We start from the raw sequence: 57,671 nt of genomic DNA on the forward strand, positions 1-57,671 counted from the left end.
TCACGGCGCTCGATGACGACTTGCGTGCCCGCAGCGCGGACCTGGTCGCGGCCGTCGCCGCCGGTGACGTGGAGGTCGTGGTCCGGGATCCCCTGGCGCAACTCTACGGCCCGGAGGGCGCGGTGATCGCCGGGTCCGCAGCACTGGGGGACAGCCGGCTCCTGTCACCGGACGGGGTGCACCGCGTCCGGGCTGAGGAGCTGCGGACCCGGCTCCTGGCGCGCGGGGAGGAGGCGCCCACTGCGGTGCGGGTGCTCTCGCAGCGGGTCGGCGGCGACGGGGTGCTCAGCGTGGCGGTGTCGGTGGAACCGCTGCACGAGGCCCGCAGACGGTTGCTCGAGGTCCTTGTCCTCGCCGCCCCGCTGCTGGTCGCCGTCCTCGCGGTTGCCGGCTGGCTGGTGGTCCGGGCGGCGCTGCGGCCGGTGGACGTCCTGACCCGCGAGGCGGCCGCGATCTCCACCTTCGAGGCCGCCCGCGGCCTGCCGCCGGTGCCCGGCGACGATGAGATCGCCCGCCTGGCCCGCACCCTCGACGCCATGCTCCGCCGGCTGCGGGTCGCCTTTGAACGCGAGCGGGCCTTCGTCGACGACGCCAGTCACGAGCTGCGTACCCCGATCGCCGTGGTGCTCGGCGAGCTGGAGCTGGCGCTGTCCGCGGTCGACGACCCCGAAGAGGTCGAACGGTCCCTGCGGGCGGCACTGGGCGAGGCCCAGCGGCTCTCCCGGCTGGCCGAGGACCTCCTGCTGTTGGCCCGCGCGCAGGCCGGGTCCCTGGTCATCCGCCGCGAGCCGGCCGACCTGCTCGATCTTGCCGTCACCGAGGCCGGGCGCCTGGCACCGGTGCTGGGGGCGCGCATCCAGGTGTCCGGCGAGCCGGCCACCGTGGTCGGGGACCCCGACCGGCTCCGGCAGGTGCTCACCAACCTGGCGCGCAACAGCGCCGCCGCAGGGGCGACCACGGTGCGCGTGCGCGTGGCCCGCGACCAGGCCCGGGCCATCCTCGAGGTTGCCGATGACGGACCCGGCTTCCCGCCGGGCGCCCGTGACCAGGCCTTCGAACGGTTCGTCCGCGGCACCGGCCCACGCACCCCGGGCGGCTCGGGAGCGGGACTGGGCCTGTCGATCGTGCGGGCCATCGTCACCGCCCACGGTGGCACCGTCGAAGCGAGGAACGGGGACCCGCTCGGCGGGGCGGTGGTCACCGCACGGTTGCCCCTCGCCTGACCAGAGACCGGCCCCTGGCGCATCACGTGGCGCCTGGGCCGGTCTCGACCGCGGTCGTGCGCTCGGGCACTTACGGACCGGCGCTGGTGACGGGAGCGCCGGCGAGGGTTCCGGAGGTCGACGGGGGCCCGCCCGGGGCAGCGCCGGGTCGGATCCAGCCGGTGGGCGGGCGGTTCGCCGCCTTTGGTGATTCCGCGGAGCGGCGGGCGGCTCGGTGCAGCCACCAGGTGAGTGCCATCAGGGCGGTGAAGCTGAGCAGGCCGATCGCGAGGTCGCCGTGTCCGATGGCTGCGGCGCTGTCCCATCCGGCGTGCAGGCAGATGGCGGCGACTAGGACGGCGAGGAAGCGCAGTGAGGCGAGGCCGCGGCGGCGGGCGTCGGGCACGGCGAACAGCGCGGCGCAGGCCAAGCCGGTCCAGGCGGCATGGCCGCCGAGGCTGCCCAGGCCTCGCAGCGCCAGCAGGTGGTCGACCGGCTGCAGGTTGCCGCCGGTGCGCAGCAGCACGGTGAAGGCGTATCCCATCGTCTCGACGGCGGCGAACGCGCTGCCCACGGCGACGCCGAGGACCAGCCCGTCCACGGCGCGCGGCCGGGTGTGCCGCCAGGCCAGCCAGGCCAGGAATACCGCCGGCACGGCGAGCTTCGCGCACTCCTCGATGAGGGCCACGATCGCGAACGGCAGCCAGCCCAGGGTGCGGGCGGCGTCGAACTCCAGGGTCCCGGCGAGGATGCCGCCGAGAACACCGCCCAGCACGGCAGCGGTGAGGATGTTCGGCAACGACAGGTGGGTGTGCGCGACCGCGGTGACGAAGGTGGTCAGCGTCACCGGGACGATGGCGGCGCCCAGGAGCAGCAGGCACGGAAGGAAGATCGGGTCACCCGTGTCCAGCGTGACGGCGCCGACGGCGCCGAAGAGCACGAGCCCGGTGACCAGGACGGCGAGCCAGCCCAGGCGGGGCCAGGATGCCGGTGTGGTGGAAGTGCGATGCGCGAGGGCGTTCACTGGATTCTCCTAGAGGTGGTGTCTCGGAATGGATGCGTGTCGGAGGACGGGTCGGCGAGCCATGCAGCGAAGCCGGAGGGCACAGGCCCCTCGGGCGACCCCGTGGCGACCCTGTGGAGGATGTCGTAGACGATGGCCCCGTCGACCGTCTCCGTCTCGAGCAGCAGGTGGGTGACCTTGTCCAGCGCGCTGCGGTGTCCGGCCAGCAGGGCGGCGGCACGTTCGTCGGCCTCGTTGAGGAGCCGGGTAACCTCGGCGTCGACCCGCCGTTGCGTGTCGTCCGCGTACGGGCGATCGGGTCCGCCGTCCAGGCGGCTTGTCGGCGAGGGCGGATATGCCACCGGGCCCAGCCGGGACAGGCCGTACTCGAGGACCATGCGCTGGGCCAGCTGGGTGGCTCCGGCGAGGTCGTCGGCCGCCCCGGTCGAGGCCTGCCCGAGGACCACCAGCTCGGCGGCCCGTCCGGCCAGCCGGACGGTCAGCAGGTCCGTGAGGTACTGCTCGGAGTAGAGGCGCCGCTCGTCCACCGGCAGCTGGTGGGTGGCGCCCAGTGCCGTCCCCGCGGGCAGGATGGTGATCTTCGCGACCGGGTCGGCGGTCGGGGACAGTGCCGCCACGACGGCATGGCCCGACTCGTGCACGGCGACCCGGCGCCGCTCGTCCGGCAGCAGGGCGCTGGTCTCGGGACGGCCCAGGATCAGCCGGTCGCGGGCGGCATCAAAGTCGGCGGCGCGAATCGTCCTCCTGTTCGCCCGCGCCGCGCGCAGCGCCGCTTCGTTGACCAGGTTGGCTAGGTCGGCGCCACTAAACCCCGGGGTTCCGCGGGCAAGGGCGTGCAGGTCCACGTCCGCGCTGAGGTGCTTGTCGCGGGTGTGGACGGCCAGGATGCGTTCCCGATCGGCCAGGGCGGGCAGCGGAACCGTGACCTGGCGGTCGAAGCGCCCGGGCCGCAGCAGCGCGGGGTCCAGGATCTCGGGGCGGTTGGTGTTCGCCAGCACGACGACCGAGGTGTTCTGAGTGAACCCGTCCATCTCCGCGAGGAGTTGGTTGAGGGTCTGCTCGCGCTCGTCGTTCCCGGCGATGCCGGCCACGCCGCGGCGACCGCCGATCGCGTCGATCTCGTCGATGAAGACGATCGCGGGCGCGCTGGCGCGGGCCTGGGCGAAGAGGTCCCGCACGCGGGATGCGCCCAGCCCGGCGAAGATCTCGACGAAGCTGCTGCCGGTGGCCGCGTAGAAGGGCACGTTGGCCTCGCCGGCGACCGCGCGCGCCAGCAGGGTCTTGCCGGTGCCCGGCGGTCCCACGAGCAGCACGCCGCGCGGGCCCCTGGCGCCGGTCTCGAGGTAGCGGTCCGGGTGCTGGAGGAAGTCCACGACCTCCCGCACCTCCTCCTTGGCCCCGTCGTAGCCCGCGACGTCATCGAACGTGGTGTGCGGCCGCTCGGCGTCGGAGACCTTGGCCTTCGTGCGGAAGGTGCTGGCCAGCCCACGGCGCCCCATCCAGACCATGGCGCCGATCAGCAGCAGCATGGGCAGGAACGACGCCACCACCTGGGCGAGTGAGCCGCCCTGCTGGAAGAGTGAGCCGCCCTGCTGGAAGGCCGACACGTGCACCCCCGCCTGCTCAAGCTGGTGGGACAGGTCGGTCGTGGTCAGCGCCCACACCGGTGCCTGAGTGACGAAGTCCTTGCCGCTGGTCAGCACGCCGGTGACCTGCCCCTGGCTGCCCACCGCGACCGAGGACACGTCATGGTGCCGTACGTCCGACAGGAACGTGCTGTAGGACAGGTGCTCCGTGCCCTGTGAGCCGAGGAGCCCGGGACCGAAGGACAGCAAGAGAAGCAGCACCACGCCGAACGGCAGCGCCCACCGTGGCCACATCGGCTGCCACCTGGGAGAGCCGCCGGGTCCGGGCCGACGATCATGGCCCGTCCCGGACCGAGCGGTCGGACGGTCCGTCCGCTGTTGGCTCGATGGTGCTTGGAACGTTGGCATGGTGGGCTCCTTCGGGTGCGTCGTCGCGATCCACCCTGCTAAGCCACCGATGAGAAGCCGATGAGAAGCGGGGGCGGCCGCCAACAGCGCGACGGCGCTGCCGGGAAGTGCCCGCCCAGACGCCAGTTCTCCTCAGGCCGACAGCAGTCGGCGGGCCGCAGCGGCGATGTGCGCCGCGTCGATCCCTGCCCACGCCGGCAATTCCTGTCCCGAGCCGGAGCCTGGCATGTCGCGCATGGCCGGGTCTCGAGGTGGCCTAAACCAAGCCGGCGGACAGCAACTGCCACGGCGGCCGCGAGGGGAGCATCATCGTGGGGCCCGACCCACCATGCGCCCGACGAGCGGGAGCTCCGTGAGCCCTTCGGCGTCGGCCATCGCCAAGCCCTGCCCGGCAAGAAGGTCGAGGGTCCCTACGGCGGCGAAGCGCGGCACCCAGCGTGGGCCGTACTTGGCGTTGAAGCGCCACAGCGACTCGATCTGCATGTTGTTCGACGCCCGCCGGAGCAACTGGCGCGCGAGCCGCGCCGTGGCGGTTACGCCGTTGTCGCCGGCGACGATGCGGCGTCCGACCGCGAAGTTGAGGCCGAGCGCGGTGCCACCGGCCTGTCGAACCCACCAGATCGTCTCGACGATAAGGAAGTCCATGATCCCGTTGGGAAGGTCCGGCGCCATGCTGCGGCGCATGACGTCGAGCGACCACCCGGGCAGCTTCGTGGCGGGCACCCACTGGCTGAATGCCTGGGCCCGCCCGGCGGCGTCGCGCGCGACGGCCACCACAACGCCAGTGTCGGCGGGGTCGAACAGGCGCGAGAGGGTCATCGAGAACCCACGTTCGCCTTCTCCCCTCCGGCTCTGCCCCGCCAGGCCCAGCAGCTCGGCGCGTGTGGCGGGATCGAGGTCGGCGGTGCCGTGGAACGCAATGGTGTAGCCCGCCGCACGGACCCGCCGGTGCGCCCGGCGCACGCTCTGCATCGCGTGCCCCTCGAGCTTGAAGGTGATGCAGTCGACCACCGCCTCGTCGCCCAGATACACGGGGCGCAGACCGCTGGCCTCGTAGATACCGAGCCAATCTTCTGCGGCCCCCAGAACCGCGACGGACCAGCCCGACCGCTCGGCGTGCGCGGTGAAGTCCGCCCAAGTCTCCCTCGCCTCCTCCGCGGGCCCGATGGGGTCAGGGGAGACGAGGCAGATGCTTCCGCGCACCGAGTGGGCGACGACGCTGCTCCCGGTGAAGAACCACTGCTTGTCGTCCCGCAGCGCGAAGTAGTCCAGCGTCCCACCGCCGTAGCGCAGCACCACCGACCGTGCCCGCTCCCGTTCGCGACGGTGATCTTCCCCCACGAGCGGCTCCGGGACGCGCGGGCTGAACAGCAGCCATGCGACGCTGCCGAGCAGGGCCAAACCCATCGCGGCGAGAACCACGGCCGCGAACCTACCGGTGAAGGGCGGGGGTACGCGTCCAGCCCCGCCCAGATCCCTGAGGACGAGACCGACGAAGTCATCCACCTCGCCCACACCACGGGCCATCTGGGCGAGAACGAGCGAGACCACCACCACCGCGACCGTGCCGCAAACGCCGACCACGACCGCCCGTGCCGCGGCGGCCTGGGAGGGGAGCACGGGGAACGCGCGGCGGCGAAGGCCCAGCCAGATCACGGCCGCGGCCGCCATGGCAGCCTCCTCCACGTCGAGCCCTTTCGTGACATGGAGCATGACCGAGGCAAACAGCAGCAGCTCCGCCACGACCCACGCCAACCGGTGGCCCCGGCGCAGCCCCAGCGCGGTTAGCAGCAGTGCGAAGGACACGAAGACCAGAGTCAGGACCGCTGTCGTGGGCACCACCACGGGCACGACGTCGAGCACCGCGGCGAGCCGCCCGCGCAACGGCCGGGACAGCGCTGACAGCAGCCCCACGGCACCGATCGCCGCCGCGACGTAGGCCGCCCGCCGGCGCGATCGGTCCCGGCGCAACCACGGGTCCGCACCAGCGGGTATTCGACGGGGGGATGGGGCGACAGCGCCCATCACGCCCTCGGGTGGGCGTCGCGACGGATGAGTATGCGGAAGTTCTCCCACGTCATCTCGTAGGCGCCATCAACGAGCAATGCGCGGTGCAGGGGGATGGCGCCCGCTAGGACGACGTAGCAGGGTCCGCTTGTGTTTGTCCTGATGGCCATACCTTCCCGCCAGGCTCGATCCACAACAAAATGCACGCAGCTCGTCAGCTCGTCGAGTCGACCAAGCTCAGAGGTTGCTCAGGGATTGCGGTGCTCAACCAGGTCGTAGATGTCGAACTGAGGCTGTGGCAGCGCGCTGCGCTCGATAGCCTCCTGCACTCGCTGCTCGCCGACCGCAGCGGTCACCGCGTCCGCCGACTCCCAGACGTCGACGACCATCACGCCGTCCGGCGTCTTGGCGAGGGCGTGCCACACCGCTCCTCGTTGCCGCGCAACCTCATTCATCACCGGGGTGAGGTGCTCGAGGACCTTCTCAGCGAGCTCGTCGGGGTTCCCTGTCATCCTCGCGACCACAAGCACGGCCATGGTCATCACCTTCGTCATCGACGCGCCTAGTCCACGCTACGCCTCAGTCCGAAGACGGGGCCGGGTGAGGCCGTGCAGCAGCCTGCTACTTGGCCTCGACCCACTCATGGGTCATTGCCGGAGCGGTACGAGCAATAGGGCCGGCCGCGGTCGTTGGTCAGCGGGGCGGAATGACGTCGTGATCTTGGAGCTCCGGTCTGGCGCGGACGAAGCGGAGTGGGTGGCGGTAGGAGGTGCCGGACCAGGCGACGTCGGCGGTGACCTCGACGACGAGGGGTTCGATGGGGTGACGTCGATGGGTTGTTATGTCCCGGGCCAAGCGGTCGACAGCGCCGCGGGGGATGCGGGTGGGCCAGGGCTGCTCACCGACGGGCGGGTTCGTCCCTTTCATCGCAGCGGTTCGTCGAGCCTGGACAGGCGCAGCAGGTAGCACTGGGGGTAGGTCGGGTCGCACACGACGACCGCGGTGAACGCGACGTCGAACTGGTCGGTGACCTCACGGCCTTCCCATATCCCGGCCCGGTGAAGTCGGACTTCCACCAGCTTGTTCATGCGCGCACGGGGGTCGGCCTGCACGCATCAGTTTCCCACGCCCACGCCGCGCGGGTCCAGGTACGAGGCGCGCCAGGACGCTGCTGATGCTTTGCCCCGATGCGCCGATTCATCGTTCGCCCCCGACGCTGCCCGATCTGCGGCGTGTCCGCGGGCAGTCCGTGCCCGGTCCGAGTCCGGCGACGTGCACCGACGCGCGCGGTGCCCCCGTGCCAGTGGTGTGGCAGCACGGGCCCCGAGCGTGGCAGCGGTGTGGCAGCGACGGACGAGAGTGTTGATCTGTCAGTCAGTACACACACCAAAGGAGAAGCACATGGCTGCGATTGAGAACGTGGTGGTCGTTCGGTTCACTGAGCCGAGCAAGGCCTACCAGGCGCTAAGCGCGCTCAAGGACTGCGACGCCGAGGGTCGGATCGCGCTGCGATCCGCGGCGGTCGTGGAGCGCACCCCTGAGGGATTCCTGCGCACTCCCGAAGCCGCCGACAACATCGGTCTCGTCGGCACTGCGAGCGGCTCGCTGCTCGGGATGCTCATCGGCGTTCTGGGCGGACCGGTCGGAGTCCTCGTGGGCTGGGGCGCCGGTGCCGTGATGGGCGGAGCGTTCGACATCGGTCGTGCCGTGAAGTCGGACGAGGCGCTCACCGAACTGGGCAGGGCGATTCCGCCGGGATCCACGGCGGTGATCGCGACCGCGGCCGAACCGGCGGTCGAGGTGATCGACGGGGAGATGAGGAAGCTGGAGGGCGAGGTCACGCGCCGTCCCGTCGGCGACGTCATGGACGAACTCGAGGCAGCGGAGGATGCCGCCGAGGCGGCTGCCCGCGAAGCGCGGCGCGAGCTGCGCGAGAAGCGGAAGACGGAGCTGAGCGCGAGCGTCGACGCGCGCGTCGGAACGCTCAAGGAGAAGCTCCACATCTCCTGACGGCGATCCGCCGCGCAACGGCGATGTGTTGCGGATGAAGTGATCATCCGGTCAGGACCCGTCGGCCCGAAGGCCGGCGGGTCTCGACGTGCTCGATGATCAGCCGTACCGACGGCGGACGAGTTCGTGCCACGGTTGTGCCACGGATTCGGCCCCTGCCACGGTTCCGCCACGGGCCGATCCAGCGTTTTTGCGCGGGATTGCGCGTCATCGCGAAGGTCTGCGAAACTCATCACCAGAGCCTCGAGATCCGTGGAATCCAGCGGAGTTCTCGGGGCTCGGTGAGATCTATCAGCCGTCTTGGCTGGGTGGGGCGGAAGATTCGCCGACCGGGAGAAGGTCGGGGGTTCGAATCCCCCTAGCTCCACTCCTTGAAGGCCGTTGGTTCGGGTGAAAGCCCAGATCAGCGGCCTTCGGCATTCCCGGGAGTCCTCGATAGGCAGGGCCTGATCATCGACGAGCGGCGCTACTACGACGTCGCGGACCAGCTCGAGCAGCTCGGGCTCAGCGAGTAGCCCGTGCCGGCGCTTCGAGTGCAGTTGGCCGAACTCCGACGATGCTCACATCCACCAGATCGGCGACCTCCAGTCACCCTGGATGGATCAGGACCCCAGTCGTCGATGACCGGAGCCACTTCGTCATCATCGAGTTTGCACACTTCCCTGGCAGGCTCAGCCCACTTCGCCCGTCTGGTTACCGTCCTGCCCCTCGAGGGCTGCCGTGGGTGTGGGGGCGTGGCGGTAAAGCCACGGGCGGCAGACGCTGCTTGGGCCCGCCCCTGTCACGTCATCGCCATGGGCGATGTCATCCGCGTCAGTGGCGCGCACGAGGGGTTGTCCATGGACCCGATGAATGCTCCGATGGGCAGGCTGATGCCGCCGGCGGCTCAGAGTCGGCGTCAAGCGGCTGGAGGAGCACATGGACGTGGATCGCAGCGCGCCGGTCCAGAGGCGTGACGCCCTAGAAATCGACGCGTCGCCGGACGTCGTATGGTCAGTATTGACCGATCTTGAGTCATGGCCGGACTGGATGCCCGGGGTGAGATCGGTCGAAGTAGAAGGTCCATTCGCGGTGGGGATGCAGTTCCGGTGGAAGTCGGGTGGGACTCGCCTCGTCTCTACGGTGATGGACGCCAGCCCCGGGCACTCCGCGGGCTGGCGCGGCAAGACGTTGGGGATTGAGGCGTCGCACGTCTGGCGTCTGCAGAGCCAAGACGGGCGCCGGACGCATGTAGTTACCGAGGAATCGTGGTCCGGAGTGCTGCCGCGCCTGTTCCGGCGCTACGCGGAGAGGATCGTGAGCAAGGCCTTGGCCGAGGGTCTCGCCGCGCTAGGAGCCGAGGCCGCGAGGCGTAAAAGGCCTCCGCATTGAGTTCCTTCTGCAGCTCACGGGGCAGGTATGACAGCAGCTCACGGGGCAGGTATGACAGCCCGACGCAGGGACCCGCTGTCCCCCTGGCTTCCAGGTGTGTCGTCGACGGTCGAAAAGTAGGCCAGGAACGACGGTCGAAGACTAGGCCACCTGACGGCAGGCGGGAGGTGACCACGAAGGGACGGTCAGCCGGCGACGATGGCGCCCAGCCGGGCGACCGCCGCGGCCTCGGCATCGTGGATCGCCGCGACGTGCGCGCTCATGGTCGCGAGGACTGCGGTGAGGCGCTCGTCGTCCAGTGGCGGGGCGTCGTCGTGCGCCGCGCGGAGCTGCCACAGTTCTTCGGCGGCCGCTGCCCGGTCGTCGGCTGTCGCGTCGCCCTCGGCGACCGCTCCCGTGACCGTCGCCGTCAGCTCCCGCAGCCGGGCGATCGCGGGGACGTCGTCCGGCAGGGCGCTCTCGGCGAGGGTATGCCAGCGGTCCGCGATCTCCCGCCACAACGGCGCCTCGGCGGCGAGCGCCGGCTCGTCGAGCACGACGGCGGCCTGCTCGAGCCCGTCGGCGAACAAGTCGCGCAGGTGACCGCCGTCCATCCCGGCGGGCTCGACGGCTTCCCACACATCGGCCAGCGCCCGCAGCAGGCCGCGCCCGTCGGCGAACACCGTCGGCCACCCCTTCTCCGCGCGGGAATCGACGAGCAGTCGAGACCATTTGCGCCAGGCGGGCAGCGCGAAGGACGTCGACGTACCGCCGAGGTGGTCGACGGTGGCCTGCAGCCCAGCGCGCACGGCGGTGCGCAGCTGGTCGGCCGACACCACCGTGTCGGCGGAGCGGACGACGAGCATCGTGTTTTTGTAGCTGCCTACCCGGGCCCGTGCCCGGTCGACGTCGGCCGCCGGCACGGTCAGCGGTGCGAGCGTCCGGTCGTCGACGTGCACGCGGCCACCGGATCGGTCCTCTGAGAGGGCGTAGGCGACGACCGGGTGGCCGCCTGCGCCGTCGAGCAACGCGGGCACGTGCCAGTAGCCCATGTGGTAGCGGTCCGGCCACACGATCGCCGGGTCCCCGCCTGCCAGAGCCGACCTCAGTGCTCTCGCTGCGCCCGCCGCGCCACCGGTGCGCGACCAGGTCACGTCGAGGCCCAATCGGTCGACCGTGGTGGTCAGGCGCCGGTCGAAGTACTGCCACGAGTGCGCGAACCCGAGGGTGACGATGCGGCTGTCGTCGTGGGCGAACTCCCACAGGATGTAGCCGGCCCCGAGACCACCACCGACCACGAAAAGCAGCGGCTCGGTCAACGGCCCGTGCGGTCCGGTGACGCCGCGGTGCGCGAGCACGTTCGTCAGCGCGGCGGTATCCGGGTCGGCGCCGCCACGCAGCGCCCACCCGGCGTCCACGATCGGGTCACCCGCCCCGCCGGCGGGGCGGAGTACGTGAGCCCGGGCGACGGCGTACCGCTCGCCGGTGCGAGCCATCCGCGCGCGCACGCGCGTCTTGAGTTGCTTGGCACTGGTCATGGTCGGATTTCCCGACTGCGCACGCGCCGGCCGGGCCCACGCACCGTCCGCCGCCGCAGCCGTAGTGTCCGGTCGTCCGGGACGTCAGGCCGTGCAACGCCTCGAGGCTCTCGAAGTCCCCTTTGCCCCGCGTCGCCGGCCCGCGTGGAGGACCGGTCTGGGGTTGGGCGTGAGGCACGCCGGGCTCAGTTTACGAGGTCCGAGTCTCGTCCGACAACAGCGACATGGGCATGCTCGGCGGGCCATTGCGTGTGGTGACGAGCGTGCGGACCGATCCCATGCGCGGGTCGAGCCGTTCGCGGGCCTTCGTTAACTTCCTGTGGCGCCCCGGCCAGGCGTCAGGGGGCGAGCCCACCCTGGAGTGCCGGCACAGGACATGCGCGGCTTGTACGAACTGCCGCCGCCACACATCCACGTCTCCCGGCCGTGCAGGTGCGGAGACCTTGGCGACGCGTTGTGCGGTCACGGCTTCAGCAGCCCGGACGGCGAGACCCCCGGATGACGCGAGGAGATCCTGACGCGCAGTACCGCAGGACGGATCAGGAGCTTCAGCGGCGGTTGCAGCGTCACCGCCTCGCCGTCGATCCCCAGGTGGACCGGCTCCGGAGCGTCGATGACCACGGAGCTGGCAGTCCACGCCCGACCGGCCTGATGCCGGGGCCCATCGGGCAGGTCCAGGATCACGATGCCAAGCTGCCCGCCGGCCAGCGTGGGGCGGGTCCCAGTCACGAGCGGGCGGTTCAATGCGTAGGGGTTGTTGGACACGAGCACGACGGCCGGACGCGCGTGCTCGCGACCCCGGTCATCGACGACCTGTACTGCGGGGGCCGCTCCGCTCGGTCCGAGCACCGCCCGAACCGTCTCCGCGAGGGTCCGCACCTTCGCATCGCGGTACTCGGAGCGCTGTATCGCGTCGCCGTAGATCCCCAGCGAGACATTGTTGAGGAACAAGCGCTCGTCGACCTGGCCCACGTCGATCCGGCGCTCGACCCCTTCGGTGAACGCCTCCAGCGCTCCCACGAGGTCGCGCCGATCTACACCGAGATCGAGGGCGAAGTGGTTGCGGGTCCCGGCCGGGATACACACGAAGGCCAGCCCGTGGGAGACCGCCGCTGTCGCCACGACGGCGAGCGAGCCGTCGCCGCCGGCCACGCCTAAGCCGTCGGCGCCCGCGCGCACCGCGTCGGCGACGAGCTCATCGAGGCTAGTTTCCGGGCCGAAGGTGAAGATCTCGATCCCAAGCGCTCGTGCGCGCCCGGCGAGGTCGGCCCGCGCCGCCTTTCCCCCGCCCGAGGTCGGGTTGATGAACAGCACGGGCCGTCGCAACGGGGCGGCCGGAGTCCATCCGTGTCGCAGGGGGCTGGGCCGGGGCAGCTCCGGCGCGCTCATCGGGTCGCTCACAACCAACCGACGCGCCGGAAGTTCCAGTGGAGCGCCCAGACAGCGGCGACCATGACCACCAGCGCGAAGGCGTAGCCAAATGGCCACGTAAGTTCGGGGATGTGATGGAAGTTCATGCCGTAGATCCCGGTGATGATCGTGGGCGCGGCCGCGATCGCGGCCCATGCCGACACCTTTTGCATGATCTCGTTCTGACGGACGGTGACGCGCGACAGGTTCGCACTGAGCAGGCCGTCGAGGCGGCCCGACAGCAGCTCCACCTCCTCGGATAGTCGGCGAGCGTGGTCGCTGGCATCACTCAGGAGGGCGCGCACGCCGTCTGGGGACATCACCGGCTCGCCGCGATGGAGGGTGTCGAACACGGCGAGCACGGGATGCACCGCCCGACCGAGCTGGTCGACGCGGCGGTGGTGGAGGTAGATGGATTCGCTCTGATCGCGATCTCCCTGGAAGACCGCCTGCTCGATCCGCTGAGCCCGATCGAGGAGAAGGTCGGTCACGCGCTCGGCATCGTCGACCACCGTGTCGAGCACGGCCCACACGGCGGCCATCGGGCCGAGCGCCGTGACCGCCGGATACCCGTCGATGCGCCGGCGGATGCTGCCGGAGACGTCGCCGGCCGAGCGGCTGACCACGATGGCGTACCGCGCTCCCACGAAGACGTCGAGCTCGCCGATGTCGAGCTGTCCCGTCGCCTCCTCGTAGCGAACAGTCTTGACGACGATGAAGACGCAGTCACCGTACTGCTCCAGCTTGGGGCGCTGGTGGCCCTCGAGTGCGTCCTTGACGGCGAGCGCTGGCAGGTCGAAGCATCCGCTGAGCTCGTCGAGTTCCCCGCCGGCGGGCTGGCTCACCGCTACCCACACGAACCCCGGCCCTTGGCGGGACAGGCGAGCGGCGTCGGCGATGCTTGTCGCCTCCGCGTCGCGAGCGCCGGCGTGGTACCGCGCGGAGTCAACTAGCAAGGCCGGTCCAGGCTGACCGGCGGCACTCGCGCGCTCAGGCTGCCGGTCGGTGGCAAGGGCTCGACGGGTTTGGTCACCTGCTCGCCTCCCAGGATGCCGCCGAAGGAGCCTGCTCCCGAGCCTTGCTGACGGAGTCAATTGAACACAGGGTAGTGCGCGCGACGACGCAAACAACAGCACGCGCTGCGTGCGGCTGTAGGCACCATCCGGTCTGCCTCTTGTCCGTGCGCACACCGAGCGGGATCGTCTAGATGGTGGATCACGCTCATGCCAGGAGGAGACGACGATGACCCTGACCAGCACGACGGCCCTGACCAGCACGAGCTGCTTCGGGGAGCCGGTGGACGTCGGCAGCGCAGGCTTGGACGCGGTCCGATGACGAGTCCTGCCGGCGCTGACGCATCGGTGCCACGCACGTCAGCCGCGCGTCCCGCCGGGCCGCCGTCGGAGCGCCTCGCCGCGCGCCTGGAGGTGCGCGACGCGACGCCGCCGGCCGTGCTCGACGACCTCACACGGCTCGACCTGGCGGCGTACCGAGCGATCGCCGAGACCCCGACGCCCACGCTCGACGAACCGCTCCGCCGGCTGTCCATCGTCGCGAGCCACTCCAAGCTCTGGATGGGGATCGCCGCGCTCATCGCGGCGTTCGGCGGGCCTTCGGGTCGTCGCACGGCCGTCACGGCGCTGACGGCGGTGGGGGTGAACTCACTCGTCGTCAACCTCCCGCTGAAGCTGCTCGGCCGACGCGCCCGGCCGGACCGTGCGGCAGCACGCGTGTCGCCGACCCGCCATGTCCCGATGCCGACGTCGCCCTCGTTTCCTTCCGGTCACGCGGCGTCCGCGTTCGCCTTCGTCGCTGCGGTGGCGCGGACGATGCCCGGGGTGGCCCGCTACATGAGGGCATTGGCGTACCTCGTCGGCTACTCCCGTGTCCACACCGGCGTCCACTATCCCGGCGATGTCATCGTCGGGGCCTTCATCGGCACGGCGATCGGCGAGTCCGTCGCCTACGCCGCGAGCCCTCGCCCGCGTAGTTGGTTGTAGCGCCGACGGCGGTCCGGGCGACCACGAGCCCGGCAGTCAGTGGATCAGCCTCTCGAGCAGCAGCAGCACGACCCCGAGAGCTCCCTCGACAGCCGCGAACAGGCCTGCGCGCAGCCATGTCGCGCCGGCGCGGCGGCCGGCGACGAATCCCCAGCAGACGATCTGGGCGATCGCTGCGGCCATCGCGAGCGCCGCGCCGGTCTCGCGCGACCACACACCGACCCACGCGAGCGCGAGCGCGAGCGTGGGGACGACCGCCGCTTCGACCAGTGGCCATTCGCGGCGCGCGATGACGAGCGCGTCGCGTCGCCGGAACGTCTCACCTGCCGTAATGCGCGCACCGACGACCTCCGACCACCAGTGCGCGAGCCAGAAGACGAGCATCGATCCGAAGGCGGAGAGCGTCATCTCCCGCGCGTCGCGTCCGGCCTCGAAGGCGAGCCCAACCACGGACGCGACGAGGAAGGATCCGTAAACGGCGGCGCCGAACCGCATGCTCGCACGCGAGCCGAACGGGACGTTCTCGCGGCCGCTGTGCGTCGCTCCCTCGTCGGGGAGGACGCCTCGATCAGAGGCATCCTGCCCGACCCGCTGATCGCCGCGGCGACGAGCACCGCCGTGAGCGCGCTGCTCCCGCGGTCGGTCCAGCGTCTGCATCGAGGCTTCCTGCTCCTCACCCATGGGTGGCCGCCTCCGCCCCGCTCGGGGACCGGAAAAGCTGGTCCAGCTCACCGGCCACGTGCCGAAGCAGGATCGCCAGCGCCACGTCGAACGTGCCGCGGACCAGTGCGAACGCGGCCACGAGCGCCACGAGCGCCATCGCACCGCCGCTGGGCTCGACGAACATCACGACGCCGAACGCGGCGAAAGCGATCCCGCCCACCGCTACCAGCACGGTCCGCGGGCCGCTGAGCGGCAGCACGAACGCCCCGACGAGCTCGATGACGCCAACTGCGATGGCCCAGAGGGCGATCGCGTAGAGGAGCGCCGTTGCCGACAGGTCGGGCCACAGCAGCACCGCTGCTCCGGCCAGGAGCCCGACCACTGCGTGCACGGCCAGCCAGAAGCGGTACCGCTTCGCCGCACCAGGCAGCCCGAACGCGGCCGCGGCAGACACGGACCCGCTCGCGATCGCGAGCACGCCCACCGCCGACACGATGGCCGTGAGGCCGACATCGGGCCAGACGAGCAGGACGATCCCGAACGCGATCGCGACCACGCCCCGCAGGGCGATCAGCTTCCAGACGCGGGCGAAGATCAGCTCGCCGGCCCGGAGCGCCGGGCCAGGGTCGTAGGTTGATTCCATCTTCATGTCCTCCTCCTCAGTCACGCCACGCCGTGGCGGCCTTGGCATTGAGCTCGTCGAGCTCCGCCAGGGCGTGCGTCTTCGCGTCGCGCCAGCCGTCGTCCGTTGCCGTGCCGGCGGCGGCGACGCGCGCGCCGATCGCCAGGCGGCGCTGCCGGAGGTCGGCGATCGCCGCCTCGGCCCGATCCCGCGCAACGCCGGTCTTCGTCGCCGCCTTGGTCTGCATACGGTCTAGGTACGCGTCCCATCGGTGCAGCTCCGCCTCGACTGCGCCTGTGAACTGCTCCTCGGTCGCCGCGAGCTCTGCCGCCATCCGGTGCTCGGCAATCTCGAGCGAGATGTCGAGCTGCTCGAGCCTCCCGGCGACGGCGGCCGCCTCCGTGCGACCCGAGGCCCGCGCGGCCTCCTCGTCGCCGTGCAGGGCGTCGACGTATCGCTGCATCCTGGACCGAGCGTTCGCCGTGCCTTCCTGCGCTCTCACCTCGAGACGGGCGATGCGGCGGCGGACGTCACTCAAGCGTTCCTCTGTTGCTGTGGCCATGGGGGTTCCTTCCTCGTGTTTGCGAACACAAGGGAGCGTGGTCCTCGCCGCTGCCAGACGGCTGCCGCAGACGCAGTCGCGGCTGCCACGCGGGCCCCCGCAGGATCGCCGGCTCAGGCAGGCGCGGTCGCGGCCGTTATCTCGTCGCGGCCGTCGCCCAGACCGGCCAGGCCGACCGCGGCCGCGGCGGCCGGGTCCTGGGACAGCACCACGAAAAGGCTCTCGCGGGGCCCGTGCGCCCGCCGGGCCTTGGACCAGGCGAGCACGGTGCGGTACAGCTTCGCGGCCGTCTTGGCGTCGCCGGCCGCCGCGAGGATGCGACCGAGCTCCACACGCGCATGGGCGGCGGCCCACGACGCACGCGCCGCCTCGGCCGTCGCCAGCGCGCGTCGCTCGAGCTCCTCGGCCTGGGTCACGTCGCCGCCCGCGAGGGCGCTCGACGCGAGCCCGGACAGCGCGAACGCGGCGTGGTCGGCGAAACCTATTCGACCGGCGAGGTCGAGTGTGCGTCGATACGCGACCGTCGCGGCGCTGCTGTCATGCCGCCTCTCGGCGACCCACGCCTCGAGCAGCATCGCGGGAACGAGGAACGCGTCGAAACCCGTGGCCTGGGCGTGACGGCGCGCCTCCGCCGCCATGGCGGCGACCGTGGCCACGTCGCCCGCGGCTGCGGCGACCTGCGCACAGAAGAGGCTGGCCGCTGCGCTCTCCCAGTGGTTCTCGCCGGCGTCGAGCCTCGCATACCCCCGCCCCGCGAGCGCGGCCCCCCGCTCGACGTCGCCTGCCTCGGCGACGGCGAGGCCGAGCGCTGCTTCCACCAGGCCGAGCTCCGGCACCGCCGCCTCGGTGGCTTCGCCCGCGAGGGCCCGTTCGCCGATCTCGATCGCCGTGTCGAGGTCGAGCTCCTCGGTCGCGAGGTAGCAGCGGAAGGCGTGGAGCTCGAGCCGCTCGGCCACCGTCAGATCCCCTGACGTCGCAGCCAGCGCGCGCTCGAGGAAGCGTCGGCCCTCGGCCACGCGTTCGGCAAGGACGAAGTACCAGGCGAGCGCGGCCAAGCGCGCGGCGATGCCGCTCTCGCGGGCATCGCGCGCGTAGGTGAGCGCAGCCCACACGTTGTCGTTCTCGAGCTCGAGCCGGCGGACCCAGGCCCGCCAGTCGGCTCCTCGCAGCTCCGCGCGCGCCGCCTCGGCGAGTGCCGCGATGGACTCGGCGTGCGCCCGCCGGGCAGCGGCGAGACGACCGCTCTCGGCTAGACGTTCGAGCGCGTACTCCCGCACCGTCTCCAGCATGTCGTAGCGCGCACCTTCGGCGGGGAACGACACGGCCAGGATCGACTTGTCGACGAGCACGCCCAGCAGGTAGGTCACGGTGGGCTCATCGAGTCCGTCGCTCGCCGCGGCGGCGACCAGCGACGGCACCGACGCGCCGCCCCGATGTACCGCCACCTTGTGTAACAGCGACTTTTCGTCCTCGTGCAGCACGTCGTAGCACCACTCCACGAGCGCCTGAAGGCTCGCGCGGTTCGCGTCCGATGCCGGCACGTCGCCGAGGAGCTCGAGGCGGTGCTCGACGACGGAGAGGATCTCCACCAGCCCGAGTGCATGGGCGCGCGCGGCGGCAAGCTCGATTGCGAGCGGTAGCCCGTCAACGTGGCGGCTGATCTTCGCCACGAGCGGCGCGGCCTCCGCCGTCAGCTCGAACCCAGGACGAGCCGCCCGTGCGCGCTCGACGAAGAGCTGCACCGCCGGTGAGTCGACGCCGTCGCTCCGGCCCGGATCGGGCACTCTGAACGGCTCGACCATCACCCGCACCTCGCCGGGCACATGCAGCACCTCGCGGCTCGTCGTCAGCACCCGCACGTCCGGACAGCCGGCCACGACCGCTGAGGCGACCCGCGCCGCCTCCCCGACGACACGGCCACAGCCGTCGAGCCACAGGATCGCGTCGGCGTCACGCAAGCGGCCAACGACCCGGGCGAGCGGGTCGGCGCCCCGGACGTCCACGGCGTGCGCGACCAGGCGAACGACGTCGTCCTCCCCGCCGGCACGGGCGAGATCGACGAACCATGCCCCGTCGGCGAACTCATGCTCCACCGAGCGAGCCGCCTCCAACGCGAGCCTGCTCTTGCCGACACCCGGCAGTCCGGTCAGCGTCACCAGGCGGTGCTCGCGCACCAGCGCGAGCACCTGGGCGAGCGCCTCCTCGCGATCGACGAACGAGGTCGACGGAGCGGGGAGGGTGCCTCGGCGCCTCCGTGGAGCCGGAAGGGGCGCGATCGCGGGATCGTGCGAAAGGATGGCGTCCTGGAGGCGCCGCAGCTCGGGTCCCGGCTCTAGCGCCAACTCCTCTGAGAACACGCGCCGCGCCTCACGGAAGGCCTCGAGCGCGTCGGGCTGGCGGCCGCTGCGGTACAGCGCGAGCATCAGCTGGCCCCACAGGCGCTCCCGGAACGGGTTCTCCTCGAGCGCCGTTCCGAGGGCGGGCACGACGTCGCGGTGCTCTCCTAGGACGAGCGCCGCCTCGAACTGCTCCTCGAGTGCGTCGACGCGAAGGGACTCGAGCCGCCGCGCCTCGGCGCCGAACCACGCCGTGTCGGTGAGGCCGTGCAGTGCCGGGCCCCGCCAGAGCTCCAGCCCGCGCGCGACCGACTCCGCCCCCGCGACGGCATCCCCTGCGCGCAGCGCATCACGCGCCTCGTGCAGCAGGTCCTCAAACCGCAGAGCGTCGACCGCCGCGTGGGCCAGCGCGTAGCCGTCCGGCGTCGCGGCGATGGCCTCCGAACCGAGCGCAGCCCGGAGACGGGCGACGTGGTGCTGGACGGCGTTGCGCGGCGCGGCAGGCAGGTCGTCTGCCCACAAGGCGTCGATCAGCGAGTCGACGCCGACGACGCGACCGCACCGGAGCGCGAGCAGCGCGAGAAGCCCGCGGCGCTTGCCGCCGCCTACGTTCGCCGGCTGCCCGCCGGCGAGGACCTCGAACGGGCCGAGCAGTCGGACTTCCACCAGCTTGTTCATGCGCGCACGGGGGTCGGCCTGCACGCATCAGTTTCCCACGCCCACGCCGCGCGGGTCCAGGTACGAGGCGCGCCTGGACGCTAGTGCTGCTTTGCCCCGATGCGCCGATTCATCGTTCGCCCCCGACGCTGCCCGATCTGCGGCGTGTCCGCGGGCAGTCCGTGCCCGGGCCGAGCCTGGCGACGTGCACCGACGCGCGCGGTGCCCCCGTGCCAGTGGTGTGGCAGCACGGGCCCCGAGCGTGGCAGCGGTGTGGCAGCGACGGACGAGAGTGTTGATCTGTCAGTCAGTACACACACCAAAGGAGAAGCACATGGCTGCGATTGAGAACGTGGTGGTCGTTCGGTTCACTGAGCCGAGCAAGGCCTACCAGGCGCTAAGCGCGCTCAAGGACTGCGACGCCGAGGGTCGGATCGCGCTGCGATCCGCGGCGGTCGTGGAGCGCACATCTGAGGGATATCTGCGCACTCCCGAAGCCGCCGACAACATCGGTCTCGTCGGCACTGCGAGCGGCTCGCTGCTCGGGATGCTCATCGGCGTTCTGGGCGGGCCGGTCGGAGTCCTCGTGGGCTGGGGCGCCGGTGCCGTGATGGGCGGAGCTTTCGACATCGGTCGTGCCGTGAAGTCGGACGAGGCGCTCACCGAACTGGGCAGGGCGATTCCGCCGGGATCCACTGCGGTGATCGCGACCGCGGCCGAACCGGCGGTCGAGGTGATCGACGGGGAGATGCGGAAGCTGGAGGGCGAGGTCACGCGCCGTTCCGTCGGCGACGTCATGGACGAGCTCGAGGCAGCGGAGGATGCCGCCGAGGCGGCTGCCCGCGAAGCGCGGCGAGAGCTGCGCGAGAAGCGGAAGACGGAGCTGAGCGCGAGCGTCGACGCGCGCGTCGGAACGCTCAAGGAGAAACTCCACATCTCCTGACGGCGATCCGCCGCGCAACGGCGATGTGTTGCGGATGAAGTGATCATCCGGTCAGGACCCGTCGGCCCGAAGGCCGGCGGGTCTCGACGTGCTCGATGATCACGCGTACCGACGGCGGACGAGTTCGTGCCACGGTTGTGCCACGGATTCGGCCCCTGCCACGGTTCCGCCACGGGTCAAACCAGTAGAATCACGCGCGATTGCGACGGTCTGCGAAACTGAATGCCAAGGCTTTAGATCCGCGGAATCGCGCGGGTTTCGGGCTCGGCCAGACAGTCAGATCAGCCGTCTTGGCGGGTAGGGGAGAGGTCCCGCCGACCGTGAGAAGGTCGGGGTTCGATCCCCCTAGCTCCACCATTGTGATGTCGCAGGACATCCCGGACAGCCCGGACCCACGTTTGTGGATCCGGGCTTTGTGGTTAGCGGGGTTGGTAGTGGCGTGTGAGATCGAGGTGCGCTCGCGCAGGATCTCGCCGGTCGTGGCGTCGTCGATGGTGCTGTGCAGGTCCTGGAGACCATCACGACGGGGGGTGTGTCCGGGATGTCGTGAACCAGCACAGCTCTCGATCCACCGCATGGCCACTGGCCCGCGAGAACGCAGACAGCGGCCATTCGTTTGTCCCGAATTCGTTCGCAATGTGCCGAGCTCCACGGTGGTCAAGTCTCCTCCGTAGAGGAGGAGGATCGCCTAGCCGTCCGGGGCGCCCTGCTCGGCGCAGTGCTAGGCGCGGACCGGTACCAGGGGCGTCATCAGAACCGGTGTGCCCAGCCGGACCTGCCGCAGGTGTCTCGGGCCCGCCGAGCAAGAGGGTGCGGCGCTCCGCGAGGCCCTCCATGCCGAACGGTAGCCGGGGCCCGAACTGACACGCCAGGGTCGGCCAACGGTGGCGCCACTGACTCTGCGCCAGAGCCGGCGCATCTCAGATTGAGGTGGAGCAGCGCAGCGGCGAAAGACAGGTAGCCGAGGGTCACGCCCACATAGCTCGCTACGGGCGTCGGTCGGCCGAACGGCAGAGGCCTTGATCGCCGTCGAGCTGGTGGTCGCCATGAAATGGCGACCGGTGCGGCCCGCTACCAGGCCGTCTCGTCTCTGGCCGCTGTGGTGCCAAGTCAGACGAGGAAGATCGGTAGCGCGCCGGGGTTGTGGGCGTGCACGATCGCGAGGAAGACGAAGACGTCGAAAAGCAGGTGGACGATCAGCACGTACGTGAGGGAGCCGGTCCTCGAGAAGATCCACCCCTGCAGGAGCGCGAACGGGGCGGTGAGGAACGGGCCCCACTCGCGGTAGCCGAGTTCCCACAGGAAAGAGACGAAGATGACGGCTTGAAGCACGTTCGCCTGCCACATCCCGAAGTGTCGGCGCAGCAGCGCGAAGCACGTGCAGATGAAGAACAGCTCGTCCCACGTGCCCACGAAGTTGACCCCCACGAAGAACCGGGCGAGCTCGCTCCGGTCGGTGATGTTCGGCCAGTTCAGGTACGCGCCTGAGGTGATGAAGTAGTACGGCAGGATCAGCCACCCGAGTACCGGGACGGCGACGAGGTAGCCCTTCTCGAGCCGGGTCCACCGCTGGCCGGTGCGCCACGGGAACCGGATGGCCTCGCGGCGGTACACGAACCGGTCCACGAGGTACGGCAGCCCCACGGCGGACAGGAGCACCGTGCCGATCGTGAAGAACCTGTCCCAGCTGACGTCCGCCTCGACCGAGGTCGTCGAGACGATCGTGATGCCGATCCCGACGAGCGCGAGGTCCTTGACTAGCTCGCGCGAGACCGCCCACGCTCCCAGCAGACTGACAACGAGCAGCGCGTGGCCCCAGCCGGCGAGCTGGAGGGCGAACAGGAGGAACGCGGACAGCGAGACCCCCGCCGTCGGCAGCAGCCCGATCAGCGGCGTGTCGTGAACGCGTGGGGCAGCGCTCGTGACCATGCGCGACAGCATGCCAGGCACCGTCGGCAGCGCCCCGGGCGGCGACCGAAGCGCCGGCGGGACCGGCCGGTGCTAATGGTTGCGTGACGAAGCTCGGCTCTCGCGCCGACCCGCGCCGACACCGCGCTGACACCGCGCGCGTCATCAACGCCGCTCAGGGCACCCTGGTCATCGGCAGCAGCAACTATCCCAACGCCACGGAGCATCGACAGCGACGCGCAGGACTGGGAGCTCGAGCTGGCGGCGGTGATCGGAAGCGGACGTTCCGCGTCAGCCCTGACGACGCGCTCGGACACGTCTTCGGCTGCACGATGGTGGACGACATCACCACGCGCGACTCGTCTTCCTCAAGGACATGGCCGCGATCGGCTCGAACCGGTAACGGGCGAAGAAGGGCTCCGGGCTTCCTGCCCGCCGGCATTGGATGCTCGGCGCGCTGGCCGAGCGTCCAACTGTGATATTCACCGGTGACTGTGATATTCACCGGTGAACCGGAGACGCCATAAGCACGGGCGAACGTGAGGGCGACGGCGCGGCCGTTGCCGATGCCTTGCCCTTCTGTCTGACCGCTGCCGACGTCCAGTGCGTGCGGCCTTGGGGCCGGCCGCTCCTGGACGGACGAACTGGTGCATGGTGGGCGCTTGGCGTGAGGCACACCCTGCGCGCAGCCCTACGTGCGCTACACCGGTCAGAGGAGCGCCGCGTCGTTCGTCACGTCGGTGACGCCGACGTGCACGGGAACGTCTCGCAGCTGTTCGGGCGAAAGGCCAAGCACCTGTACCAGCAGTTCGGCGGCGCGGTGCCGAATCATTTCGGCCAGCGGGACCAGCCGGGCGCGGTAGAGGGCGATGATCTCGACAGTGACGGCCTCAAGGTTGTGGTCGGCGTCCGTGGTGCAGGTGATGCGGCTGACGCCGGCCCGGGGGATGGCGTCGAGCGCGTCCCGCAGGTGGGCGACCAGGACGTCGGCCGCGAGGAAGAACTCACCCGCGCCATGGACGCCCCGCACGGGCGCGGAGGGGCGGAACATGGCAAGGGCGTGCGAGAAGACGTCGGCCCGAATGGCCATCCAGCCCCGGTCGGTGTGCTGGCGCAGCGTCGACGCCGCCTTTTCCAGGGGGTTCGTGGTGTTCATCGCCATCCTTCCAGCTTTGTCTCCAGGCTGTGGCGCGCCCGGTGGAGCTGGCCGCGCACGGCGTCGATGGTGGTGTGCCGGATGTCGGCGACGTCGGCGTAGCTCAAACCTTCGATCTCGACCAGGAGCCAGGTCGAGCGCTGGGAGAGTGGGAGTTCTCGCAAAGCCCGGTCGAGGGCGGACAGCAGGTCGGCTGCCAGGGCCTGCTGCTCCGGGTCGAAGCGTCCGGGTGCGGCGATCTGTAGCGAATCCACGGGCAGGGTAGATGGAGGACGGCGGCGCAGGAAGGTCCGCACCTGGTTGATGGTCAGGGCGAAGAGCCAGGTCCGCAGCGCGGCGTCGCCGCGGAAGGCGGGCAGGCCGCGCCAGGCTGCCACCATGACGTCCTGCAGGCAGTCCTGGGTATCGCTGTGGTGCTGGAGCATGCGGTAGCTGTACCGGTACAGCGCCGGACCGTGCCGATCGACGATGACGCCGAAGGCCGCGTGGTCGCGCAGCGCTGCCCGGCGCGCCAGCACGGCGTCGGGCAGGTCGGACAAAGAGGGCACGAACGGTTTGATCACTGGCTTCCCCCGCCGGGTCACACTTCGCGGCCACCAGCCGCCCCGTCGTCACGACTGCGATGAACTACTTCCCCGCCAATGTGATGCACATCACATGCCAGGGATCGTGAGGATCGCCGGACGGCAGCGTCTCACTAGGTGTCACGACGCTGACACCCACGCTGTGTGGCGGCAAGTCGTAGCGACAAGCGAGAGGAGCTCCCGTGAGCGAGCAGTCCGTGGTCCCGTCCGGTGGTGCAATGACCAGCCGTCCTACTGGCGCCACAAACGTCGGCACCGCCACCGTCGTTTCCGCCCTGAGCAGCAGCAAGGGAACCACGACGATCAACGATGTGGTGGTCAGCAAGATCGCCGGCATCGCCACCAATGAGGTCGACGGCGTGCACGCGATGGGCTCGGGTGCGGCCCGCGCGATGGGCTCGTTGCGCGAGCGCATCCCCGGCAGCACCACGAACCAGTCCCGGGGTGTCACGGTGGAGGTCGGAGAGACCCAGGCGGCGATCGACCTCAGCATCGTCGCCCAGTACGGGGTGGCGATCGCTGACCTGGCGGAGGGTATCCGCCGCAACGTGATTGCCTCCGTCGAGCGGATGACCGGCCTGGAGGTGGTCGAGGTCAACATCAACGTCACCGACGTGCACCTGCCTGAGGACGACGTGGCTCCCGAGCAGGAGCAACGGGTCCAATGACCACCGACCGCGAGCCCGCGGCGACTGCCGTATCGACGGGGCAAGAGCTCGCGGACGCGGTGGCCGCGGCGGTCCTCGCCGTCCCGGGGGTGGCCCGCCTGCACTCGGGCGCGCTCGGCGAGGCGGCGACTTACCTGCCCGGTCGCCGCGTGCCCGGGGTGCGCATCCGCCCCGGCGGCGTCGAGGTCCACGTGGTGGTGGACCGGGCGGTGATGGACTGGCGGGTACCCCTTCCCGAGGTGGCCGAGCACGTCCACCGCGCGGTAGCCGCGCTGGTGCCGGCCAGGGTGCACGTCTACATCGACGACTTGGCTACCGAGCCGTCTCCCATGATCCCTTCACCCGATCGTCCCGGCCCGGCCGGAACGATCCGCACCCACCTGGAGTGAGGATGTCCGCTTCCCAGACCGGTCTGCTCGCGGGCCTGCTGCTTGCCCTCGCCGCCATCCTGGGCGGGTTCAACGGCTTCCTGCTCGCGCTCGTCCTCGGTGCGCTGGGCTGGCTGGTCGGCGCCGTGGTCTCCGGCCAGCTCGACCTGTCCGGGCTGCTCGCCGGCCGCGGCCGTGGCTAGCCTCGACACCCGCGACACCCGTGCACGCGGGACGGTGGAGGTCGCGGACCGCGCGATCGAGCGGATCGCCCGCGCGGCGGTCCTGGCCGTCGACGGCGTCGCGCCCGCCGCCAGCACCGCCGGCGGGCTCGGCACCGCCCTGGGCCGCACCTACCCCCGGCTAGACTGTGAGATCGCCGGTGACCACGTGCGCGCCTCGGTCGAGATTGCCATCCGCTGGCCGGCCTCGGCCCGGCAGGTGGGGGAGAAGGTCCAGGCCGCCGTCACCACCCAGTTGCACCACCTGGCCGGTCTGCACGTCGACTCCGTGCGCGTAGTCGTGGCACAGGTCGTGCGCCACGTCGCGGACGAGCCCAGGAGGGTGCGATGACCGCCCACCCGCCCCAGGACGTGTCAACGCCCGGCGCCCGCAAGGCCGCCGCCGGAAGTCTTGTCGACGACCCCGAGCAGGGAAGCTGGTCCAGTCCGGCCGAGCCTGACCGGGAGGCGTGGCGGCCGATGCTCGCGGCCAGCCTGCCCACGCGAAGCGGCGCGATCGGCGTCCTCGGTCCGGTCCTGGCCACCTTGCTCCTGGCCGCCGGCATCGTGCTGGTGATCGAGGCCCTGGTCGCGAGCGGTGTACTCGCCGGCACAGGGCTGGTCGCGACGGGCCTCGCCACGCTCAACGGGCTACCACCCGGTCCATGGTTCCTCGTCGGCGGCATCGTCGCGGCCCTGCTGGGCGTGTGGCTGATCGTCGTCGCCGTCAGCCGCCGGGTCCGCTCCCGGGTCACCGTCACCTCCCGCACCGGGATCTACCTCGGCGTCGGTGACGTCGCCCGCCTGGCCAGCGCGGCCGCCGAGGAGGTCGGCGGCGTCATCTCCGCCTCGACCGTCGCCACCCGCCGCAGGGTCACCACCACCATCCGCTCCACCGGCGACGCGGGCATCGCCGACGCCGTCCGCCAGGCCGTGGCCGACCGGCTCACCATGCTCGACCCTGCCCCACGCATCGTGGTGGCCGTGCGCGGCAAGGGACGTACCACCGACGGGGGGACGCCATGAGCCGCGCAGTGCTCGCCCTCGACCGCACCCTCGCCTTCCTGCTCGGTCTGCTGCTGCTGGCCGTGGGCGCGGCCGCCGTGGCCTGGTGGGCCGGCGAGCTCGACCGCGTGTGGCCCACCGTCCCAGACACCCTCCGCCTGGGCGACGCGTCCTCCGCGGTCGGTGCCCCGTGGTGGCCCTGGGCCGCGGGGGTGGCCGGGGTGCTCGCCATGCTCCTGGGACTGCGGTGGCTGATCGCCCACGTCCCCCGGCGCAACGTCGGCACCCTCGCCCTGCCCGGTACGCCCGGTCGCGGAAGCCTCCGGATCGATCCGGGCGCGGCCGCGACCACCGCTGCCCAGGTCCTGGCGGAAACCCCCGGCGTACGGTCCGTCCGCGGCACCATGCACGACGACCGCGGGGAGCTCGTCGCCGCCCTCAGCGCGACCATCGAGCCCACCGCCGACCTCGCCACCGTCGTCGACCGCGCAGAACGCGTCAGCGCCGAACTGGGCCACGTCCTCGGCATCGACGCCGCCCGCTGCCGGGTGCAGCTCTCCGTCGCCCGCCGCGGCCGGCGCCTACCCCGGGCCGAGTAGCGCTCGACCAGGCTTTCAAGGGGCGACGTGCGCAAGCGACGAATCCGATGAACGCTGGCGAGCCTCTCTTCTGCGTTGTCTGCGTAGGGCTCGGCTCGCCGCGGGAGGCCCTTGACTACGAAATTGTGGGCGCTCACGCTGAGCGGGGCTGCGCGAGTTGGGCCCGACAAGGTGCGGCTAGGGCAACGCGGCGGTGGACTGACGTTCCGACAGGCGGCGCTAGCGTTGCTTGGGTGAGCCTGCCGTGAGGTCGGGGCTGTGGTCGGGTTGGTGGACGCATAGCCATAGTGCTGCGGGTCGGACGATGACCGCGAGGGTGCGGCGTGGGTCGATGACGTCGCCGTCGAGCTGGCAGGGTTGGTTGCGGTCGCTGGTGACGGTGACGCGTGCGCCGCGCAGCACCTCTATCCGGGGCACGTGCTCGTGTCGGCGGAGGATGCCCCAGGCGAGGGCAGCCCAGTGGGCGAGGTGGCGGGGGGCGAGGATGGCGACGTCGAGCTGGCCGTTGTCCGGTTTGGCGTCGGCGAGGAGTTGGACGTCGCCTTGGAGGCGGCCGACGTTGCCGATGACGACGGTGCGTGCGCGCCGGCGGAGCGGTGGGTCGTCGTCGATCTGGATCTGGACGCGCATCGGGCGGTCGCGGAGGTGCTTGAGGGCGGAGAGCACGTAGGCCAGTGAGCCGATGCGCGCCTTCGTCCCCACGCCGACCTTGAGGTGATGGCTGTCGATCGTCGCGCCGTCGTCCCGGAGCTGGACCGGACCTCGAGGTCGTACAGGTAGCCGTCGCCTGGAGCCCAGCGGTGGACGTCGGGCGCAACTGTGCGGCGAGGTCGGGCGACCTCGCCCGCATCGTCGGCCGCGAGCTTGTCAAGTTTTCTGTGTAAGACGGGTTCCGTCCGGTTTTAGTTGATGTGGCCGGCGAGCCGGTCGGGATAGAGATAGAGCAGGGCGAGGTGGTTCAGGGCGGCGTTCCACCCTTCGGTGGTGGCGCCATCGACGAAGTGGCCTTGGCCCTGCGCTTGGAGGCCGGCAGGCCTGCCTCCTTGGCCCGTTCGCGGGCGCGTTTGTCCTCGATGGCGCGGATGGACAGCCAGAGCAGCTTCACCACCGCGTCGTCGTTGGGGAAGTGGCCGCGGTTCTTGATGATCTTGCGCGCCTGGTAGTTCAGCGACTCGATGGTGTTGGTGGTGTAAATGACCTTGCGGACCGCGGGCGGGAAGGCCAGGAACGGGGTGAAACGTTCCCGGGCCCGCTGCCACACCGCGATCGCGGCGGGGTACTTCTTCCCCAGCGGGTGCTCGGCGAGCTCGAGCAGGGCCGTCTCGGCGGCATCGGCGTCCGCGGCGGTGTAGACCCTGCGCAGCCCGGCGGAGAAGGCCTTGCGGTCGCTGTAGGAGACGTACCGGTTCGCGGCCCGGATCAGGTGGACCCACGCAGGTCTGGACCACGGTGCGCGGGAAGGTGGCCTCGATCGCCTCGGGCAGGCCCTCCAGCCCGTCACAGCACGCGATCAGGATGTCCCTCACGCCGCGGTTGGCGAGCTGGGCACACACGGCCGCCCAGAACTTCGCGCCCTCGGCCGCCTGGACCCAGATGCCCAGCACATGCTTGACCCCGTCGGTATCGACCCCGATGACCAGGTGGGCGGCGCGGTTGACCACGTGCCCACCGTCGCGGACCTTGACCACGAGCGCGTCGAGGAAGACCACCGGGTAGACCGGGTCCAGCGGCCGGGACTGCCAGGTGGCGACCTCTTCGAGGACGGCGTCGGTGATGTTCGCGATCGTCTCGTGGGACAGCTCGGTGCCCAGGGTGCGGGCCAGGTGGGCCTGGATGTCACGGATCGTCATCCCGCCGGCGAACAGCGAGATGATCATCTCGTCCAGCCCGCCCAGGCGCCGTTGCCCCTTGGGCACCAGGCGCGGGACGAAGCTGCCGTCCCGGTCCCGCGGGCTCGCGATCGGCACCGGCCCGACCTCGGTCTGGACCGTCTTCGGCATCGAGCCGTTGCGCGAGTTCGGCGTCCCGCGCCCCGCCGGATCGCCCTTGTCGTAGCCGAGGTGATCGCTCAGCTCCACGGCCAGGCCACGCTCCAGGACCGAACGGACCAGCTCGGGCAAAAACCCGCCCTCCCCGGTCAACGGCACCCCGCCGGTGCTGGCCCGGGCCACGAGCCGGTCGATCAGCTCATCGCCGAGCAGCTCCTTACGCAGCTTCCTCGCGGTCGTCTCCGACCCGTCCGAGCCAGGCTGCCCGTCGGCCATACGTTCAGTCTCGGCACCCGCCTCGGCGACGTCCACCGCGTCGAGCTCAGTCCACTGCGTCGTGGTCATGATGGTCTCCTCACGCTGACGTGGCCGTCAGCATCCAGGAACCCCTACTTACACAGACCATCTGACACGCCCGCGCGGCGTCGACGTCATTCTTCACGGGGTAGCTCGCCCCCCAACCAACTAACCGAGCCTCCACCAAACCCGCGGCGGTTCAACCATCTACTCGCTCAACTGGGTCAGAGTGAGGTCATCCCTCCGTCGACGACGAACAGCGACCCCGTCGCATAAGATGACTCGTCGCTCGCCAGGTACTCCATGATCCCTACGACGTCCTCGGGCCTCCCGGCTCGACCGAGCGGCACGCGGGAGACAGCGGCGGCTCGTTTGCTGGTGTCGTTGGCGATGTCCGCCACGAGCGGCGTCATCGTGAATCCTGGGACCACGGTGTTGAACCGGATGCCCGTGCCGGCGTAGTCCGCCGCGGCGACGCGGACCATGCCATGGATGCCTGCCTTCGAGGTGGCGTAGGCGGTGAAGCCGGCGCCCTCTCCGTTGATCGCGGTGGGGCTGCCCGTGACGATGACCGAGGAACCCGGCCGGCGGACGGTGCGGACGGCGTGCTTGAGCGTCAGGAACGTACCGGTGAGGTTGATGTCGATCGTCCGCCGCCAGGACCCGAGCGTCAGCTCACCGATCGGACCGTCGGCCCGGAAGTCCTGGATACCGGCGTTCGCCACCACGACGTCGGGCGGCCCTGCCACGGCCAGCACCTCGGCGAATGCGGCCTCGACCGACTGCTCATCGGCGATGTCCAAAACTACGGGCGACGCGCCCGTCGAGCGTGTTGCGCGTGCCGCCGTGCTCGCGCCTTCGCCGTCGCGGTCCGCAAAGAAGACCACTGCGCCGCTCCGAACAAAGCGAGTCGCCACCGCACGCCCGATCCCGGACGCGGCTCCGGTGACGAGGCACACCTTGCCTTCGAGGACTCTTCCTGGGTGTTCCGTCACGATGCCTCCGATGCTGTCCGTCGTCTCGTCCGATCCGCCTTGCTCGTCGATGCACCCTGGGCGTCCAGCCTGCTCCTCGTCCTTTTACCCCGGTGGTCCGGTCCTCCGCCGTGACCGTCGGCGTAGTAGTGCCGGGAATCCTCCAGGTGCTCGAGCATGGCTGCACGCGCCACCCGGGCGTCACCGCTGCGTATCCCGTCAAGCACCACCTCGTGCTCCTCCGCGGCGACCTCGAGCCGCCCTTCGACCGAGAGGCTGCGGACCCTGATCTGCCGGATGGTGGCATTGATCGAGTCGAGGAGAGTGACGAACAGGGCGTTGTGTGTGGCCGCCGCGACGAGACGGTGAAACTCCTCGTCATGGGTCGCGGCGTCCTCAGGCGTGCGGGACGCCCGCATCGCCTCTAGCTCGACGGCGACCGCGTCGAGATCCTGCGGCTCGGCACGCTCGGCGGCCAGCTCGACGATGGTGAGCTCGAGGACTGCGCGGACCTCGGCGATGTCGGTCGGGGTGAGGAGGTGCTGGGACTGTGCGGACCGGACGTAGAGCTTGAGCGTCTCTGCGACCCGCGAGGACGAGACGGCGGTGACGACGGCGCCCCGGCCGGTTGCTGCCTCGAGCACACCCTTGGCCTGCAGGCTCCGGACTGCCTCACGGATGACCGTTCTGGAGACCCCGAACTGTTCGCTGAGTGCCCGCTCTGTCGGGAGGGCGGTGCCCGGGCGCAGGGCGCCCGACGAGATCGCCTCCAGCAGCTCCTCGCTGACCGTGTGGGCGAGCGACGGTGGGCGCCGGATCGTGTCGAACGAAGTCACAGGGGTCACTTTCTCGCTGCTTCGTTGGGGGAGGAAACACCGGCCATCATACTCGGGGCTTTGGCATACCACCAGACCGTCCGCTATCTCGACTTGCGGGTGACGCCAATGATCATCCCGATCAGTGTCCACATCAAGCGATAATCCGCCCTTGTCAGATGCCAGGACTAGTTCTATGGTCTGGCATACCAAGTGCCGCAACGCGTCCAACTTCCACTGCCAGCCGAGGGGATCAGCGGGTCACAAAGGGACGCGGCACGCAGCGCGGCGGCGGCAAACCGTCGTTCCGGCACGCTGCGTCGCGGCACGACGTCGCAGCAACGAGTCAAGGAGGCCTCGTGTCACTTCTACGCGCGCACCCTGCCCGCAAGCCCGTCCTCGTGGGCGCCATGATGCTCGCCGCAGCGACGGCGCTGGCCGCCTGCGGCACCACCGCCGGCCGTTCCGCCGCAGAGCCCACGGCGCAGGACGTCGCGGTCGACGTCGGCGCCGACCTGACCGGCACGAAGATCTGCTTTGGGTTCTCCGGCAGCGAGACGGAGTTCTGGGCCGCCGGTATCAAGTCGATCAACGACTCTCTGAGCGCGAGCGGAGCCACCGTCATCGAGCACAACTCCAACGAGGATCCCAACAAGCAGCTCGAGCAGGTCCGCGACTGCATCACCCAAGGCGTGGACGGCATCGTCGTCATCCCCGAGGACGGCTCGAGCGCGCTCACCATCATCGGTGAGGCCAACGATGCGGACGTGCCCATCGGCATCTTCAACCGCCCGCCGGCCGACGACACCGGCGCCGCCCTGGTCTCCGTCGCGGACAACCGCGACATCGCGCGCCAGACGGTCGAGTACCTCGCCGCCGAGGCCGAGGGGATCGGTCGCAAGGTTCAGCCGCTCATCATGGTCGGTAACCTCAGCGACCAGAACGCCGTCGAACGGCGGAACGGCTTCTTCGACGCGATCGACGCGAACCCAGACCTCTTCGCGGAGCCGATCGAGGTGCAGACCAATTGGGATGCCGCAACGGGCCAGGCAAATCTCGAGGCCGCCATGCAGGCGAACCCCGACATCGACGTCCTCTTCACGTCCAGCGACTTCCTGTTCCCACAGATCCAGGCCGTGCTGGAGCCGCTCGGCAAGTGGAAGCCGGCGGGCGAGGAGGGCCACGTCATCATGGGTGGCCTCGATGGTGACAACCGCGCCTGCAACCTCATCCGGGACGGCTACGTCGACGCGACCGGCGTGCAAGACCTGTTCCTGGAGGCGGAGTCGCTCCTCGCCGCGCTCGGCAAGGCGATCACCGACGGTCAGACGCAGCCCGACGAGCAGCTCGTCGACGCGGGCTTCGCGCTGACCCAGGCGAACTTTGCCGACCGGGAGCAGGACATGTGGGGCTGCGTCATCACCCCGCCCGGCAGCTGACCTGACCGACCGGCCGCTCTGCGAGCAGCCCTCGCAGAGCGGCCCTGACCCCGGAAGGAGCCACTTTGTCCATCGCCCAGGCCCGCCGGCGCGTGATCGAACGACCGCCCGACAGTCAACGCGTCGACGCGTTCCGCCGGTTCTTCGCCGGGGAGGGGTTCGTCGCCGCGCTCATCGTGGTCTACGTCGTCGTGGTCTCCCAGTTCGCGGACGGGATGCTTACCTCTCGCAACCTGCTCAACGTTCTGAGCAATCTTTGGCCGCTCGCCATCATCGTCATCGGACAGGCGTTCGTCCTGATCCTGGGCGGCATCGACCTGGCCCAGACCGCGGTTGCCAACATCACCAACACGTTCGGGGCGCTGCTGCTCGCCCAGTCCCTTTCCCCCGCGCTGTTCGGCGACACCGTCTTCTGGGGCTCGTTGGTCGGCGAGAGCGGTGGCGTCCTGCGCGACGGCGGCGTCGCCCCGGCGGTCGTCATCGTGCTGGTGCTGGGTCTCGGCCTTGGCGCGCTCAATGGCCTGGCGGTCGCGCGTCTTCACATGCCGCCCTTCATGGTGACGCTGGGCGCCATGCTGCTGCTTGGTGCCGTCGCCGTGTGGATGACCCGCAGCGAGAACGTCGCGTCCCTCCCCGAGGCATATCTCGCCATCGGGAACAAGGGCCTCGGTGGGCCGTTCACGTACGCCATGGTGATCGCGGTCGTAGTCGGGCTGGCCTCGCACTATCTGCTCGCCCGCACTCCCTTCGGGGCGTGGCTCTACGCGGCCGGCACCAACCGGCAGACCTCGATCGTCTCCGGCGTGCCGCACGACCGCACCGTAGTCATCGCATATGCCCTGAGCGGCCTGCTCGCGACTGTCGGCGGCATCCTCTACTCGACGCGGCTCCAGGCCGGCCGCCCCACGCTCGCTGACGACATGCTCCTCGACATCATCGGGGCCGCCGTGATCGGCGGGCTGTCGCTGTTCGGCGGCAAGGGGACGATCCTGGGTGCCTTCCTCGGTGCGGTCTTCTTCGTCGTGCTCTCCAACAGCCTGAACCTCCTCAACCTGCCGTTCACCGTCGTGTTCATCGTCAAGGGCCTCGTCATCGTCGCAGCCGCCCTGCTCGACGTCGCCCGGGCACGTCTCACGGGAGCAGATCGATGACCCCACCACGCCTCGAGCTACGCTCGATCTCCCACAACTTCTTCAATGTCCCGGTCAACAAGGACATCTCCCTGTCCGTGGCTCCGGGCGAGGTGCTCGGGCTCGTCGGTGAGAACGGCGCCGGCAAGTCGACCCTGATGAACGTCGTCGGTGGGGTTATGCAACCGACGGAGGGTGAGCTCTTCGTCGACGGCGAGCCCTACGCGCCCAGCTCGCCGGCCGAGGCAGCCCGGCGCGGCATCGCGCACGTGCACCAGGAACTCAATCTCTTTGCCAACCTCTCCATCGCAGACAACATCTTCCTCACGAACTACCCGCGACGTGCCGGCATCTTCACCGATCGGCGCGCGGCCCGTGAGCGGTCGCGCCGGGCGCTGGACCTCATGGCGCTCCCGTTCTCCCCCGACACCCGGGTCGAGCGGCTCAGCCCCGGCCAGCGGCAGATGCTCGAGATCGCCAAGGCCGCAGTCGGCGAACCGGGCCTGATCATCCTCGACGAGCCGACGACGTCGCTCACCTCTCGGGAGACCGAACGCCTTTTCCAGCTCATCGCCGACCTCACGGCGAGCGGGACGTCCGTCGTTTACGTCTCGCACATCCTCGAGGACGTCAAGGCACTCTCCGACCGGGTCGCGGTGATGCGCGACGGAAACCTCGTCGACGTCCGTGCCGCGTCGGACGCCCCGATCGGCGAGATCATCACGCTCATGGTCGGGCGCAGGTTCGACCAGAGATTCCCCGACCGCGACGGCGCACCCACGTCCGAGCCGGTGCTGACGCTCGACGGCGTGTGCGCGACAGGGCTTGTCGACGACGTCTCGCTGACGGTGCACCGCGGAGAGGTCGTGGGTCTGTTCGGGCTCATGGGCGCTGGGCGCACCGAGCTAGCCCGCATCATCGCAGGGCTCGAGACGGCTGACGCCGGCACGATCACCCTCAACGGCGCCGACGTCGGGTCCACCTCACCGCGTCAACGGATCGCCGCCGGGCTCGCGCTCGTGACCGAGGACCGGCGCGGTGACGGCCTTCTCATGGACTTCCCGGTGATCACGAACGCCGCGCTGCCCTCGCTGGGCCGCTGGAGCCGTCACCCCGTCGCCCCCGTCCAGCGACGCCGGCTCCGACGCGACGTCGCCGCCATCGCGGAGGAGCTGCGGATCAAGACGAGCAGCCTCCGGGAGGCACCGGTGCGCTCACTCTCGGGTGGCAACCAGCAGAAGGTCGTCCTGGCCAAGTGGCTCCTGACGGAGCCCAGCCTGCTCATCCTCGATGAGCCGACCCGCGGCGTCGACGTCGGCGCCCAGTTCGAGGTGTACCGCACAGCCCTCGCCCTGGCCGACCGCGGCGCAGGCATCCTCGCCATCTCCTCGGAGCTTCCCGAGCTCCTCGGCATGTGCGACCGCATCGGCGTCATGCGCCAGGGCCGTCTCGTCGCGGAGTTCGCCAAGGCGGACTTCGACTCCCGGGCCATCCTCGGGGCGGCGTTTGGCGAGGCCCTCGTTCCCGGAAAGGTCGGCTGACCGTGCGATCTGTGCGGAGTCTCGCGCTCAACAACACCCCGGTGCTGCTGCTCGTCGTCGTGTTCCTCGTCTTCTCGGTCGCCGACGCAAGGTTCTTCGACGTCCACACCCTGACCAACGTCGCACGCAGCGCCGCCTATATCGGCATCCTCGCCGTCGGCATGACGCTCGTCCTCATGACCGCGGGCATCGACCTGTCGGTGGGGTCGATGATGTACCTCGTCGCCGTCGTCGTCGGCCAAGTCGCCAACAGCTACGCGCTGCCGGTCTTCCTCGTGCCCGTCCTGGCGATGGCGGTCGGTCTGACGTTCGGGGCGCTCAACGGCTTCGCCATCTCGGTTCTGCGGGTCGTGCCCTTCATCGTGACGCTAGCGATGCTCACCGCGTACCGGGGCCTCGGGCTGGAGCTGTCCGAATCGCGCGAGGTGAACTATCCCGACGTCATCGGGCAGCTGGGCGCCCAGCCGATCCTCGGCGTCCCGTTGCCCGTGTGGGTATTCGTGGTCGTCGTCGTCCTGGCCCACGTGCTCGTCACCCGCACCCCGTTCGGCCGGCAGCTCCTCGCCACCGGGGAGGACCGGCGGGCCGCGGAGCGGGCCGGCATCCCGGTCCGGCGGATCCTCTTCACGGTCTATGTGGTCGCGGGCGCGCTGGCCGGTCTCGCCGCGTTCGTCGCCATGACACAGCTACGCACCGCAGCCCCCGGGTTCGGCACCGCTGACGAGTTCGACGCTATCGCCGCGGCGGTCCTTGGCGGCACCAGCCTCTTCGGCGGCCGGGGCTCCGTGTTTCCTGGCACGGTCGTCGGCGTGCTGCTCATCCAGCTCATCCAGACCGGTCTGCAGTTCATGCAGGTCGACCTCTACATCACCCCGATGGTGCAGGCCGCCATCATCCTCCTCGCCGTGTTCGTCGACAGCGCTCGGACCGGGCGTCTCGAGCGCCTCGGCCGTAGACACATCACCTCGAGCCGGATGGAGACCGCGGCATGACTCCGCCCGACGTGCCGACCGGTCACCACGGCCTCGCACTGACCTTCTACGGCGACGACTTCACCGGCTCAACCGACGTGATGGAGGCGCTCACCCTCGCCGGCATCCCGACCGTCCTCTTCCTCGACGCCCCGACTCCCGAGCTCGTCGCCGTGCACCGAGACGCGCTTGCGGTCGGTGTCGCCGGGATCAGCCGGACGATGTCGCCAGAGGAGATGGACGCAACCCTGCCGGGCATCTTCACCCGACTCGCCGGCCTACGGGCGCCGCTGTTCCACTACAAGATCTGTTCCACGTTCGACTCCTCACCGCACATCGGCAGCATCGGCCGGGCAGCGGAGATCCTCCGGCGGATCTTCCCCGGCTACCCCATGCCACTCCTCGTCGCCGTGCCCCAGCTGGGCCGGTATACCGCGTTCGGCCATCTCTTCGCCACTGCCGGCAGGGACGTGCACCGACTCGACCGGCATCCCGTGATGAGCCGGCACCCGGTGACCCCGATGAGTGAGAGCGACCTCCTGGTCCACCTCGCCGCCCAGACCGACCTGCCGACCGCGCTCGTCGACCTTCGCGCCCTCGGTGGTCCCGACGCCGCCGTCGACGAGCGGGTCGACGCGGTCCTGGCCTCCGGCGCGCAGATCGTCCACTTCGACACGGTCGACGCCGCCACGCAGCGGCAGGTCGGCCGCACGCTGACCCGTCTCGCCGAAGGTCGACCCGACGGCCAACCGCTTGTGGTGATCGGGTCCTCCGGCGTCGAGTACGCGCTCGACCTGGCCTGGCCAGAGGGTCGGCGGGCATCTGTCGGGCAGCCGGACGAGCCCGCCGACGTCGACCAGACGCTCGCGATCGCCGGATCCCGCGCCCGTGAGACGGACGAACAGGTCGCCTTGGCGATCGAGAACGGGTTCGCCGAGGTTCGGGTCGATCCGGCAGCCGCGACCGGCCCCGACGCCGCCGCGTACGCGACCGCCGTCGTCGAGCGTGCGGCGGCCGCGTGGCGCCGAGGCGGCCACGTCCTGGTCCGGACGCCGCCGAAGTCCGGGACGTCCGATGTCGACGGCAACCTGCTCGGCGCCGCACTGGGGCGAATCGCCAGCGAGCTCGGCCTCCTGGTCGACGTGCGACGGCTCGTCGTCGCCGGCGGGGACACCTCGGGCTTCGTCGCTCGCGCGCTGGGTATCGAGACGCTTCGTCTCGTCCGGCAGCTTGCCCCCGGCGCCCCGCTGTGCCGGGCGACGAGCCGGAACGGCCGGTTCGACGGGCTCGAGATCTGCCTCAAGGGCGGGAAGAACGGCACGCCCGACTACTTCGTCCGGATCGCCGCCCTCGCGTCCTCGCGTCTGCTCAACCTCTAAGAAAGGGAACTGACATGACCACGATCGCTCTCATCGGCGCCGGGGGAAAGATGGGCACTCGGCTCGGGGACAACCTCGCCAAGACCGACCACGAGGTCCTCCACGTCGAACCGGGTGAGGCGGGCCGGGCACGGCTCGCCGAGCGGGGCGCCACCGCCGTCCCCGCCGACGAGGCCGTGCCCCGTGCCGACGTCGTCGTCCTCGCGGTGCCGGACAACGCCATCGGGCAGGTCTCCGCCGACCTCATACCGCGGATGAAGGCCGGCGCCACCCTCATCGTGCTCGACGCCGCCGCGCCGTATGCGGGGCAGGTAGCAACACGCGAGGACATCAGCTTCGTCGCGACCCACCCGTGCCACCCGTCGGTGTTCAACCGCGCGGAGACGACGCCGGAGGCGCAGACGGACTACTTCGGCGGCGTTGCGGGACGGCAGGACGTGGTCATCGCGCTGATCTCTGGCACCGACGCCGACTACGAGCGCGCCGAGCAGGTCATCCGCGCGTTCTTCGCCCCGGTCGTCAACGCGCACCGGATCACGGTCGAACACATGGCGCTCCTCGAGCCGGTGCTGGCCGAGACCACGGCCGCCACCTGCATCACGATCATCCGCGAGGCGATGGACGAGGCGGTGCGCCGCGGCGTCCCGGCGGACGCCGCGCGCGCGTTCATCCTCGGTCACATCGGCATCGAGCTCGCCATCATCTTCGGCGAGATCGACTCGCCGTTCTCGGATGGTGCACTCAAGGCCATCGCCGGGGCGCGCAGCATCCTGTTCAAGGACGACTGGAAGCGGGTCTTCGACTCCGACGTCATCGACGCGAGCATCGCCGAGATCGTCGGTGCGCAGTCGCTGACGCACTGAGGGATCAGCTGTGACAGAGCGAGGCGGCCCGCTGAACCTTGTCGCCGGAGCATGGACGGCGACGTTGAACCCGGACGGGGTGCTGGCGGACATCAGGTTCGGCGGCCATCTCGTGCTCAAGGCACTCATGGTCGTCGTCCGTGACGAGGCGTGGGGAACGGTGCCCGGCACGGTGACGGTCGCGCCGCACCACACTGATGACGGCTTCGACGTGCGGCTCGCGGGCGAGCACGTCTACGGGCCGGTGGACTTCGTCTGGGACGGGCACGTGGTCGGCGGGCCGGAGGGCCTGGAGTACCGCTTCGACGGGCGGGCGCGAACCGCGTTCGACTCGAACCGCATCGGTTTCGTCGCGCTGCACCCCCTCGAGCCTGCCGGGCGGCCGGTCGGCGTCTTGCGGGTCGACGACGCCTGGGTCCAGGGCCAAGAGGGTGACGTCGTCGTGACCGAGAGCCGGTTCCCGGCCGACGTCGTCCCACATCAGCCCTTCGTGGGTGTCGCCGGGTTCGTCGAGCACACCCCGCACGGGGACGTCACCATCCGATTCCGGGGTGACACCTTCGAGACCGAGGACCAGCGCAACTGGTCCGACGCGTCGTTCAAGACCTACTCCCGGCCCTTGGCACAGCCCTGTCCGGTGCACTGGCAGGCGGGCGACGAGACCGCCCAGGCGGTCCGGCTCACCGCCGCGGCTCCGGGTGCCTTCTCACCATGGCCCGCCAGCTCGGCTTCGACACAGCCGTACCCAGCCACGGCGACCGTCGTCGTTGACGACGTACCCGCCAGGCTGCCCCACGTGGGGGTGACCGTCGGACCGGAGGACAACCCCGCGCTCCTGGGGGCCGAGATCGCCGCCTTGAGACCGCATCACCTCCGGGTCGACGTTCATGCCGGCCCCGGCGCCCTTCGCGGTGGTGAGGTCCTCACGGCCGCGGGGCGCGCGGGCATCCCGTTGCAGGTCGCGGTCCACGTCGATACCGACCCGGCCCGCGCGCTCGGCGACCTTCGACAACGCCTGGCCGGGGTCGACGTCGCGAGCGTGGCAGTCTTCGACGCCACCGCGCCGTCCACCACCACCCGCGCGATTGACGCCGTTCGCGGTGTCCTCGGCACGGCGCTCGGCGCCGTCTTAATTCTCGTGGGCACGGACGACAACTTCGCCGAGCTCAACCGGAACCGCCTGTCCCTGGACGACTTCGAGGCGTCGGCAGCCGTCTTCAGCCTCAACCCGGGAGTGCACGACATCCGTTCCGCGGCGGTCCTCGAGACAGTCGAGGCGGTGCCCGTCATGCTCGCCACCGCGCGCTCCTTCGTCGGTGGACCGGTCGCTGTCGGGCCGGTGAGCCTACGGCCGCGCCGGAACATCTACCGGGCGGGTGTGGCGATCGACCGGACCGGCCGTGACGACGGCTCGGTGGACGAGCGTCAGCACGCTGCGTTTGCGGCCACTTGGCTGATCGCCACGCTCGCCTCTCTCATCGCCGCCGGTGCACAGGAGGTCACCGTCTTCGAGCTGAGCGGACCGCGCGGACTCGTGGACCGGCCCGGCGGTCGTCGCAGCCCCGCGTTCGAGGTGGTCCGCGCGGTGACCGCCGGCACCGGCGCCCTGACCTGCAAGACCGACGACACTCGCCTGGCTGTGGTGGCGCTCACCTCCCGGCGTGACGGGGACGGGCGTTCCACCACGACGGCGCCGCCGACCACGACCGTTCTGCTGGCCAACCGCTCGACCGACACCGTCGATGTCCGGATCGAGCCAGCCGGCGTCAGCGTCATCCTGCTGCCGCACGGTTACGCCGTCGCCGATCTGCCAGGCGCGCCATCCGCACATCTCGAGGAGCTCCCGTGACCGACCGCATCCGCGCCCGCTACCTCATCGAGACGCCCGCCTCGCCGGCACGCGCCGCAGCGGCCATGGCGGGCGAACAGTCGACCGGCACGTTCATCGCCGTCCCCGGCGAAACACCGGAGATCCATCGCCGGCATGCGGCCCGGGTCGAGGACGTCGTCGAGCTGGACGAGCACGACGAGCCCGCCCTGCCGGGTAGCCGCGGTGGCTCCCCATTTCACCGCGCCGAGGTCGAGCTGTCCTGGCCGCTGGAGAACGTCGGGACTTCCCTGCCCAACCTGCTCGCCACCGTGGCCGGGAACCTGTTCGAGCTTCAGCAGCTCTCCGGCATCCGCCTGGAGGCCCTGGGTCTGCCGGCAGAGCTCAGCCGGGCCCACCCGGGTCCGCAGTTCGCCATCGACGGCACCCGCCGGATCGCGGACGTGTGGGAGCGGCCGATCATCGGCACGATCATCAAGCCCAGTGTGGGGCTCACACCGGAGGAGACCGGTGTGCTCGCCGGTGCACTCTCCCGCGCGGGGCTCGACTTCATCAAGGATGACGAGCTCATGGCGAACTCGCCGCACTCGCCGCTCGAGCCCAGGCTGGCCGCCGTGCTCGCCGCGCTCGACGACGCAGCGTCGGAGACGGGTCGCATGCCTCTCTACGCGGTCAACGTCACCGGCGAGATCGACGAGATGCTCGCCAACGTCGACAGGGTCGCCGAGATGGGCGGCAACTGCGTCATGGTCAGCGTCAACGCGGTCGGGATCGCGGGGCTGCGGGCGGTCCGTCAGCACAGCGCCCTGCCGATCCACGCGCACCGCAATGGCTGGGGGGCCCTGACGCGGGACCCGATGCTCGGGTACTCCTACGACGTCTGGCAGCAGCTGTGGCGTCTCGCCGGGGCCGACCACCTCCACGTCAACGGTTTGCGGAACAAGTTCTGGGAGCCTGACGACTCCGTCCTTGCTTCTGCCAGGGCCGTGCTCGCTCCGATCAACGGCGGGCCGCCCGTGATGCCGGTCTTCTCCTCCGCGCAGAGCGCCGAGCAGGTCGCTGACACCTATCAGGCCTTGGGGTCCACCGACCTCATGTACATCTGCGGCGGCGGGATCCTGGCCCACCCCGACGGCGTGGCCGCTGGCGTCGCGAGCATTCGCCAGGCGTGGGATGCCGCTCTCGGTGGGGTCGACCTGGACGAGCACGCCAGCACCCACCCCGAGCTGGCGACGGCACTCGCCACGTTCCGGAACCGGCATGAACTTTCCTGATGGCAAGGACGCGCCTGCCGTCCTCCTGGGCCATCCCGCGACATCTACCGAGGCGATACCGTCACCATGTACCGGAGGTCTCTCTATGCCATCCACGCACGAGAAGCGTGTGCTCGTCACGGGTGCTAGCGGGTTCATCGCCTCGTGGACCCAGCGCCTGTTGGTCGAACAGGGCCACGACGTCATCGGCACCAGCCGGTACGAGCATCGCCCGGAGTCGCGCTTTGTTCTCGGCCAGTTCGACCCGCCGCTCATCCAGGCCGACAGCCACCACGCGACCGTCCTCCGGAAGGTGGTGAGAACTCACAAGCCGGACGTGGTGATCCACCTCGACGCCTACGTCAACCCGGTCGCGCTCAGGCAAGATCCCCGGCGTGCTATCCGGCAGAACTTCCTGCAGACCGTCGATGTGCTCGACGCCTGCCGCGACTACGGCGTCGCTCGTGTCGTCTTCGCCTCGTCGGTGGCGGTGCTACCGGCAATCCGCTACCAGCCGATCGACGCCGCGCACCCTCTCGTGACGCACACCGAGGGCCCCTCCGGTGGCTTTTACGGGGCCGCGAAGGCGGCGTCGGAGGTATTTGGTCTCACCTACGCCGATTCCTTCGGTCTGGACTTCCGGGTGGTCCGCGCGAGCGCCGTCTTCGGCTTCGGCATGCAATGGCCGATCGGCATCAAACCGCTCGTCGAAGGCGTCGTGCGCGGCGAAGAGGTCACCGTTGCCGTCCACGCGCCACCCCGGGACTACACACCCGTCCAGGATGCCGCGGCGATCTTCGCTGCTGTCGCCGTCGAGGACGACGTTGCCGACCGCGTGTTCTACGCAGCGACGGGCCGGCCCCTGACCGACGGGCATACGTTGCTCGATGCCATGTGGGCGGCGTTTCCGCAAGCGCGCCTACGTGTGAGTGACGAGCCGCTCGATCCCACCGGGATCGAGAGTCGGTACCGCGGGGTCATCGACATCGAGCCCGTGCGGGAGCAGCTCCGGGTGCGGCCAACCTTCTCGAGCCTCGAGGACGCGCTGGTGGCGTACGCGGACCACTACCGCTCGTTCACCTCCGCCCGGAGCGGACCGGCGGAGCGGAAGCTGACTGAGGGGGCCAGGTTCGGGAACTCCAGGTCGTTCAGCCACCTGCTGAACGAGCCACAGATGTGAAGAGATTGACGAGGCCACCATGCGCGTAGCACTGTTCGCGACCTGCCTGAACGATGCGATGTTCCCGCAGGCCGCGGCGGCGACCGTGCGGCTGCTTGAGCGGCTCGGCCACGAGGTTGCCTTCCCAACCGGCCAAGCCTGCTGCGGGCAGATGCATGTCAACACCGGCTACTACGCCCAGGCGCTGCCAGTGATCCGCAACCACGTCGAGACGTTCGCCCCGGTGCTGGACGGCGAGTGGGACGCCATCGTGGCGCCGTCCGGCTCCTGTGTGGGCTCGGCGCGCCACCAGCAGGCCATGGTCGCCGAGCGGGAGGGCGACCGAGTACTGGCCCGGGCCGCGTCGCTGGTGGCGGAGCGGACCTACGAGCTCTCCGAGCTGGTCGTCGATGTTCTCGGCGTCACCGACGTCGGTGCCTGGTTCCCCCACCGGGTCACCTACCACCCCACCTGCCACTCCCTGCGACTACTCAAGGTGGGCGACCGGCCGCTGCGCCTGCTGCGCGCCGTCGCCGGCATCGACCTCGCCGAGCTTCCCGAGGCGGCGTCGTGCTGTGGCTTCGGCGGCACGTTCTCGCTCAAGAACGCCGAGACGTCCACCGCGATGGTCTTCGAGAAGGTCCGCAACGTCGTCGCCACCGGCGCGGAAGTGCTGACTGCGGGCGACTACTCGTGCCTCATGAATATCGCCGGCGCCCTCTCCCGAGCGCGCACGGGCGTGCACGTCGCCCACCTGGCCGAGATCCTCGCCGCCACCCGCGAGGAGCCATGGACTCCGACCGTGCTGCCGGCAGACCGGGCCCGGCAGGGCCCGTCCGGTCACGAGGGCCCACCCGAATGCACGGCGGGAACGACGGCGGCGGTCGGCGACCCCGCGCCGGAGAACCGCCCGGAGGGATCCCAATGAGCGCCACCTTCCTGGGTATGCCGGCGGTGCGGCCGCTTCCGTCCCAGCACCCGGAGAACCCGCTGCGGTGGGGGGCGACGTTCCCCGACGCCGCCCGCGAGACGCTGGGAAACCCGCAGATGCGGGCCAACCTCGGCCACGCCACCCGGACTATCCGGGAGAAGCGGCTGCGAGTGACGGCGGAGCTGCCCGACTGGGAGGCGCTGCGCGACGCCGGCGCGGCCATCAAGGCCGAGGCGATGGCGCGCCTGCCCGAGCTGCTGGTCGAGCTCGAGGAGCAGGTGACCGCGCGGGGCGGGGTGGTGCACTGGGCCCGCGACGCCGCCGAGGCGAACCGGGTCGTCACCGACCTGGTGAGGACGACCGGCGAGACGGAGGTGGTCAAGGTCAAGTCGATGGCCACGCAGGAGATCGGCCTGAACGAGCACCTTGCAGCGCACGGGATCACGGCCACCGAGACCGACCTCGCCGAGCTGATCGTCCAGCTCGCCGGGGACATGCCGTCCCACATCCTCGTCCCGGCAATCCACCGCAACCGCGCGGAGATCCGGCAGATCTTCGCCGAGCACATGGACGACGCGCCGTCGGACCTGACGGACGACCCGCGAGCGTTGGCGATGGCCGCGCGGGCGCACCTGCGGGCAAAGTTCCTCACCGCCAAGGTCGCGGTCTCCGGGGCCAACCTCGCGGTGGCCGAGACCGGCACCGTGGCGGTGTTCGAGTCGGAGGGCAACGGGCGGATGTGCCTCACCCTTCCCGACACCCTCATCACCGTCATGGGCATCGAGAAGGTGCTGCCCCGGTTCCAGGACATCGAGGTCTTCGCCCAGCTGCTGCCGCGCTCGTCCACCGGGGAGCGGATGAACCCGTACACGACCATGTGGTCGGGGATCACCCCCGGGGACGGGCCGCAGCAATTCCACCTGGTGCTCCTGGACAACGGCCGCACCAAGGCGCTCGCCGACGACGTCGGCCGGCAGGCCCTCCACTGCATCCGCTGTTCGGCCTGCCTGAACGTCTGCCCGGTCTACGAGCACGCCGGCGGGCACGCCTACGGGTCGGTCTACCCCGGTCCCATCGGGGCGATCCTCACCCCGCTGCTGCGCGGGACCGGCACCGCACCCGGGCCGCTGGATCTCCATGACCCGACGGCGTCGCTGCCGTTCGCGTCCTCGCTGTGCGGGGCGTGCTTCGAGGCTTGCCCGGTCAAGATCGACATCCCGACCGTGCTCGTCCACCTGCGCAACCGGGTCAACGAGGCTCAGCAGCGGCGGGCGCTGCCCACCGGCTGGCAGGCCGCGATGGGCGCCACCTCGGCCCTGATGGCCTCCGGACGCCGCTTCGGTCCGGCGGCCGCCACCGCCCGGGCCGGTCGGCTGCTCGCCGGGGACGGGCGGATCGGGCACCTGCCCTTCCCGGGCTCGCTGTGGACCGACAGCCGCGACCTGCCCGCCCCGCCGCACGAGACGTTCCGGTCCTGGTGGGCCTCGCACGAGAAGGCCCGCAAGCCCAGAGGGGACGGCGGCGGGGAGAACGGGGGACGTGGCGCGGGGGAGTCATGAGCGACGCCCGCGAGGCCGTCCTGGCCCGCATCCGCGACGCCCTCGGCCGCACGCCGGCCGCCCCGCTGTCGCCCGTGCCGCGCGCGTACCGCTCAAGGTCGGACCTCGCCCCCGGCTCTGTGGAGGCGGTGGACGGGCTCGTTGACCGGCTCGAGGACTACCGCGCCCGGGTGCGCCGGTGCACGGAGGCCGACCTCGCGCCCACCCTCGCCGCCCTGCTCGCCGACGCCGGGTCCGTCGTCGTCCCACCTGCCCTGCCCGCGGCCTGGCTCGCCGGGCTCCCGGGCGGCGCCACGGTGCGCACCGACAGCCCGGACGCCCCGCTGACCAACACCGAGCTCGACGGCGTCGGCGCCGTGCTCACCGGAGCTCGGGTGGCGATCGCCGAGACCGGCACGATCGTCCTCGACGGCGAGCCGGACCAGGGGCGCCGCGTCCTCACGCTGGTGCCGGACCGGCACGTGTGCGTTGTCGCGGCCCAGCAGGTTGTGGCCACCGTGCCCGAGGCGATCGCAATCCTTGGCGCCCACCCCGCCCGACCGCTGACCTGGATCGCGGGCCCCTCTGCCACCAGCGACATCGAGCTACAGCGCGTCGAGGGGGTCCACGGCCCGCGCACCCTTGACGTCGTTATCGTTGGGCTCGAAGGAAGCCGTTGACGACTCCACTGAACAAGTTGCCGGCTGTTCCGGTCCAGAGCGGGAACGCACGTGACCACGGCGGTGGATGACGTGCTCGGCCACGGCGACGTTGATGATCCACGCCGCTACCGTGATCGCCGCCTGGAACGTGGTATTTGGCGGTCTGGCAAGAATCTCGGGTCCGATGATGATGAGAGCCTCGGTGCCGGCGGCTGCGCCAATTGCGTAGGCACGGGTCATCCACGCACTGTGTCGGACGAGGTCGCGACGCCGGACGACGTAGAAGACACCGAGGGCGATGCTCAGCACCATTGATGAGCCGATGATCAGCCGCGGAACAAGCATGATGACACCGCTATGTGCCGGGTGGTTGTAGAGGACCGCCATCCATAGGCCGGAAAGCGCGGCGACCAGCCCGGCGGGCACGAGAACGCGTCCAGCGACCCGGTGCCAGCCCCGGCCACGCAGCGAGGGGACGAACTGGAACGCGCCGAGCAGCGAGTACACGGTGACACTGAGGATGTGAAAGGACAGCGGGAGAGGGGAATCGAAGAACCGCTCGTTCTGCGGTGTGACCTCCGCACCGCCCGCCAGCTCGGTGAGACGCACAGCCCCGCCCAGTATCGGGATGAGGCTGAGCAGTACCAGCCCGGTGGGCACACGCCAGAGCGCAGGTTCGTGCCTCGTTCGACGGCGGGTCGCCTCGGTCGTCATTGGCTGCACGACTGATCCGGGCCGGCGTGGGGAGCGATGGCCATCATCGCCATGTAGCGCCCGCCGCCGTGACGTACCGCCGCCACGTGTATGCCCAGGGGATGACGGCGATGATGACGACGACGAAGGAGCAGTTGAAGAGCACCTCACCGGCCGCGGCGTCCAGGCCGTCGGAGAAGGCGAGGGGGAGGGCGACCGCAGCGAGCCAGATGAGCTTCCATGCCACCTCGAACAGCAGGATCGGCAGCATCGTGACGGGGTACCGAAGGCCGAGCAGCGCCAGGAGCGACATCCCCGTCAGGAGGCAGGCCACGACTCCCTCCATCAGAGGGAGAGAATGGACCCCCTGGACGAACAGCGGCCACTTCACGACAGCCAGCCCCACCCCCATGAACGCGTAGCCGAGGCGCATCACGTTCAGACGGCGAGTGGACAGCCCGCCGTCGCCGGCGCGCTGGGCGGCGGGGAGAGCTGTGTCGCCGGCATTGCCGGCGATCCGGGTAGTGAGCATGACGTTCTCCTCCGGTAGATGACACCGCTGGCCGGATGACCCCGGGGCGGCCGCTGCGTCTGCTGGCTGTTCGTCCACCGGCTTCGGCGTGAAGCGGGAGATCCGAACGCCCGCCCCTTCCGATCTGCTGACCGGTGGGGGCGTTCACGAACGTAGGCGCGCCGGGCGCGGGTGGGATCAGTGGAACGACGGAGCCGGCACTGAACCGGGCACGTCTCAGCTGCTGTGGGCCGCCGCCCAGGCCGCTATCTGGGCCCGCTTGCTGAAGCCGAGCTTGTTCAGCGAGTTCCGCACGTGGCTCTCCACCGTGCGTTCGGAGAGGAAGAGCCGGGCGCCGATCTCCTTGTTGGTGCACCCTTCCGCGACGAGGCGAGCCACCTCCAGCTCACGTCGGCCCAGGGGCGCCGCACCGGTGGCAGCCGACGGGGCGGGCGGGTGAGCCTGCTCTCGTAGGGCGAGCTGGACCGCCGCGGCGCGCCCGAGCGAGCGCCCAACGGTCGTTTCCGCAGCGAACCGAGCCGGCCCGAGCGCCGCTGACGCCGTCGCCATGGCCGGCGTCAGGGCGCGACGGATCCCGGCGTTCAGGGTGGCCCCGGCTTCCTCGCGCAACGTCTCCATGGCGCCGAAGAGCCGGGCGGCCAGCTGCGGCTCGCGGCGCCGTGCGGCGCAGCATCCCAGGCCGCCCAGGAGGTAGCACTGGGCCACCCGGTCGTCGAGGTCCCGGGCGATGGCGAGTGCCTCCAGGAAGTGGTGCTCGGCGTCGGGGGTCCGGCCGAGCTGCAGGGCGCCGATGCCGAGGTTCATCAGCATCATCACCAGGCTGTACTGGTCGCCGAGCTCGCGACTCAGGGCGGCCCCTGGCCTGGCCGAGGCCATGACCGTCGACGGGTCACCGTCGAGGACGCCGTTCAGGGCGGACGCTTGATGCACCATCAGGGTGGCGCCCACCTCGTCGATCCCTGCGGCAATGGCCCTGGCTTCGTCGAGCTGACGGCGGGCAGCGCCCGGGTCTGCCGACATGGTCGAGGCGATGGAGGCCATCGCCAGCAGCCGCGCGAGGAGAGCGGGCGGCCCTTCCCCGCGGGCCGTCGCGATTCCCTCGGACAGGCTGCGGGTGGCCACCGCCGGGTCGTTCTGCAGCACGGCCAGGAAGCCGCGGGCGAAGTGCGCCACCGGGGGGATCTCACCGTCCCTGCCGTCGAGGAGACGGTCGAGACGCCGCGCACCTTCGCTGGTCGCCCGCGTGATCCAGAAGTAGGTCAGGCTGACGGTCAGGTGCACGGCGGCCGGGTCGCCGGCAAGCGTGAGCCGGTCGAGAACGGCGCGGACGTTCTCGGCCTCGAGCTCCATCCAGGACAGCCATGGCAGGAGCCGGCGGCGGCCTTCGGTGGCGAGCTGGCCGCACCTGCGGGAGAAGTGGTCGGCGAGCCGGTTCTGCATGAGGTCCCTCTCGCCGGCGTCGACCAGGCGGAGGTGGCTGAACTCGCGCATGGACTCGTGGAGGCGGTAGCAGGGGCTGGGCGCGGCGAGGTCGCGGACGACGAGCGACTTGTCCACGAGCGAGGACAGCAGGTCGGTGGCCGCAGACGCGGAGTCGGGGTCGAGGCAGACCGCCTCGACGTCGTCGATCTGGAACCGTCCGGCGAAGGCGCTGAGCCGCCGCAGCAGCCGGGCTTCCTGCTCGTCGAGCAGCGCGTAGCTCCACTCGATCGCCGCCTGGAGCGTCTGGTGCCTCGGGAGGGCTGCGGGGGAGCCGCCGGTGAGCAGCGAGAACCGGTACCCGAGCCGCCCACAGATCTGATCGGGTGTCAGGGCCCGGGTCCTGACCGCTGCCAGCTCGATGGCCAGGGGAATCCCGTCCAGCCGGCGGCAGAGCTCGACGACCGACGGCAGGTTGTCATCCGTGAGCGCGAAGTCGCCCGAGGCCGCGGCGGCACGTTCCTCGAAGAGCTGGACGGCTTCGTTCAGACGGACTAGTCCGAGGTTCGCGGTCTCGAGGGACGGCAGGTCCAGGGGCGGCAGCGCAACGACATGCTCCTCGACCAGACCCAACGGCTCTCGGCTGGTGGCCACGATGCGCACCTCGGGCCCGGCCTTGAGCACCTTGCTGGCCAGCTGCGCAGCTGGCTCGGTCAGGTGCTCGCAGTTGTCGAGCACGAGCAAGAGCCGCTTGCCCTTGACATGCGCGCACAAGGTCGCGAGCGGGTCACCGGTGCCATGCTCGCGCAGGTCCAGGGCGGCAAGTGCCGCGCTGGCGACAGACGTGCGGTCACGGACCTCAGCGAGCTCAACGAACCAGACCCCGTCCGGAAAGTTCCGGCTCAGCTGCCCGGCGAGCCGAACGGCCAAGCGAGTCTTGCCCACGCCCCCTGGACCCACCAGAGAGACCAGGCGAGCAGCCTGAAACTTCTTCTTGGCCTCACCCAGCTCCCGTCGGCGCCCGACAAAACTGCTGGTCTCCGCCGGTAGGTTTCCCACCGGCTCGCTCGGCGTCGCCATTCGCCGACAGTATCGCCGGCACCCGAACGGTGCGGGGATCCCCGCACATTCAGTGGTCACTGAGTTATTTGCCGCACCCGCTGCGCAGCCACGGCACATACCGTCCGTAGGATGAATGACGAAGTGATCAGCTCTCGAGTCGAAATCCATCTCACACGAAAGCCACCGGCCGTGCGTGTGGCGCGGGCCGCCGGGGTGAGTGAAGTCAACGTCTGGGGGACGGTCCTCACGTGCCTGGTCTGCGGCAGCTTCCAGCCGCTACTGGAATCGCTGCAGGGATACGAGGTGGTCTGCCTGTGGTCCTCACCCGCAGATTCCTCTCGCAGCCCGAGCATCGGCGAAGACAGGCGCCCGGCCCCGCTCGAATAGGAGCACAAACCGCGTCAGGGGTGCGCGGGTGTCCTAGCCGGCCGGCTGATGCAAGTGGGGCCGGCCTGCGGACCGCTCGTCCGCCCATGACTCGGTGGCCAAGCTCGTCGCCCGGTTGCGCACCACCGGAGCATCAACGTCGAGCAGCCGGTGCTCGTGGTCCGGTAGCCGCGGACATGTGCTGCAAACGGCACCGGTTTCGACAGGATCGGGCCACTTCCCTCAACCGGGGCATCCGTGGCCAGCCGGGAGTGGCAATCAGTCCAACGGGGCAAGCGCTCCACCGCGGAGCACCTCCCCAGACCCTCTTTCGACGCCACCCTCCCGAACCAACCGGGGATGACCATGCAACCCTGGAACCCCGACGACGTGGTGGCCCCACGCCGCCGATGTCCGATCCCCGGTCCGAACGTGCCGTGCGCCGGCACGGCCGCCGCGCGGACCGGCGATGGGGCACCGCATGGAGCCCGGAGCAGATCTCCAACCGGCTCAAAGTCGACTTCCCCGCCGATGAATCGAGCGGATCTCGCACGAGGCGATCTACCAGGCCCTGTACCGCCAGGGCCGCGGCGGGCTGCGTCGGGAGCTGACGGCGTGCCTGCGCACCGGGCGAGCGCTCCGGACGAGCGCTCCGGGTACCGCAGGCGCGCACCCGTCGTCGCGGAAAGCACTTCGTCACCGAGGAAGTGATGATCAGTCAGCGGCCTGCCGAGGTCACCGACCGGGCCGTCCCTGGGCACTGGGAGGGTGCCTGATGATCGGGCTGAACGCCTCGGCCATCGGCACGCTCGCGGAGCGCAGCACGCGGTTCACGATGCTGCTGCACCTGCCACGAATGGCAGAGTTCGCCTTCACGGACCGGGTCAAGAACGAGCTACCGCTGGCCGGCCACGGCGCCGAGGCCGTCCGCTACGCCATCGTCGAGCAGCTCGGCGCGCTGCCCGAACAGTTGCGCCGGTCGCTGACCTGGGACCAAGGAGCGGAGAGATAGCTCAACACGCCCTTCTGCGCATCGACCTCGACCTGGCCGTCTACTTCTGCGATCCCCACTCACCCTGGCAGCGCGGAACGAACGAGAACACCAACGGCCTGCTGCGCGAGTACTTCCCCAATGTCACCGACCTCACCAGACACACACCCGGCGACCTGCAGGCCATCGCAGCGGCCCTCAACTCCCGACCCCGCAAGATCCTCCAGAGGAGAACACCCGCCGAAATCATGGACGAGCACCTACGATCAGGCGGTCAAGCCGGTGTTGCATCGACCCGTTGAACCTCAGCAGCGAGCCGGCATCGGAGTGGTGGATCAGCCCGGCGTTGATGGGGTGGCCGTCGCGGTCGCGGCGCCAGGTGGCCGTCGTCACGGCCGTGAGGACCAGGTCGGTGTGCTTGGTCGTCATTGCGTGCCAACCCACGATCGCCTGGGAGAAGAGATCCACGGCGAAGGTGACGTAGACAAACCCCGCCCAGGTGCGCACGTAGGTGAAGTCGGCCACCCAGGCCAGGTTCGGGGCCGGGGCGGTGAAGTCCCGGTTGAGCTTGTCCCCGGCCCGCTTCTGTCCTTGCCGGCACCGTGGTGCGGACCTTGCCGGACCGGATGACCCCGTGCTTGCCGTGCTCACGCATCAGCCGCTCGACGGTGCACCGGGTCACCGCGACGCCCTTGGCGCACAGGGCGTGCCAGGTTTGCGGTACCCGTACAGGCTCTCCGCCGTGGCCTTGCCGGCCACATCGAGACGCAGCGAGCGGATCTCGTTGAGGACCACCGCGTCGGTCACTGTGCGCTTCGCCGGCTTCGCCGGCTTGCGGGAGCGGTGGGCGTAGTGGGTGCTCGGGGCGATCTTGCACCCGTGCTCGGTCAGCACGGTGCAGACCGGCTCGACCCCGAACCGGTCCTTGTTCTCGTCGATGAACCGGCAGACCAGCGGCGTGGCGGGTCGGGCTCCCGCGCGAAGAAAGACGCTGCTGCCTTCAAGATCTCATTCGCTCGCCGCAGTTCCTTGACCTCGCGCTCGAGCTCCTTCACGCGCGCGTATTCCTCACTGGTCACGCCCGGCCGCTTGCCGGTATCAACCTCACTCTTTCGCACCCACAGGCGCAGGCTCTCGGCGCCGATGTCGAGTTTGGCTGCCACCGCTTTGATCGCGGCGTACTGCGAGGCGTAGTCGCTCTGGTGATCCAGCACCATCCGGACCGCGCGGTCTTTCAAATCGTCGGGGCAACGCTTCGTTGACACGGTAGGGATCCTCCAATGAAGGAGCCCTCCACGAAACCCGGGGCGGTTCACCGGGCGCGGAATCGCTCTACAGGGCGGCGAGGCCGTCCAGCATCGTCCACACCGCTCCCAGCGCGGCCACCGTGTTGATCGCCATCCCGATGGTCCTGGCCGACAGTCGCCGGGTCACCTCATCACCGAGCGCCACACCCAGCACAATGGCAAGCACCATCGCCAGCCAGCCCCAGCCCAGGTCCGGCCACGCCCCCGGGTTGGCCCCCACCCGGGCGAACACCGTGACGATGGACGCACCGATGAAGAACGGCTGCAAGGTGGCGGCGAAACTCACGTGCTCCCAGCGGGTCAGCGTGCGCAGGACCGCCATGGCAGGGCCACCGATCCCGGCCAGCGAGGCCATCATCCCGGACGCCGCGCCGGCCACCGCTGTGATCCCCGGCCCGCGCTCGATATGGCGCCCCCGCGCTACCAGTGCTGATGCCAGCATCGCCCCGAGCAAGAGCACACCGATGCCGATCTGCGCCCAAGCCGTCGGCAGCTGCTCCGCGAGCAGGGTGCCGAGGGCGACGCCCACCAACGCGGGCGGCAGCATGATCCACAGCATCCGCCACTCCACGAATTGGCGGGTTTGCACGAACACCAGCGCACTGGCGAGGAGCCCGAGGAGGTTGCCGACCACCACACCGGACGCCGGCCCGAGGGCTACGACGATGAACGGTGCAGAGACCAACACGAGCCCCATACCGGTGGCCCGTTGCGCCAGGCCGCCGAGGAGAACGGCGATCAGCAGGGGGACGGTCATCGCAGGTTGGTCTTCCCATTCCGCCACTTGGGCTTGAAGTGCTGCGCCCCGCAGTCGGCAGTACGCCGACATCCGTCGTTCTGACCGGGATGACGATGGGGGCCGCGGATGCGCTGGCGCTCGGACTTGTGGATGGGGTGGTCGACCAGGCGGACGTGGTATCGATGGCCATCGATCACGCTACCGCTTGGAGCCCGATCCCCGCTGCGACTTTCGCACTGCGAAGACAATGCTCCGCGCTCCCGCGCTGGAGGCCATCGACAATGCCTGTCGCACCTTCCAGTGCGAGGCGGAGTCCATGTGGCTCAACGAGGGAGCACCCCAATTCGCGTGACGATATCTCGAGAGCCTGAAGTCGGGCTGAGCCGCCGTTCCCACGTTCCTTCGAAACCCTGTCGACGAGCGAAGAACCCTTGCATTCTCTCGTAATCCGAGGCCCTGATAGCCGTCCGGCCGCAGAACGCCGGGCCATGACGTGGCCGCTGAGCCGGCGAGAGGACCGCACCGCGGTCGATGGGGCGGCGTGGCTGCGACCTCCGTCGCCGAGGCGGTCACCAGCACCGACGTCGTTACCCATGGTCCCCGATCAGTGGGCGGAAATGAGCTCGACCCGGATCTGCTGCGCGACGTCCTGGAGGACCGGCACGGCCTTCTCGCCGAACTCGTATGTCACACGGGCGATAGGGCCGGAGACTGAGACTGCGGTCCGTGTCGGGGCCCCGGGCACGGGGACGGCAAAGCACCGGACCCCCACGTCCTGCTCGCCGTCGTCCATCGCGAACCCCCTCTCTCGGATCCGCTCCATCTCGGCGATGAGTTCGTCAACATCCGTGATCGTGGCCTCCGTGGCGGGCGGCATGCCCACGCGGCCCACGATCTCTCGGATCGTCGTGTCGGGCAGCGGGGCCAGAACTGCCTTGCCGACGCCGGTGCTATGGCAGAAGACACGCCGGCCTACCTCCGTAAACATCCGCACGGAATGGGTCGATGAGGCCTGCGCGACGTAGACCGCCATGTCGCGGTCGATCATGGCAAGATTGGCCGACTCACCGAGCTCACCGACGAGCCGCTGAAGGTATGGTTTGGCGCCAGCGCCGAGCTGGCTGCCGACACTCTCACCGAGCCGGATTAGACGTGGACCGAGGGTGTATCGGCGCGAGGGCAGCTGGCGGGCGTAGCCGCGGAGAACAAGGGTTCGCATGAGCCGGTGGATGGTCGGCAGCGGCAGAGCGGAGCTGGCGGCAAGCTCGCTGAGGGCCGCGTCGCCGCCCAAGTCCGTCAGGGTCTCGAGCAGGTCGATGGCACGGTCTACGGATTGAACTCCGCCACGTCATGCGAACGCTCCTTCTCATTGACGGGTAGGCCTGACTGCCACTAGGCAGAAGTATTGTTTCACGTTTGAAATGCCAGGCGAGGGAGGAGGCTGGCGATTCGCAGACCCAGCGACACGATCGGATTGCGGGTGGAGGTGCCGGCGTTGCCGTCGCGACATCGACGTTGGTCTGTGCGGTGGCGGGGGCCGGTGGCGCGGTGATGGGAAGACGTCGCGCACTCGACGACGACGCAGCCTATCGCGGACCTAACGTGCGACAAGTATCGGCGACGAGCAGGGGAGTGGGGCCGTGCGGGGCTGAACGCCGTGGACGCTGTTCAGGTCCTGAGGTGTCGGACCCGACTCTCCTGAAGCGCCCGGGCGTAACGCTTGAAGTGGCACCGATGGTGGCAATCAGACTCCGACACGACCTCCCGGCCGTGCACGCTGGGGATGGCACGGGTGTGTCCGGCGATCCCACAGAAGCGGGCAGGGTGCGACGGCTGATGCCAGCGCAACTCGTTGGCGGTGGTCACCGGTGGCACCGCGGTGCTGGACTGAGGGCACTGGGTCGGCAGCCTCATTGCCAGTGAGGGAGGGCAAAGCGGCGCTCTTCAAGCACTTCGCGAACCCGGACGCGTGGCCGGTATACCTCGACACGAGGGATGTCGAAAAGGCCGTCTCCATCGTCATGGCGCTCGCCGGTGTACGGCGGCAGTTCGAGGACGTGACGATGTCGCCTCCGGCGTCGGGGTGGCCGGCTCGGCGATCATCCGGCTGTTCAAGGTCGAGGGTGCCTGGCCCGCCGTCGTTTCTGGCCTTCATTTCGACCGGCGTCGACACCCTGGAATGCCCGCTGTGCCGGTGGGGCGCACACGCGCCAGGGTGAGCTCTCCCATGCCACTCGAGGCGTCGCATCGCTCCCAACCCGCGAACCGGCCTGATTTGAGGTCATGTGACCGAGGCTGACGAGTGCAGGGTAGCCCCGCCGTCATGCTCGAAGAGCGCGAGCGACCGCGGCCCCGGACATCAGTGCCATTCTCGGATGGCGCTCATACCGCGGCTTCCGTCCACATCCCGTGATCTCTCTCGCGGATCGGCCAACGGTGCGATCGCTGCCGTGGGGCTGCGCGGTCCCAGCGCGAACGACCGAATACAACTTTGAGGATTGACCTACGCCACTTGGGACAGCTAGCCTTTCACAGTAAGGAAGCGGCATTCCGCATGGTGGAAGTGAGATCAACGGGGGCTCATTGCGTCGTGTAAGGGAATTCGGATCTTCCGGGACGTGGACCGGCTGGTGCTGGTCCACGGATGGGGCTGGATCTAAGTGGTCGAGAAGGCGGCGACCGTGCCGCCGTTGGCGCTTGCGCCGCTCGGCCGGGCGATCCCGCTCATGGCCGGCTCCCAACCTTGATCAACCAGCCAGCGGTGGCAGTCGGGTTGAACAAACGAGATACGAGAAGGGGTCGAGATGATGACCGCACGGGTGACGGTGAGTGGTCTGCAGGTTGCGGAGGTCCTCCACCGGTTCATCACCGAAGAGGCTCTGCCCGGGGTCGGCGTCAGCGCCGACGAATTCTGGGCCGGCCTGGAGGCCGCGGTGACCGAGCTGACGCCGCGGCTCGACGCCCTCCTGGCACGGCGCGTGGAGCTCCAGGACGCGGTGTCGGCATACCACCGGAACCACCCCGGCCAGGTGGATGCGGCCGCGTACGAGCAGTTCCTGCGGTCGATCGGCTACCTGGTCGACGAGCCGGACGACTTCCAGGTCACCACCGAAAGCGTGGACCCCGAGGTCAGCCAGCAGGCCGGCCCGCAGCTGGTGGTCCCGCTGCTCAACGCCCGGTTCGCCATCAACGCCGCCAACGCACGGTGGGGCTCGTTGTACGACGCGCTGTACGGCACCGACGTCATTCCCGAGACAGCGGGGCGCGAGCGGGGCGGCTCGTACAACGCGTTGCGCGGTCAGGAAGTCATCGCTCGTGGCCGGGCCTACCTTGACCGCCACTTCCCGCTGGCCGACGACGGCTCCCACGCCGACGTCACCGCCTACGCCGTCGACGGGGAGGGTCTCGCAGCAACCGTCGCGGGCGTCGTCGCACGCCTGGCGGATCCGGCCCAGCTGTTGGGGTACCGCGGCGACGCTGCGGCGCCGGAGGCCTTGGTGCTCACCAACCACGGTCTCCACGTGGAGATCGTGGTCGACCGGGACCACCCCATCGGCTCCACCGACGCCGCAGGCGTGAAGGACCTCCTGCTGGAAGCGGCCGTCTCGACGATCATGGACCTCGAGGACTCCGTCGCCGCCGTCGACGCCGAGGACAAGGTGCTGGGGTACCGCAACTGGCTCGGCCTGATGCGCGGCACCCTGACCGCGGACCTGACCAAGGAGGGCCGCACCTTCACCCGGCGCCTCGCGCCGGACCGCACCTGCACCACCACGACTGGGGAGCAGGTGACCCTGCCGGGCCGGTCGCTGATGTTCATCCGCCACACCGGGCACGCGATGTTCACCGACGCGGTGCTCGATGCCGCCGGCCGGGAAATCCCCGAAGGGATGCTCGACGCCTTCGTCACCGCGCTCGGCGGCCTCCACGAGCTGCGCGGGCCGCGTCAGCTGGTCAATTCCCGGGCGGGGTCGATCTACGTGGTCAAGCCCAAGATGCACGGGCCGGACGAGGTCACGCTGACGTGCGAGATCTTCGGCCGGGTGGAGCAGACCCTGGGGCTGCCCGCGGGCACGATCAAGGTCGGCATCATGGACGAGGAGCGACGGACGTCCGCCAATCTCAAGGCCTGCATCTACGCGGCCCGCGATCGGGTGGCTTTCATCAACACCGGCTTCCTCGACCGTACGGGCGATGAGATCCACACGATCAGCGCCGCCGGGCCGATGGTGCGCAAGGCCGACATGAAGGCCGAGCGCTGGATCCAGGCGTACGAGAACGCCAACGTGGACGTCGGCCTGGCCTGCGGTCTGCAGGGACGCGCACAGATCGGCAAGGGGATGTGGGCCGCCCCGGACAGCATGGCGGCCATGGTCGAGCAGAAGATCGGCCACCCACGTGCCGGTGCGACCTGCGCCTGGGTGCCGTCACCGACCGCGGCGACCCTGCACGCCATGCATTATCACGAGGTCGACGTGCTCGAGCGGCAGCGGCAGCTCACCGGGGGACGGCGCAGCACGCTCGCCGACCTGCTCACCTTGCCGCTGGGCGATCCGGCGAGCTGGTCGGCCGAGGACCGCCAGGCCGAGATCGACAACAACGTCCAGGGTGTGCTGGGGTACGTCGTCCGCTGGATCGACGCCGGTGTGGGCTGCTCGAAGGTTCCCGACCTGCAGGGGGAGCCGCTCATGGAGGACCGCGCGACCTGCCGCATCTCCTCTCAGCACCTCGCCAACTGGCTGGCACACGGGGTGGTGAGCGTCGAAGAGGTCGAGGAGAGCCTGCGGCGGATGGCCGTCGTGGTCGACGGCCAGAACGCCGCCGATCCCGGCTACATCCCCATGGCGCCCGAGTTCGACGGCGAGGCCTTCCAAGCTGCCCGGGAGCTCGCCCTGGACGGGGCTGCCCAGCCCAACGGCTACACCGAGCCGGTCCTGCACCGGCACCGACGCGCGCAGAAGGCGCAC

At 70.1% G+C, this 57,671-nt stretch carries 51 protein-coding genes, 3 pseudogenes and 1 other annotated feature (2 of these 55 cut by a window edge); of the genes and pseudogenes, 27 read left to right on the forward strand and 27 right to left on the reverse strand.

Annotated features, from left to right (window positions below; genetic code table 11):
* Positions 1 to 1,223 carry the 3' portion of a sensor histidine kinase gene (locus FE374_RS03375; RefSeq protein WP_139927239.1) on the forward strand. Its footprint begins 109 nt before the window's first position, so the window shows 1,223 of its 1,332 coding nt (coding positions 110-1,332); the start codon falls outside the window, past its left edge; the stop codon is at positions 1,221 to 1,223.
* A gap of 70 nt (positions 1,224 to 1,293) precedes the next feature.
* Here the strand turns inward: FE374_RS03375 and FE374_RS03380 are convergent, their stop codons facing one another.
* The 5 genes from FE374_RS03380 to FE374_RS19065 all read right to left on the reverse strand — a co-directional run bounded on the left by FE374_RS03380 (position 1,294) and on the right by FE374_RS19065 (position 7,315).
* Positions 1,294 to 2,226 (reverse strand): PrsW family intramembrane metalloprotease, encoded by a 933-nt coding sequence (locus FE374_RS03380; protein ID WP_139927240.1) that lies wholly within the window; start codon positions 2,224 to 2,226, stop codon positions 1,294 to 1,296.
* A complete protein-coding gene (gene ftsH, locus FE374_RS03385; RefSeq protein ID WP_223173631.1) occupies positions 2,223 to 4,106 on the reverse strand; it encodes an ATP-dependent zinc metalloprotease FtsH in 1,884 nt (627 codons plus the stop codon). Before ftsH ends, FE374_RS03380 begins: the two co-directional genes overlap by 4 nt.
* Before the next feature lie 420 nt (positions 4,107 to 4,526).
* Positions 4,527 to 6,191, reverse strand: coding sequence for a bifunctional lysylphosphatidylglycerol flippase/synthetase MprF (locus FE374_RS03390; protein ID WP_168205560.1), 1,665 nt, complete (start codon positions 6,189 to 6,191; stop codon positions 4,527 to 4,529).
* A gap of 284 nt (positions 6,192 to 6,475) precedes the next feature.
* Positions 6,476 to 6,763 carry an antibiotic biosynthesis monooxygenase gene (locus FE374_RS03395; protein WP_168205561.1) on the reverse strand — a complete coding sequence of 96 codons (288 nt, stop codon included), beginning with the start codon at positions 6,761 to 6,763 and terminating at the stop codon, positions 6,476 to 6,478.
* A 387-nt stretch (positions 6,764 to 7,150) separates the two neighbouring features.
* A complete protein-coding gene (locus FE374_RS19065; RefSeq protein WP_168205562.1) occupies positions 7,151 to 7,315 on the reverse strand; it encodes a hypothetical protein in 165 nt (54 codons plus the stop codon).
* 250 nt (positions 7,316 to 7,565) lie between these two features.
* Between FE374_RS19065 and FE374_RS03405 the strand changes: the two genes are divergently transcribed.
* The 3 genes from FE374_RS03405 to FE374_RS20265 all read left to right on the forward strand — a co-directional run bounded on the left by FE374_RS03405 (position 7,566) and on the right by FE374_RS20265 (position 9,608).
* A complete protein-coding gene (locus FE374_RS03405; protein WP_168205563.1) occupies positions 7,566 to 8,237 on the forward strand; it encodes a DUF1269 domain-containing protein in 672 nt (223 codons plus the stop codon).
* A 371-nt stretch (positions 8,238 to 8,608) separates the two neighbouring features.
* A complete protein-coding gene (locus FE374_RS19070) occupies positions 8,609 to 8,752 on the forward strand; it encodes a hypothetical protein (protein ID WP_168205564.1) in 144 nt (47 codons plus the stop codon).
* Between the two features lie 403 nt (positions 8,753 to 9,155).
* Positions 9,156 to 9,608, forward strand: coding sequence for an SRPBCC family protein (locus FE374_RS20265; protein WP_139927246.1), 453 nt, complete (start codon positions 9,156 to 9,158; stop codon positions 9,606 to 9,608).
* 185 nt (positions 9,609 to 9,793) lie between these two features.
* Here the strand turns inward: FE374_RS20265 and FE374_RS03415 are convergent, their stop codons facing one another.
* From FE374_RS03415 to FE374_RS03425, 3 genes are all read right to left on the reverse strand, one after another.
* Positions 9,794 to 11,125: a BtrH N-terminal domain-containing protein gene (locus FE374_RS03415; protein WP_139927247.1), complete on the reverse strand. Its 1,332-nt coding sequence runs from the start codon at positions 11,123 to 11,125 to the stop codon at positions 9,794 to 9,796.
* Positions 11,126 to 11,587: 462 nt separating this feature from the next.
* Positions 11,588 to 12,439 carry a diacylglycerol/lipid kinase family protein gene (locus FE374_RS03420; RefSeq protein WP_168205565.1) on the reverse strand — a complete coding sequence of 284 codons (852 nt, stop codon included), beginning with the start codon at positions 12,437 to 12,439 and terminating at the stop codon, positions 11,588 to 11,590.
* Positions 12,440 to 12,522: 83 nt separating this feature from the next.
* Complete coding sequence (locus FE374_RS03425; RefSeq protein WP_168205566.1) at positions 12,523 to 13,491, reverse strand: magnesium and cobalt transport protein CorA; 969 nt, start codon at positions 13,489 to 13,491, stop codon at positions 12,523 to 12,525.
* A gap of 405 nt (positions 13,492 to 13,896) precedes the next feature.
* Here FE374_RS03425 and FE374_RS03430 point away from each other — a divergent pair, with 405 nt between their 5' ends.
* Positions 13,897 to 14,535, forward strand: a complete 639-nt coding sequence (locus FE374_RS03430) for a phosphatase PAP2 family protein (RefSeq protein ID WP_223173632.1) — start codon at positions 13,897 to 13,899, stop codon at positions 14,533 to 14,535.
* A gap of 36 nt (positions 14,536 to 14,571) precedes the next feature.
* Here the strand turns inward: FE374_RS03430 and FE374_RS03435 are convergent, their stop codons facing one another.
* The 4 genes from FE374_RS03435 to FE374_RS03450 all read right to left on the reverse strand — a co-directional run bounded on the left by FE374_RS03435 (position 14,572) and on the right by FE374_RS03450 (position 19,396).
* Positions 14,572 to 15,216 (reverse strand): hypothetical protein, encoded by a 645-nt coding sequence (locus FE374_RS03435; protein ID WP_139927251.1) that lies wholly within the window; start codon positions 15,214 to 15,216, stop codon positions 14,572 to 14,574.
* Positions 15,209 to 15,847, reverse strand: a complete 639-nt coding sequence (locus FE374_RS03440) for an HdeD family acid-resistance protein (RefSeq protein WP_168205567.1) — start codon at positions 15,845 to 15,847, stop codon at positions 15,209 to 15,211. The genes FE374_RS03435 and FE374_RS03440 overlap by 8 nt, the downstream gene beginning before the upstream one ends.
* 10 nt (positions 15,848 to 15,857) lie before the next feature.
* The gene (locus tag FE374_RS03445) at positions 15,858 to 16,283 is read right to left on the reverse strand and encodes a sll1863 family stress response protein (RefSeq protein WP_168205568.1); all 426 of its coding nucleotides are present in this window, start codon (positions 16,281 to 16,283) and stop codon (positions 15,858 to 15,860) included.
* Positions 16,284 to 16,495: 212 nt separating this feature from the next.
* A complete protein-coding gene (locus FE374_RS03450; protein ID WP_139927254.1) occupies positions 16,496 to 19,396 on the reverse strand; it encodes a BTAD domain-containing putative transcriptional regulator in 2,901 nt (966 codons plus the stop codon).
* Positions 19,397 to 19,709: 313 nt separating this feature from the next.
* Here FE374_RS03450 and FE374_RS03455 point away from each other — a divergent pair, with 313 nt between their 5' ends.
* Positions 19,710 to 20,318, forward strand: coding sequence for a DUF1269 domain-containing protein (locus tag FE374_RS03455; RefSeq protein WP_168205569.1), 609 nt, complete (start codon positions 19,710 to 19,712; stop codon positions 20,316 to 20,318).
* 1,110 nt (positions 20,319 to 21,428) lie between these two features.
* On the opposite strand, the gene FE374_RS03460 is transcribed toward FE374_RS03455, so the two are convergent.
* From FE374_RS03460 to FE374_RS03475, 3 genes are all read right to left on the reverse strand, one after another.
* Positions 21,429 to 22,247 (reverse strand): CPBP family intramembrane glutamic endopeptidase, encoded by an 819-nt coding sequence (locus FE374_RS03460; protein ID WP_139927256.1) that lies wholly within the window; start codon positions 22,245 to 22,247, stop codon positions 21,429 to 21,431.
* A 688-nt stretch (positions 22,248 to 22,935) separates the two neighbouring features.
* Positions 22,936 to 23,388 (reverse strand): hypothetical protein, encoded by a 453-nt coding sequence (locus FE374_RS03470; RefSeq protein ID WP_139927257.1) that lies wholly within the window; start codon positions 23,386 to 23,388, stop codon positions 22,936 to 22,938.
* On the reverse strand, positions 23,379 to 23,930 hold the full coding sequence (locus FE374_RS03475; RefSeq protein WP_168205570.1) for an RNA polymerase sigma factor: 552 nt from the start codon (positions 23,928 to 23,930) through the stop codon (positions 23,379 to 23,381). Before FE374_RS03475 ends, FE374_RS03470 begins: the two co-directional genes overlap by 10 nt.
* A gap of 254 nt (positions 23,931 to 24,184) precedes the next feature.
* Here FE374_RS03475 and FE374_RS03480 point away from each other — a divergent pair, with 254 nt between their 5' ends.
* From FE374_RS03480 to FE374_RS03505, 6 genes are read left to right on the forward strand one after another with little or no spacing between them, the layout of a single operon-like run.
* Positions 24,185 to 24,634: an Asp23/Gls24 family envelope stress response protein gene (locus FE374_RS03480; protein ID WP_139931299.1), complete on the forward strand. Its 450-nt coding sequence runs from the start codon at positions 24,185 to 24,187 to the stop codon at positions 24,632 to 24,634.
* Complete coding sequence (locus FE374_RS03485; protein ID WP_139927259.1) at positions 24,631 to 25,023, forward strand: hypothetical protein; 393 nt, start codon at positions 24,631 to 24,633, stop codon at positions 25,021 to 25,023. The genes FE374_RS03480 and FE374_RS03485 overlap by 4 nt, the downstream gene beginning before the upstream one ends.
* 2 nt (positions 25,024 to 25,025) lie before the next feature.
* Complete coding sequence (locus tag FE374_RS03490) at positions 25,026 to 25,205, forward strand: DUF2273 domain-containing protein (protein ID WP_139927260.1); 180 nt, start codon at positions 25,026 to 25,028, stop codon at positions 25,203 to 25,205.
* Positions 25,198 to 25,575, forward strand: a complete 378-nt coding sequence (locus tag FE374_RS03495) for an Asp23/Gls24 family envelope stress response protein (RefSeq protein ID WP_168205571.1) — start codon at positions 25,198 to 25,200, stop codon at positions 25,573 to 25,575. The genes FE374_RS03490 and FE374_RS03495 overlap by 8 nt, the downstream gene beginning before the upstream one ends.
* A complete protein-coding gene (locus FE374_RS03500) occupies positions 25,572 to 26,249 on the forward strand; it encodes a DUF6286 domain-containing protein (RefSeq protein ID WP_139927262.1) in 678 nt (225 codons plus the stop codon). Before FE374_RS03495 ends, FE374_RS03500 begins: the two co-directional genes overlap by 4 nt.
* Positions 26,246 to 26,827 (forward strand): hypothetical protein, encoded by a 582-nt coding sequence (locus FE374_RS03505; protein ID WP_139927263.1) that lies wholly within the window; start codon positions 26,246 to 26,248, stop codon positions 26,825 to 26,827. The genes FE374_RS03500 and FE374_RS03505 overlap by 4 nt, the downstream gene beginning before the upstream one ends.
* A gap of 219 nt (positions 26,828 to 27,046) precedes the next feature.
* Here FE374_RS03505 and FE374_RS03510 read toward each other — a convergent pair whose 3' ends face one another.
* From FE374_RS03510 to FE374_RS03525, 4 genes and pseudogenes are all read right to left on the reverse strand, one after another.
* Positions 27,047 to 27,529, reverse strand: coding sequence for a diacylglycerol/lipid kinase family protein (locus FE374_RS03510; RefSeq protein ID WP_139927264.1), 483 nt, complete (start codon positions 27,527 to 27,529; stop codon positions 27,047 to 27,049).
* A gap of 200 nt (positions 27,530 to 27,729) precedes the next feature.
* Positions 27,730 to 29,091, reverse strand: a pseudogene (locus tag FE374_RS03515) (IS256 family transposase).
* 245 nt (positions 29,092 to 29,336) lie between these two features.
* A complete protein-coding gene (locus FE374_RS03520; protein ID WP_139927265.1) occupies positions 29,337 to 30,107 on the reverse strand; it encodes an SDR family NAD(P)-dependent oxidoreductase in 771 nt (256 codons plus the stop codon).
* Positions 30,104 to 30,922, reverse strand: a complete 819-nt coding sequence (locus tag FE374_RS03525) for a FadR/GntR family transcriptional regulator (RefSeq protein WP_168205572.1) — start codon at positions 30,920 to 30,922, stop codon at positions 30,104 to 30,106. The genes FE374_RS03520 and FE374_RS03525 overlap by 4 nt, the downstream gene beginning before the upstream one ends.
* Before the next feature lie 338 nt (positions 30,923 to 31,260).
* Between FE374_RS03525 and FE374_RS03530 the strand changes: the two genes are divergently transcribed.
* The 12 genes from FE374_RS03530 (at position 31,261) to FE374_RS03585 (ending at position 45,613) form a co-directional block, all read left to right on the forward strand.
* Entirely contained in the window at positions 31,261 to 32,340 is a 1,080-nt protein-coding gene (locus FE374_RS03530) for a sugar ABC transporter substrate-binding protein (protein ID WP_223173633.1), read from the forward strand.
* 65 nt (positions 32,341 to 32,405) lie between these two features.
* The gene (locus FE374_RS03535) at positions 32,406 to 33,491 is read left to right on the forward strand and encodes an ABC transporter permease (RefSeq protein WP_139927267.1); all 1,086 of its coding nucleotides are present in this window, start codon (positions 32,406 to 32,408) and stop codon (positions 33,489 to 33,491) included.
* Positions 33,488 to 35,011: a sugar ABC transporter ATP-binding protein gene (locus tag FE374_RS03540; protein ID WP_139927268.1), complete on the forward strand. Its 1,524-nt coding sequence runs from the start codon at positions 33,488 to 33,490 to the stop codon at positions 35,009 to 35,011. Before FE374_RS03535 ends, FE374_RS03540 begins: the two co-directional genes overlap by 4 nt.
* Positions 35,012 to 35,022: 11 nt before the next feature.
* Entirely contained in the window at positions 35,023 to 36,003 is a 981-nt protein-coding gene (locus FE374_RS03545) for an ABC transporter permease (protein WP_168205573.1), read from the forward strand.
* The gene (locus tag FE374_RS03550; RefSeq protein WP_139927270.1) at positions 36,000 to 37,361 is read left to right on the forward strand and encodes a four-carbon acid sugar kinase family protein; all 1,362 of its coding nucleotides are present in this window, start codon (positions 36,000 to 36,002) and stop codon (positions 37,359 to 37,361) included. The genes FE374_RS03545 and FE374_RS03550 overlap by 4 nt, the downstream gene beginning before the upstream one ends.
* A 14-nt stretch (positions 37,362 to 37,375) precedes the next feature.
* The gene (locus tag FE374_RS03555; protein ID WP_139927271.1) at positions 37,376 to 38,224 is read left to right on the forward strand and encodes a phosphogluconate dehydrogenase C-terminal domain-containing protein; all 849 of its coding nucleotides are present in this window, start codon (positions 37,376 to 37,378) and stop codon (positions 38,222 to 38,224) included.
* A 10-nt stretch (positions 38,225 to 38,234) separates the two neighbouring features.
* Positions 38,235 to 40,073 (forward strand): hypothetical protein, encoded by a 1,839-nt coding sequence (locus FE374_RS03560; protein ID WP_139927272.1) that lies wholly within the window; start codon positions 38,235 to 38,237, stop codon positions 40,071 to 40,073.
* The gene (locus tag FE374_RS03565) at positions 40,070 to 41,326 is read left to right on the forward strand and encodes a ribulose-bisphosphate carboxylase large subunit family protein (RefSeq protein WP_139927273.1); all 1,257 of its coding nucleotides are present in this window, start codon (positions 40,070 to 40,072) and stop codon (positions 41,324 to 41,326) included. Before FE374_RS03560 ends, FE374_RS03565 begins: the two co-directional genes overlap by 4 nt.
* An 85-nt stretch (positions 41,327 to 41,411) precedes the next feature.
* Positions 41,412 to 42,485, forward strand: coding sequence for an NAD-dependent epimerase/dehydratase family protein (locus tag FE374_RS03570; protein ID WP_168205574.1), 1,074 nt, complete (start codon positions 41,412 to 41,414; stop codon positions 42,483 to 42,485).
* 19 nt (positions 42,486 to 42,504) lie between these two features.
* Positions 42,505 to 43,392, forward strand: coding sequence for a (Fe-S)-binding protein (locus FE374_RS03575; protein ID WP_139927275.1), 888 nt, complete (start codon positions 42,505 to 42,507; stop codon positions 43,390 to 43,392).
* On the forward strand, positions 43,389 to 44,954 hold the full coding sequence (locus FE374_RS03580) for a lactate utilization protein B (protein ID WP_139927276.1): 1,566 nt from the start codon (positions 43,389 to 43,391) through the stop codon (positions 44,952 to 44,954). Before FE374_RS03575 ends, FE374_RS03580 begins: the two co-directional genes overlap by 4 nt.
* Entirely contained in the window at positions 44,951 to 45,613 is a 663-nt protein-coding gene (locus FE374_RS03585; RefSeq protein WP_139927277.1) for a LutC/YkgG family protein, read from the forward strand. Before FE374_RS03580 ends, FE374_RS03585 begins: the two co-directional genes overlap by 4 nt.
* On the opposite strand, the gene FE374_RS03590 is transcribed toward FE374_RS03585, so the two are convergent.
* The 3 genes from FE374_RS03590 to FE374_RS20035 form a co-directional block, all read right to left on the reverse strand.
* Positions 45,539 to 46,255 (reverse strand): DUF2306 domain-containing protein, encoded by a 717-nt coding sequence (locus FE374_RS03590; RefSeq protein WP_230978440.1) that lies wholly within the window; start codon positions 46,253 to 46,255, stop codon positions 45,539 to 45,541. The genes FE374_RS03585 and FE374_RS03590 overlap by 75 nt on opposite strands.
* Positions 46,256 to 46,352: 97 nt before the next feature.
* Complete coding sequence (locus tag FE374_RS03595) at positions 46,353 to 46,820, reverse strand: hypothetical protein (protein WP_139927279.1); 468 nt, start codon at positions 46,818 to 46,820, stop codon at positions 46,353 to 46,355.
* Between the two features lie 216 nt (positions 46,821 to 47,036).
* A complete protein-coding gene (locus FE374_RS20035; RefSeq protein WP_139927280.1) occupies positions 47,037 to 49,319 on the reverse strand; it encodes an ATP-binding protein in 2,283 nt (760 codons plus the stop codon).
* Between the two features lie 788 nt (positions 49,320 to 50,107).
* Between FE374_RS20035 and FE374_RS19700 the strand changes: the two are divergent.
* Positions 50,108 to 50,960 (forward strand): annotated as a pseudogene (locus FE374_RS19700) (IS30 family transposase); the annotation flags it as partial.
* On the opposite strand, the gene FE374_RS03610 reads toward FE374_RS19700, so the two are convergent.
* The 5 genes and pseudogenes from FE374_RS03610 to FE374_RS03630 form a co-directional block, all read right to left on the reverse strand.
* Positions 50,905 to 51,309, reverse strand: coding sequence for a DDE-type integrase/transposase/recombinase (locus FE374_RS03610; RefSeq protein WP_139927281.1), 405 nt, complete (start codon positions 51,307 to 51,309; stop codon positions 50,905 to 50,907). The pseudogene FE374_RS19700 and the gene FE374_RS03610 sit on opposite strands and share 56 nt — an antisense overlap.
* 27 nt (positions 51,310 to 51,336) lie before the next feature.
* On the reverse strand, positions 51,337 to 51,552 hold the full coding sequence (locus FE374_RS03615) for a hypothetical protein (protein ID WP_139927282.1): 216 nt from the start codon (positions 51,550 to 51,552) through the stop codon (positions 51,337 to 51,339).
* Positions 51,520 to 51,651, reverse strand: a sequence feature (AL1L pseudoknot). It overlaps the preceding gene by 33 nt.
* Positions 51,546 to 51,923 carry a transposase gene (locus FE374_RS03620; RefSeq protein ID WP_139927283.1) on the reverse strand — a complete coding sequence of 126 codons (378 nt, stop codon included), beginning with the start codon at positions 51,921 to 51,923 and terminating at the stop codon, positions 51,546 to 51,548. Its footprint overlaps the feature before it by 106 nt. Before FE374_RS03620 ends, FE374_RS03615 begins: the two co-directional genes overlap by 7 nt.
* 67 nt (positions 51,924 to 51,990) lie before the next feature.
* The gene (locus tag FE374_RS03625; protein WP_168205576.1) at positions 51,991 to 52,722 is read right to left on the reverse strand and encodes a sulfite exporter TauE/SafE family protein; all 732 of its coding nucleotides are present in this window, start codon (positions 52,720 to 52,722) and stop codon (positions 51,991 to 51,993) included.
* A gap of 586 nt (positions 52,723 to 53,308) precedes the next feature.
* A pseudogene (locus tag FE374_RS03630) lies at positions 53,309 to 54,049 on the reverse strand (IclR family transcriptional regulator); the annotation flags it as partial.
* Between the two features lie 574 nt (positions 54,050 to 54,623).
* Between FE374_RS03630 and FE374_RS03635 the strand changes: the two are divergent.
* Together FE374_RS03635 and FE374_RS03640 are read left to right on the forward strand one after the other, a co-directional pair.
* Positions 54,624 to 54,923, forward strand: coding sequence for a hypothetical protein (locus FE374_RS03635; RefSeq protein ID WP_139927286.1), 300 nt, complete (start codon positions 54,624 to 54,626; stop codon positions 54,921 to 54,923).
* A 588-nt stretch (positions 54,924 to 55,511) separates the two neighbouring features.
* Positions 55,512 to 57,671 carry the 5' portion of a malate synthase G gene (locus tag FE374_RS03640; protein ID WP_139931303.1) on the forward strand. Its footprint extends 21 nt past the window's final position, so only the first 2,160 of its 2,181 coding nucleotides appear in the window; the start codon lies at positions 55,512 to 55,514; the stop codon falls past the right edge of the window.

Source organism: Georgenia yuyongxinii (assembly GCF_006352065.1).
Lineage (GTDB): Bacteria > Actinomycetota > Actinomycetes > Actinomycetales > Actinomycetaceae > Georgenia > Georgenia yuyongxinii.

Coding starts and splice junctions, on each gene's coding strand:
- FE374_RS03555 (WP_139927271.1), top strand. CDS start 37,376: ATGACCACGATCGCTCTCATCGGCGCCGGGGGAAAGATGGGCACTCGG.
- FE374_RS20265 (WP_139927246.1), top strand. CDS start 9,156: ATGGACGTGGATCGCAGCGCGCCGGTCCAGAGGCGTGACGCCCTAGAA.
- FE374_RS03395 (WP_168205561.1), bottom strand. CDS start 6,763: ATGGCCGTGCTTGTGGTCGCGAGGATGACAGGGAACCCCGACGAGCTC.
- FE374_RS03500 (WP_139927262.1), top strand. CDS start 25,572: ATGACCGCCCACCCGCCCCAGGACGTGTCAACGCCCGGCGCCCGCAAG.
- FE374_RS03450 (WP_139927254.1), bottom strand. CDS start 19,396: ATGAACAAGCTGGTGGAAGTCCGACTGCTCGGCCCGTTCGAGGTCCTC.
- FE374_RS03570 (WP_168205574.1), top strand. CDS start 41,412: ATGCCATCCACGCACGAGAAGCGTGTGCTCGTCACGGGTGCTAGCGGG.
- FE374_RS03585 (WP_139927277.1), top strand. CDS start 44,951: ATGAGCGACGCCCGCGAGGCCGTCCTGGCCCGCATCCGCGACGCCCTC.
- FE374_RS03490 (WP_139927260.1), top strand. CDS start 25,026: ATGTCCGCTTCCCAGACCGGTCTGCTCGCGGGCCTGCTGCTTGCCCTC.
- FE374_RS03480 (WP_139931299.1), top strand. CDS start 24,185: ATGACCAGCCGTCCTACTGGCGCCACAAACGTCGGCACCGCCACCGTC.
- FE374_RS19065 (WP_168205562.1), bottom strand. CDS start 7,315: ATGAACAAGCTGGTGGAAGTCCGACTTCACCGGGCCGGGATATGGGAA.
- FE374_RS03470 (WP_139927257.1), bottom strand. CDS start 23,388: ATGGCGATGAACACCACGAACCCCCTGGAAAAGGCGGCGTCGACGCTG.
- FE374_RS03505 (WP_139927263.1), top strand. CDS start 26,246: ATGAGCCGCGCAGTGCTCGCCCTCGACCGCACCCTCGCCTTCCTGCTC.
- FE374_RS03435 (WP_139927251.1), bottom strand. CDS start 15,216: ATGGGTGAGGAGCAGGAAGCCTCGATGCAGACGCTGGACCGACCGCGG.
- FE374_RS03455 (WP_168205569.1), top strand. CDS start 19,710: ATGGCTGCGATTGAGAACGTGGTGGTCGTTCGGTTCACTGAGCCGAGC.
- ftsH (WP_223173631.1), bottom strand. CDS start 4,106: ATGTGGCCACGGTGGGCGCTGCCGTTCGGCGTGGTGCTGCTTCTCTTG.
- FE374_RS20035 (WP_139927280.1), bottom strand. CDS start 49,319: ATGGCGACGCCGAGCGAGCCGGTGGGAAACCTACCGGCGGAGACCAGC.
- FE374_RS03485 (WP_139927259.1), top strand. CDS start 24,631: ATGACCACCGACCGCGAGCCCGCGGCGACTGCCGTATCGACGGGGCAA.
- FE374_RS03445 (WP_168205568.1), bottom strand. CDS start 16,283: ATGCAGCGATACGTCGACGCCCTGCACGGCGACGAGGAGGCCGCGCGG.
- FE374_RS03595 (WP_139927279.1), bottom strand. CDS start 46,820: ATGCTCACTACCCGGATCGCCGGCAATGCCGGCGACACAGCTCTCCCC.
- FE374_RS03415 (WP_139927247.1), bottom strand. CDS start 11,125: ATGACCAGTGCCAAGCAACTCAAGACGCGCGTGCGCGCGCGGATGGCT.
- FE374_RS03550 (WP_139927270.1), top strand. CDS start 36,000: ATGACTCCGCCCGACGTGCCGACCGGTCACCACGGCCTCGCACTGACC.
- FE374_RS03625 (WP_168205576.1), bottom strand. CDS start 52,722: ATGACCGTCCCCCTGCTGATCGCCGTTCTCCTCGGCGGCCTGGCGCAA.
- FE374_RS03540 (WP_139927268.1), top strand. CDS start 33,488: ATGACCCCACCACGCCTCGAGCTACGCTCGATCTCCCACAACTTCTTC.
- FE374_RS03440 (WP_168205567.1), bottom strand. CDS start 15,847: ATGAAGATGGAATCAACCTACGACCCTGGCCCGGCGCTCCGGGCCGGC.
- FE374_RS03460 (WP_139927256.1), bottom strand. CDS start 22,247: ATGGTCACGAGCGCTGCCCCACGCGTTCACGACACGCCGCTGATCGGG.
- FE374_RS03575 (WP_139927275.1), top strand. CDS start 42,505: ATGCGCGTAGCACTGTTCGCGACCTGCCTGAACGATGCGATGTTCCCG.
- FE374_RS03580 (WP_139927276.1), top strand. CDS start 43,389: ATGAGCGCCACCTTCCTGGGTATGCCGGCGGTGCGGCCGCTTCCGTCC.